Here is a 57671-nt window from a genome sequence, read left to right on the forward strand (position 1 = left end):
TTAAGGCTTCCCTATGCCTTTCCGGCCATAAACTCCTCGGCTTTTGCCACCATATTCTCGCTTCCGCAGAAGAACGGAACGCGCTGGTGGAGTTCGGTAGGTTGTATTTCCATAATACGTTGGAAGCCGTCCGACGCGCGGCCACCCGCCTGCTCGACGATGAATGCCATCGGATTGCATTCGTATAACAGGCGTAACTTCCCTTTGGGTGCCTTTGAACTGGTGGGATAGATATAAATTCCGCCCTTGATCATGTTCCGGTGGATGTCCGAAACCAAGCTGCCGATGTAACGTGAGGTATACGGACGGTCGCCTTCCTCCATCTGGCAATACTTGATGTAGTTCTTGACCCCTTGCGGGAAATGGACGTAGTTCCCTTCGTTGATGGAATAAATGTTACCGTCTTTCCGGAATTGCATATTGGGATGCGACAGGTAAAACGTGCCAATCGCGGGGTTCAGGGTGAAGCCGTTGACACCGTGACCGGTCGTATAAACCAGCATGGTAGACGTGCCGTAAATGACATAGCCCGCTGCCACCTGGTTGATACCCGGCTGCAGGAAATCTTCCAGCGTAACGGGTTCGCCAATGGGTGTAATTCTGCGGAAAACGGAAAAGATGGTTCCTACCGGTACATTCACATCGATATTAGACGAACCGTCAAGCGGATCCATGAGCACTACATACTTATTGTTGTGGCTGTTGTCGCTGCCGCAGACGGTAATGAACTCGTCACTTTCCTCGGAAGCGATACCGCAGACGATCTCGCGGTTGATCAGGGTCTGGATGAATACCTCATTGGCATACACGTCGAGCTTCTGTTGGTCTTCGCCCTGCACGTTGACTTCACCCGCAGCCCCGATGATGTCGACGAGTCCGGCTTTGTTTACCTTGTAGTTCACTACTTTGGCCGCGAGACGGATCGAGTTGATGAGGCGCGAAAGTTCGCCCGACGAATACCGGAATTCCTCCTGTTTTTCAATGATGAATTCCCCAAGGGTCTTATTGCGCTCTTCCATTTTACGAAATCGATATAGTTGTGCAAATATCGCCTTTTTTGTGAAATCCCGGCAGCCGAAAGTGATTCATTTTCGGTATTCGTATATTTGTTCCGAAATGTCCTGCCAATTCGGAAACGGACACGTCAAAACAACCTTTTCCTTTCTAAAAACAACGATCAGCGTGCACATTCGAACCGGTACTCCTGATGACATGCCAGCGGTGTTGGAACTCATCCGCGAGCTAGCCGTATTTGAGCGCGAACCCGACGCAGTTGTCGTAACCGTCGATGACCTGGTGCGGGACGGCTTTTCCGATTCCCCGCTATTCCACACCTTCGTAGCCGAGGAAGACGGCACGATCATCGGGATGGCATTGTATTACTACCGCTATTCAACCTGGAAAGGCAAAACCCTACACCTGGAAGACCTGATCGTGCGGGAAAGCCAACGCGGCAGCGGAGCCGGATCGGCACTGTATGCTGCCGTCATACAACAAGGAAAACGAGAGGGTGTTAGGCGGATAGAATGGGCCGTGCTCGACTGGAATGCCCCTGCCATCACGTTTTATGAGAAAAGTGGCGCCCGGGTATTTTCCAACTGGCGTGTGGCCCAGATGGATGAAGCGGGCATCCGCGCTTTTTGTGAACGAACCGAACGGCTTCGGCATGAAGTCGAGAAAACAAACGATAATCAATGAAAGTATACAAGTTCGGCGGCGCCTCGGTGAAGGATGCGGCAGGAGTACGAAACGTCTGGAACGTCTTACAGGTAGCAGGTTATGAAGATGTGCTATTGGTCGTTTCTGCCATGGGTAAAACAACGAATGCGCTGGAAGTCGTCGTGCGGAATTACTTCGATGCTTCTCCGGCGCTGCAGGCATCTGTGCAGGAGGTCCGAAAATACCATAACGAAATCCTGCTCGACTTATTCGACGAATCACACGCCGTTTTCGGAGCGGTCAATGCGCTGTTTGCCGAACTTGACCACTTCCTTTCCCACAACAAGTCACCCAATTATAACTACGTCTACGACCAGGTTGTCAGTATGGGGGAGCTCGTATCCACCACCATCATCGCACATTTCATGGCCGCTAACGGCATCAAGACCCAGTGGCTCGACGTACGACAATTCGTCAAGACTGACAGCACCTACCGCGATGCCAATGTGGATTGGGACACCACCCAAAAGCTAATTTCCAAAAACGTCAAAAAGAAAACACTGAACGTTACCCAGGGCTTTCTCGGATCGGATGACAATGGCTTTACCACAACCCTGGGCCGGGAGGGTTCCGACTACACCGCCGCAATTTTCGCGTACTGCCTCAACGCCGAGAGCGTGACAATCTGGAAAGATGTGCCGGGCGTCATGAACGGCGACCCGAGGTATTTTGACCACGTGCAGCTCCTGAACCAAATTTCCTATCGGGAAGCCATCGAGTTGGCGTTTTACGGTGCGACCGTCATCCACCCAAAAACACTTCAGCCGTTACAGCGAAAGGAAATTCCACTATACGTAAAATCCTTTTTGCACCCTGAATTGCCGGGCACCTCCGTTTCGAAAGGCGCCGACCTCGAACCCAAGCTGCCTTGTTTCATTGTGAAAAAAGACCAGTTATTGATTTCGCTTTCGTCGATTGATTTTTCGTTCATCGTGGAAGACAACATCAGCGAGATCTTTGCGCTGTTCCATACCTATCGCATGAAGGTGCACCTTATCCAAAACTCGGCCATCAGTTTCTCGGTATGCGTCGACGATAAGTTTGGTAACTTCGAAGAATTGCGCGCGCGTCTTTCAAAGAAATTCAAGGTGGCCTATAACGAAAAGGTTTCCCTTTACACGATCCGTCATTTTGACGCCGCGGCAGTAGCAGCCGTCGAAGCGGAGAAAACGGTTTTGGTCAAACAGATCAGCCGCGACACCGTGCAACTGGTCACAAAATAGGGGAAAATCTACGGAAAAACCGTAACCACTCTACCAACGGGTGCCTTACATTTAGCGGAAATTCCGATAGATGGAGCCACACGACTTCCTTTACGAGAAAATCCATTACCTGCGCGGCCATAAAGTGATGCTTGACCGCGACCTGGCCGAACTGTACGGCGTCGAAACCAAGCGTATCAACGAACAGGTAAAGCGGAACAGCAGCCGGTTTCCAGACGATTTTATGTTCCGTCTCACCCAAGAAGAGTACAGAAATTTGAGGTCGCAATTTGCGACCACAAAATGGGGCGGTGACCGATATCTTCCCTACGCCTTCACCGAGCACGGCATCCTGATGTTATCGCGTGTCTTGAATAGCGAACGCGCCATCCAGACCAATATCCTGATTATGCGCATCTTCACCAAAATGCGTACGATGCTGCTGGAACACGCGGACGTACGGCTGGAAATCGAAAAAATACGTTCCCGTGTGGAAAACCAGAGCCGGAACATCGAGCTCCTATTCGAGTATGTCGACGAGTTGACGCGACAACCGCCAGAATCCGACCGTCCCGCCATCGGCTACCGGAAGTAAATCGGGCTTTTACACCATAAAACACACTACTTTTGACAATTCGAAGTTATAATCCGGATGGTGAAAACGTGGTGGTACGGTTTGATTCTGTTGGTGACTGCGGCACAAGCCCAGGAGCTTCGGACGTCCTATGAAAACCGCCGGTTTCGGGCCAGTCGTGACACCATCCAGATCGATACCACCGCCGTAGTGCAGTCCTTCTTTCGTTTGAGCGACCGCCAGGGTCAGCCGATCGACACGTCTTACTACCACATGGACTTCGAAACCGGACGGTTGGTGCTGCGCAGTGATGCTCCCTTCCTAGGCGATACGTTGCAGGTTCGTTTTCTGCGACTGCCGAATTACCTCACCCGCGAATATGCACTGTACGATCGAAAAAAAGTGGTCAACGGCACGATGCCGCTACAAGTGCCGGGTACCGGAATACGGAAGTTTGTTCCTTTTGACGGACTGTCGACCTCTGGTAGCATTACCCGCGGCGTTACGGTCGGAAACAACCAAAATGCCGTGGTGAACTCTTCGCTTGACTTACAGATTACAGGACGGCTGTCGGACAAAGTGAGTCTTCGGGCTTCGATACAAGACACGAACATTCCGCTGCAAGAAGGAGGTTATTCGCAGAGACTCGACGAATTTGACCAGATTTTCATTGAATTGTTCGGCGACAACTGGAACATCCGCGCTGGCGACCTTTTCCTGGAAAACCGCCGGTCGCGCTTCCTGAATTTCAATAAGAAAGTGCAGGGAATTGCAGTGGGACTGACACTGGGGGATGCCGAGCACAAAACCACACTCTATGCCTCAGCCGCCCTTGTTCGCGGGCAATACGCACGAAGTTCCTTTACCGGACAGGAGGGAAACCAGGGTCCGTATAAGTTGCGCGGTCCAAATAACGAACTTTACATACTGGTTATTTCCGGCTCAGAACGGGTGTATGTAAACGGCATCCTGTTGAAACGCGGCGAGAGCAACGATTATATAATCGATTACAACGCCGGGGAAATCACGTTCACATCGTTGTTCCCCATCACATCCGAGATGCGGATCAATGTCGAATACCAGTACGCCGACCGAAACTACACGCGTTTCGTGACCTATGGCGGCGCTACCCACGAAACCAAAAAATGGGATATCGGCGGATACGTCTATTCAGAGAACGACGTGAAAAACCAACCCTTGCAGCAAAGCCTCACATCGGAACAGGTCCAGGCATTGGTTGCTGCCGGTGACGATCCGTCGCTGATGGTGGCATCGTCGGCTTACCAGGATACGTATTCAGAGAACCGGGTGCTGTATCGAAAAACGTTTGTCGGTGGTGTTGAAGTATATGCGTACTCCAATGACCCCGACGAGACCCTATACAACGTACGGTTTACGGATGTGGGCCAGGGAAACGGTGACTACGTATTTCTCACGACCACGGCAGCGGGGAAAGTATTCGAATATGTGGCCCCTGTCGACGGCATTTCCCAGGGAAACTACGCTCCGATTATCCCATTGGTGGCGCCTGTCAAGCTGCAGATGGCAACGATAATGGGTGGGTTCCATCCATCTGAGAAAACGGACGTCAAATTTGAAGCCGCCATCAGTAACAATGATAAAAACCTGTTTTCAACCGAAGACGACAGTGATAACCAAGGCATCGCGCTGAAATTCGACGGCCGGCAACGGCTTTACTCGGGCAAATGGAATTTGGACGCATTTTCCGGTTATCAGTTAATACAAAGTCGTTTTCGCGCCATCGAGCGCCTTTTCAATATCGAATTCAGCCGCGATTGGAACCTGACGGAGACACCAACCGGCACTCAAAGCCTGTTCGTTTCCGGACTCGATTTTTCGCTTCCCGAAAAAAGCACGATCTCGTATCGTTTGGAAAAACTCGACTTCTCCACCCAGTTCTCGGGCACCCGCCACCTGCTTTCTGCCTATGCTAACCTCGAGAAATGGCGGATACAACACCAGTCGAGCTATTTGAAAAGCGACGGTACACGGGCCTCTTCGACCTTTTTTCGGCAGCAATCCGATGTCGTACGGCGCCTCGGACGCAATTGGGCCGGCACCAGAAGTCGTGCTGAGGACAACCAGGAGCGCCTGAAGGAAACCGGATTACTCTCGTCTGTCAGCCAACGTTTCTTTGAGTATGGCGCTTTCGTGGGCCGGGGTGACAGTACGAAGGTCTTTGCCGAAGTGGGCTACCTTCGTCGGGTGAACGACAGTTTGCAGGACGGACGGCTGATCCGCGTCAACCATTCCGATTCGTATTACCTGAAATCGCGATTGCTCAAAACCGACAAAAGCGACCTCAGTCTTTTTACCAACTACCGCCTCCTGCATTTTGAAAAGGAAGGGGTAAAAGACGTTCCGTCGTTAACGACCCGCCTGCTATACAACGACCGTTTTTTTGCCGATCTGATACAGGTAAGCACGGCCTACGAGACCTTCGCAGGCACCATTGCACAACAGGAATTCAGTTATGTGGAAGTGGAACCCGGCCGCGGTGTCTACACCTGGAACGACTACAATGGCAACGGCCTTCAAGAATTGCAGGAATTTGAAGTCGCGCCCTACCCCGACCAGGCTAAGTACGTACGGGTGTTCCTGCCCAGCCAGGTGTTCATCCGCACACATCAAAACCGCTTTTCGCAGGCTGTGACCCTCAATCCCCTGAAATGGACGAATGCGACGGGCTTTCGGAAAGTGCTGTCCCATTTCTACGACCAGGCGTCGTTTTCGACCGAACGGAAACGTAAAGCCGAAGCGCGGGAGTTCGATGTCAATCCGTTCGACGGCAGTGAAAACGGGTTGCTGGGACTGGCGCTGACCCTACGCAACTCCCTGTATTTCAATCGCGGAAAGCAGCACCACTCCCTCACGTATACCTGGCTAAAGAGCGAAGCGCGGAGCCTGTTGTCGGTGGGCGCGCAGGAAAACACGAATGGCCTGCACCAACTGCAATACGTACACCTTTTCCAGAAAAGCTGGCTTGTCACCCTTACCACCGAAGCCAATACCTCGGCCACCTACTCTGAGAATTACGCCGGACGTAACTTCCGATTGGAGGGGAAGGAAGGCGAATCGAAGGTGTCGTATCTCTTTTCAAAGAATGCCGCATGGGACGTTTTTGTTCAGTTTAAAGAAGTGTCCAACCGACTCGGCGACCAGGAAAAACTATCGCAAACGCGTTGGGGGACGTCGTTTTCCTTCACGGGCAGCAAAGATTTTACCGCAAATGGAGAAGTGGCCTTACTTCGGAATGGTTACAGCGGAAATGCGTTGTCACCCGTAGCCTATACCATGTTGGAGGGACTCCAGCCCGGGCAAAACACGACCTGGCGTCTGCTGGTGCAAAAAACACTCACCCAATACCTGGACTTAAATATCAGTTACCAGGGACGAAAAAGCGAAGGGACAAAGGCCATCCATACGGGGAGTATACAACTTAGAGCCTTTTTTTAAGTTAATACGTATATACCAAAAATGCCACAAAACAGACCGGATATACCCGTTTATAGGCATTTTTAGGACTTCGTCGGAATTTAAAGTCTTGTTTACATGAAAGTTTGTAATTTGCACGCGTTTGATCGAACAAACAATTGTCGGTTTTTGAATGAATTTTTCCCTATTTTTGTGGCCTATGAAAGTCGTACATAAGAATTTGCCCCTTCTTATTCTATCGGCTGCCATGTTGATTGCCACGCCAGCCCTCGCGGCAGGCCCAGGGGGAGGTCCACCACCACCTGCAGGTCCGCCACCTCCGCCTGGCTTACCAATCGATCATGGTATCCTTTATTTGATTGCAGCTGCCATCGCCTACGGTGGGTTTGTGTTGCTCGGTAAGATAACATCCCGAAAAGTCAAGGCGTAATAGTTGTTATTCCGCTGAGTAAAATAAAAAAGGCCGCCCGAAAAGGCGGCCTTTTGTTGTGTCAGGTCGATCTTACAAATCGAACTTGATACCCTGAGCGAGTGGCAGACTGGTCGAATAGTTGATGGTGTTGGTTTGTCTTCTCATGTAGACTTTCCATGCATCCGATCCAGACTCGCGGCCACCGCCCGTTTCTTTCTCGCCGCCAAACGCCCCGCCGATTTCGGCGCCCGATGTTCCGATATTGACATTGGCAATACCACAGTCGGAACCTGCTGCTGACAGGAAGCGCTCCGCCTCGCGAAGATTGTTGGTCATGATGGCAGACGAGAGTCCTTGCGCCACACCATTTTGGATGTCGATGGCATTCTCTACGTCTCCTGAATATTTAAGCAGATACAGTATAGGAGCAAATGTCTCGTGCTGCACGATGGCGAAATGGTTCTCTGCCTCCGCGATGGCGGGTTTCACATAGCAACCACTTTCATATCCGTCTCCAGACAGTACACCGCCTTCTACCAGAATGCGTCCGCCCTGGGCGACGACATCCTGCAATGCTTTTTCATACATCGCTACGGCATCTTTGTCAATAAGCGGTCCGACGTGGTTATTCTGGTCGAGCGGATTGCCGATACGCAACTGCCCGTAGGCTGCGACAATCGCTTCCGTAACCTTATCGTACATGCTTTCGTGGATGATCAGTCGGCGGGTGGTTGTGCATCGTTGTCCTGCTGTACCGACGGCACCGAAGACGGCACCGATTACCGTCATTTTGATGTCGGCATCCGGGGTCACAATAATCGCATTGTTTCCGCCCAGTTCCAGCAGCGAGCGCCCGAGTCGGGCCGCTACTTCCTGCGCTACGATTTTTCCCATACGTGTCGATCCCGTAGCGGAAACAAGCGGAACACGGGTATCTTTTGACAGCAACTCGCCGATTTTGTAGTCGCCGGTCACCAGACAGGAAATACCTTCCGGAAGGTTATTCTCGCGCAACACTTCTGCGATGATGTTCTGGCAGGCAATGCCGCAAAGCGGTGTCTTTTCCGAAGGTTTCCAGATGCACACATCGCCGCAAATCCAGGCGAGGGCGGTGTTCCATGACCAAACGGCCACGGGGAAGTTAAAGGCGGATATAATGCCGATGACACCAAGCGGATGGTATTGTTCATACATGCGATGGCCCGGACGTTCGGAGTGCATGGTGAGTCCGTGCAACTGACGCGACAAACCAACGGCGAAATCACAGATATCGATCATTTCCTGTACTTCGCCAAGACCTTCCTGATAGGATTTCCCCATTTCGTAGGAGACGAGTTTTCCCAGCGCTTCTTTATGCTGGCGGAGCTTCTCGCCAAATTGTCTGACGATTTCGCCGCGACGGGGTGCCGGCATAAGGCGGAAAGTTTTGAAAGCCTCAGTAGCGGCCGCCATCGCTTTCTCATAATCCGCAGCGGTTGACATCTTTACTTTCCCGATAAGTTGTCCGTCCACCGGTGAATAAGATTCAAGGATATCTCCGGATGCAAAATTATTATTACCGGTTGAAGTTCCCTCATTGATATCCTTGATGCCGAGTTGCAAAAGGGCCGCTTTCATTCCGAATTGTTCGGCTATTGTGGTAGTCATGCGTGTTGTCTTTAAAATTTTCGTGGCAAAGGTACTAAAAAAGGGACGTTCGAAAACGTTACCGTATGGGCAACGCAAGAACGGAAAAGACATGAACGCCATTTGCAAAAAAAACACATCATATGACCGAATACACCCTCAGCGCTACCGAATTCGGACAATCTAAAAATTTGCCCGGAAGGACGGCCTACTTTTGCGCAGCCAAAACCGCACGCACACGCTTTAAGCCGATATAAAAACCTATTTAATAGGCCGTTAACAGGAAAACAGCCTTCGTCAAGCGGTTTGTTTTTATCGAATCTAACCCTTCTTATATGCAGCGTACCATCGCACAAATCACGAGTTTACGGGTCCTATCGGCGTTGTTCATGATGACGGTCTTCTCAGGGAATGCCCAGTCAATCTCAGGCCCCACTTCAGCCCGGGTGGGACAAACAGCTTTGCTTTCAACCCCCGGCTTCAGCAGTTTCGTGCTGCCCACCGGCGGTACCATTACCACTATCGGCAATGACCGCATCCACACCTTTACATCCGCAGATACGTTTGTGACGGCACAGAACCTTTATGGAGCAAGCCTGCTGGTAGTGGGCGGCGGCGGCGGCGGCGGTTTCAACGGCGGTGGCGGTGGCGGGGCAGGCGGCTACTCCTATAACCCCTCCTTCACCCTCGTTGGCGGCACCTATCCCGTGACGGTGGGCAGTGGCGGTCTCGGTTCAACCAGTGCATCGGCTACCGGACTCAATGGCGGCCCCAGCAGTTTTGGCTCGGTTGCCACCATGCCCGGTGGGGGTGGGGGTGCCACACGAAATCTAGCAACACCCGGCGGGCAGGGCGGGTCAGGGGGCGGCGGCGCCGGTAGTGGCATAGCTACTTCAACAAGTTGTATGTATAGCGTTGACCTCGGAACATCCGGAGGCGCTTCCTTAACAGTATTCATCGATGGCGTGCCCTACGGCAGCATTTCCGCGCAGTCAGACCCCGAATCTGGGACCGCAGGAACGGCCTCGATGAACTTCCCGGTAAAAAGCGGGCAAACCATTACCGCAACACCAGGCGGAGAAGGATTTTGGGTTTTTTATAACGGACCCAACGAATCTGGTCAAAGTTTGGGTCTCAACCTCACTACTCCAATTAACCTCTGCACGGCCGGCGGTAGCGACAATGCCGGTAACGGGACGATTAATTCCAAAGGAGGTAAAGGAACCCCTTTCGACGCAGGTTGCCTTGCAGCGGGCGGAGGAGGTGGCGGTGCAGGTGGTGCAGGAGCAAACGCAACAAACGATATGGCAGGGGTCGGTGGCGCCGGCCTGCAAAACAATATTACCGGGACATCCCTTTGGTATGCTGCCGGAGGGGGTGGCGGTCTTGCCGGATATTCCGGATGCGGTACTTCTACGGCGGTCAGTCCGGGCGGTGCGCCTGGTGGCAGCGGGATTGGCGGCAACGGCGAAACTACTGCGGGAGCAGCCAACACCGGATCGGGGGGCGGCGCCGAAAAAAATGGGGGTTCAGGAGTTGTCGTGGTGCGCTATCCGCTGCCGCAATGGTGGTCAAGCAACCCTTCGATTGCCACCGCCGAAGCACTAACAGGTGTCGTGACGGGCGTTTCGGCAGGCACCACCACCATTAACTGCAACTATGCTGGAAACCTATTTTCTGTTTCATTTACCGTAACAGCACCGGCACCGGCGCTGACCATCACGGGCACAACTTCGTTATGCCCGGGCAAAACATCAGATTTAAATAGCGGCCGCCCCGATTACGTTGCTCCTACGGGGGGAATCATTACCACTATAGGTAACGAACGCATCCACACTTTTACGGCTTCGGGCTCGTTTAATTCCCCACAACCTATATATGGTGCCCGCATCCTCGCGATTGGAGGCGGTGGCGGAGGGGCAAGTGACGGAGCCATCGCAACCAGTAGCGGTGGCGGAGGGGCGGGTGCCTACGTATACCTCGCGGACCGCGATATCCCATCAGGGAACCAAGCCGTCACGGTGGGTGTAGGAGGTGTCGGAGGTGTCCATAATGGCACCGGATCCGGATCCGCCACCACCTTCATATCGGCCTTGGCTGCTGGAGGTGGGTTCGGCGCCTCCGAAGGGTCTATGTACTTTGCTGCCAACGGTGGCTCTGGCGGCGGCTCTTCGGTCGGGACAGGCGCGAAGGTGAACGGAGGGTTAGGCACAGTTGGATATGGTTATCAGGGAGGTAACTCCGTATATTCTAACTCCTGCACCCGCTCCGGCGGAGGTGGCGGTGCGGGAGGACCGGGCCAGAGCGGCACCGTGACCGGTCCAGGAATGGGAGGTTTGGGCCTACAGAACGATATTTCCGGAACGGCCTTATGGTATGCCGGCGGAGGCGGAGGCTATTCAGATTGCGGCGGAGGCGCAGCAGGCGGCAGTGGGGTTGGTGGTAATGGCGGTGTATCAGACGGCGCCCCCAATACGGGATCCGGAGGCGGAGGCGGTAAGAACGGAGGATCGGGCGTTCTGGTCATCCGCTACACCATTCCCGCCTGGACCAGTTCCAATCCGGCCGTGGCCACGGTCGATGCCGTGACGGGTCTTGTCAGTGCGATTTCTGCCGGAACGACGACCATCAGCTACACTTCCTTTGAAGGCGATACGGTATCCGTACCCGTAACCGTGTCTCCACCTTATATAGTTCCGACCTTTACGCAGCGACCTCCCGTCTGTAAAGACATGCCCATGGCTGCTTTACCGACTACATCGCTTAACGGCATTACAGGCACGTGGAGTCCGGCGATAAACACATCGCAAACCACTACCTATACATTTACACCGACAAACGGCCAATGCGCGTTGCCGACCACGATGACTGTTCCGCTTTCAGACACTACGACTTGGAATGGAACGACTTGGAGCAACGGCACTCCGGATGGCATAAAAAATGTCACCATTGCCGCCGACCTTGACATCGATTACGATCTCAATGCCTGTGCACTTACCGTTACCAATAACGCCGATGTCACGGTCGTCACCAACTCCGTTCTCACCGTGCAAAATGAAGTTATAGTTGATCCGGGGGCCATGCTTACGATCGAAAGCGATGCAAACCTTCTACAGAAATCAACGGCGACCGTGAATACCAACGTGGGCACTATTCGGTTGAAACGCCAGGCCTTCATGAATCGCCTTGATTATGTGTATTGGGGATCGCCGGTATCGGGACAGAACCTTCAGGCGTTCTCGCCCGCCACTTTACCGAATCGTTTCTATACCCTGAACGAATCGACCAGCGCGTTTGTTCCGGTCGATCCGGCAACGAATAGCTTCACTCCTGGTAAAGGCATTATCATCCGCGCACCAAATAATTATCCGGATTACCCACTCCCCAAACAGTCTTTTATGGGCACTTTCACGGGGGTACCTAATAACGGAAACTATTCGGTAACAGTATACAAATCAGGACCTTCGTTCGGCTATAACTTGCTCGCAAACCCCTATCCTTCCACCCTCGACGCCTATCCATTTATTGGTAACAACAACAGGGGTACTATTTATTTTTACGTCCATCAGAGCCTGTTGGGCGGGGGCTATAATTATGTATACTATAATCTTTCGGGATCGATTGGCTCGGCCACCGGTATTGAGTCGCTTGGCTACATACAACCTGGGCAGGGATTCCTGTATCGCCCTAATGCGGCTGTGGTAAATGTCACTTTCAGAAACTCTATGCGCATGGCGGTAGCTTATGAATTCTATCGCACTGCAAACCCGGATCGCCATCGCTATTGGCTCAACTTAAATAAAGGCGGTAGTCGGATGGGACAGCTACTGGTTGGGTACTTCCCTGAAGCTACTGATGACTTCGATGGCGGCTATGACGGATCACTTATTCCTGGCGGTAACTCCATGAGTGTGGATGTCGGAGAGGAAACATGCGGCATCGTGGCGAAGCCACTGCCTTTTGAAGAGAACAGCACGGTACCGCTTCACCTCCACATTGAAGACGCCGGCAGTTATTCGATTGCCTACGACCACGCCGACGGCCTTTTTGACCAGGGCCAGCAAATCTACGTCAAGGATACGGCCTTGGGTGTTACACATAATGTAAGTGCTTCGCCGTATGAATTCCTGTCGGAAGCCGGCGATTTTCCGGACCGACTCCAGATCGTCTACCAGCAAGGCCCGACACTCGGAACGCCGGAGCATCCGTCAACTCCATGGGAGGTTGTGGTATATCCCGCCAACGGAAAGCTTCATGTAGAAGGAAGTGCTGAACTGAAATCCGTACGTATATTCGATTTGCGCGGCAGGCTGCTGTATGAGAAAAACCAAATAGGTGCAACGACGGCTGAACTTGACGGCTTCTTCCCTACGGGCAGCATGGTGCTACTGAAAATTACTGGAAACGAAGGAGAAACGACGAAGAAAGTGGTCTTCTAACGAAGAAAAACAGATAAAAAAGGGAGTCGCAAACGGACTCCCTTTTTTTTAATTTTCCTTATCGATGAACCGTGGATCGGTTTCCATTACGCAACCGCATTGGGTGCAGGTTCGCTTTTCCACCGATGCATAAAACTGTCGGAAGTGGGGCAAAAAGTCTTTTTCGATGTCGTGCAATTCAAAATACACCTCATGCAGTTTGTGGTTGCATCGCTCGCAGAACCACAACAGTCCGTCAGTAAATCCTTTCCCCGCCCGCTTGCGCTCAACGACCAAACCAATCGATCCTTCAGAACGTACGGGTGAATGCGGTACTTTGGCAGGGTGGAGATACATATCGCCTGGACCCAGCTGCATTTCAACGCGTTTTCCTTCTTCCTGTATCGCTACGGCGATGTACCCTTCGAGTTGGTAAAATAACTCTTCCGTTTCATTATAATGGTAGTCCTTGCGCGCATTTGGGCCGGCCACGACCATTACGATATAATCATCCGCATCGGTAAATAGGTTTTTGTTCCCAACAGGCGGTTTGAGCAGGTGCCGGTTATCGGCAATCCATTTGGTGAGGTTGAAAGGTTTGGAGACGGGCATGCGCTGTTAGGATTTGGCTTTGATCTTCGTCTTAGGGTCGGGTTTTGCTGCAGGTTTGTCCTCTGTCACCACGATCTTCGACGGATTGAACATCTGAGGAATGGTACTGCCGCTTTTGGCGTCGACCACGACTTTTCCTTTGACGAGAATTTGCTTACCGTTAAGTGCGTCCAACTTGATCTTCATCCGTTCTGCGTATTTGGGCGCAATGGCGACGGTAAAGACGTTATTCGGGAATCCTTTGTCGACGTTGATGTAAGCGGGTGCCCGCTCATCGGACGGCATCTTTACCGAGGCGACTTTTCCCTTCACCCATACATCGCGACCCACATAGTCTTTAATAACGGCGGTGGTGATGGTATCCTGCGAAAACCCGGCGAGGCCTAACAGCAGGAAACACAGGCAACATAGCTGTTTCATGTCGATTTGTTTTACCTCGCAAAGGTACGGGGTTTGCCTTAATCCGTTTTACGGAAAAACCGTAAAAAAGCCGGAACATGTCCGGCTTCAAATTACATTTCTTTCAACAGGTAGATGTAAACGGGAAAGTGGTCACTGAACCCAATCTCATTCGCGGAATGTCGCAGCGGATATCCCTTATACTGGCCCTCCTTCTGAATAAGGAACGGTTTGTTGTAGATGCCCGCCTTCCAATAACGGAACGAGGAACGATCATTGCGAATCAACGGCTCCGACACCATAATCTGGTCGAAGATATCGCCGGCGTCACGATAGAACAACGTGGCGTTGCCTTCATAATACATTTGCTCGAACGGGTTGTATACGCCTTGTTCTTTGACTTCGTCTTTACGGCGTTTTGCCCCAACTCCCTCTTTGACACTCTTATTATACGAACCATCGTTCAGGTCACCCATCAGGATGATCTTGGCATTGGGGTTCACCTTATATAAAGAGTCCATGATTTTTCGATTTAATCTCCCCGCTGCCTCGCGGAACGGACTGCTTTTCTTTTCTCCACCCGAACGCGAAGGCCAGTGGTTGACCAGGATGTTGATTTCATCACCATCAAGAAGTCCGGTTACCAACAACACGTCACGGGTATACACGCGATAGTCTTTCGACACTTCGATTTTGTCGTCCTTGTCGTTATCATCCTCTTTCTTCTTGGAATCGGTTTTGTCGCTTGCCTGGTTATTGTAGATCAACAATGGAATGTTGATGTAACTCGTAGGCTTGAAGTGTTTTTTCTGATACAGCAACGCCACGTCGATACCCCGTTTGTCGGGCGAGTCGAAATGGACGATGCCATAGTCGTTCTTCGCCATCAGGGGTTGTTTCACCAGATCCTCGAGTACGCCGCGGTTCTCGATTTCAGCCCCGCCGATGAGAACGGGTGCCTCCTTCTGCTGATCGCCGGTTCCAATCTGCGACAGCACGAACGCCAGGTTCTGGAGTTTCTTTTTGTATTTGGCCGACGTCCAGTTTTGGGCCCCGTGGGGTAGCCATTCCTCGTCGTTATTCGCCTGATTGATGGTGTCAAAGAGGTTTTCGAAGTTGTAAAAGGCCACCGTATGGACACGGTATTTTTTCTCCTGGGCCGACACCGTCCCTATCGTGAGCATTAACAATACGGACAGGGCCAGGTTTCTGATATTCATAACAATGTACATTAAATTAACATCAATATTTAACGCGAAAGCGGAAGCAAAAGTAGATAATATTAATTAATCGTGTACCTTTGCCGCCGTTAAGAAAAAGTTTATTCTCAACAAAACACGTTTAATATTCGTAACTTTTATGAAAAAACTAGTATTCAGTATTTTATTTGCAATGCTGGCGGTTGTGGGATGGGCTCAGGACAAGCCCGCCTCGGCAGTGCTGACCGGAAAGGTGGTCGATGCCAAATCACAGAAGCCGATGCAGAGCGCCGTCGCGACGATCGAAAATACCTCGTTCATGGGGTTGGCCGACGCGGAAGGCGTTTTTCGGATTGAAGGCGTCACCGGCGGAAAGCAGATGGTGCGTATCAGCAGCACGGGCTATTCCGATAAATTGCTTCCGATTGACCTGAAAGACGGACAAACACTCGATCTTGGTATCGTGGTGTTGGAGGAAGACCAAACTTCGGAGCAGCAACTCGCACTTATCACCCTGACCGAAAACGACCTGGGCGACGACAACAGTGGTTCGGAAAGTACATCCGGACTTCTGCAGGCCACCCGCGACACCTATCAGCAGGCAGCGGCCTTCAACTGGGGACAAGCCCGTTTCCGGGTTCGCGGCCTTGACAATGAATACGGTACTACTATGATAAACGGCATCGTCATGAATAAAATTTATGACGGAAGGCCACAATGGAGCAACTGGGGTGGACTTAACGACGCAACGCGTAACCAGGAATTCACAACAGGATCGGCTCCGTCTGACTACATTTTTGGCGGCGTTCTGGGCACACAGGAAATCAATACCCGTGCCTCACTTTACCGTCCGGGTACGCGTCTTTCAGCGGCAGGCACCAACACCAACTATACCTGGCGCACGATGGCCACCCATGCATCCGGTATGAGTCCGGACGGATGGGCCTACGTCATTTCAGCGGGCTACCGCGGTGCGAAAGAAGGCTATTTTGAAGGAACCGATTACGATGCCCTTTCGTTGTTCGCCAGCGTGGAAAAACGCCTTTCTGACCGTCACTCATTGAACTTTACCGCAATCTATGCACAGAACAGCCGCGGAAAGAACTCTCCAAACACACAGGAAGTTACCGATTTAGCGGGCGTAAAATACAACTCCTACTGGGGTTGGCAGGATGGCAAAAAACGGAATTCACGCGATAAAGACGTCGAAGAGCCGATTTTCATCCTGAGCCATTTCTGGAAAATCAACGACCGTAACCGCCTCAACACCAACGTATCGTACCAAACAGGTAAAATCGGCAACAGCCGTTTCGACCAGCAGAATGCGAACAACCCGGATCCTTCTTACTACCGCAACCTTCCGAGCTATTACCTGAACTACGGTACGTTCGATGACCAGTTCAACTTTACACACCTGCCGGATCTGACCGGTGCTGCGGCGGCTAAGGATTTCTTCCTTGCCAACCGTCAAATCAACTGGAATGCGATCTACGAAGCCAACCAGAACACAGTAAACGGAAACAGCGCGGTCGTGTTGTATGAAGACCGTACCGACGACACACAGTGGTCGGCCAACTCCATCTTCAGCTCTACCCTTAGCGACAATATCGACCTGAATGCAGGTGTGAACTTCCGTCGCCTGAAATCACATAACTTCCAGAACCTCCTGGACCTGTTGGGCGGACAGTATTTCCTCGATATCGACACGTTCAACACCTCGATCTCGGACGACGCGACGCAAAGCGACCTCAATAACCCGAACCGTCAGGTAGGTGTGGGCGACACATACGGTTACAACTACAACCTGTTTGCCACTACCATTGATGCCTTCACACAGTTCCGTTTCCGTTACCGGAAAGTCGATTTCTACCTTGCGCAGTCGTTCTCACGCAACGATTACAAGCGTGAAGGTCTGTACCGCAACGGCCTGTATGCCAACAATTCATTCGGCGACAGCAAAAACGCCGTCTTCGAGACATTTGGTTTCAAAGGAGGCGCTACCATCAAGATTACCGGGCGTCAATTCATCGACCTGAACGCGGTATATATGACCAAAGCACCTACGATGCGCAGCACATTCGCGAATGCACGTCTGAACAACAATATCACACCTGACCTCGCACCTGAGCGCGTTACGGGAGGTGACATCAGCTATGTAATCCGTAATCCGAAATTCAAGGCGCGTCTTACCGGGTTCTATTCAAAAATGCAGAACACCACTGAACTTTCGTTCTTCTATGCGGAAAGCGTGGGCGACGAAACCAACGCAGAAGCGGATCAGGATGCCTTCATCAGCGAAATCCTTACGGGAGCTGACAAGCAAAACATCGGGGCGGAACTTGGTTTGGAATACCAAATCACCTCTACCCTGAAGATAACAGGTGCCGCCAACTACGGGCAATACATCTACACCAACAACCCACGTCTTCGCGTAAATGATGACGCGTTGGCTACTGCCGACAACCAACAGCCTATCATTGACTTCGGAAAGGCTTACCTGAAAAATTACCGTGTAGCAGGAACGCCACAACAGGCGTACTCACTCGGATTGGAATACCGCGATCCAAAATTCTGGTGGGTCGGTGCCAATGTGAACTGGTTGGACGACAACTACCTCGACGTATCGAATATTCTCCGCACTGACAACTTCACCCTTGATTCAGGAGAAGGCGTATCATTCCCTGGCGCTGACGACGCTAATGTGCGTGCTGCGTTGAAACAAGAGAAATTCGACGGCTTCTCGCTGCTGAACGTAACAGGTGGTAAATCGTGGAAAGTAGGCGGAACCACTTTCGGGTTTTTCGCTACGATTAACAACGTACTTGATCGCGAATACAAAACAGGTGGCTTTGAGCAGTCACGTAAAGCGACCTATCCAGACTTCGTTCAGGATAACTCAAGTGTAGCGGCCGGCCTTGCAGGTGGGGCACGCGGATTCGGGCCGAAATATTTCTACGGCTACGGACGCACATTTTTCGTAAATTTCTATGTTAATTTATAATTTGCTGTGATGAAGAAGATTGTAACAAAAACTATGATCCTGGCGGCCTTTGCTATGGCCTTTACAGGATGTGTCCAGGACGACGACACCGCACAGCCAAATGTGCTCGTCCCGTTCTATTCTGAGAATTTTAATACCATCACCCAAGACCAAGACGGCAACGTGTTTGATTTTACGGGATGGACGAATTTCGCAGAGAAAGGCACCAAACTCTGGACAAAAGAGTATTATCGTGGTGATGGAACGCCACAGTTTAACCCGTACGGGTCTGGACAGGCGCAGAACATTACGTGGCTCATCAGCCCGATGATTGAATTTGGGGCCGACAACCTCAACCCGGGCTTTACGTTCCAGTCGGCCCAGAACTTCGTAAGCGATGTCGTCAATAACACTATTGAGGTATACGTTTCGTCGGATTATGACGGCACCCACGTATTGGATGCCACTTGGGTAAAAATGGACAATGTAAGGATTGCGACTCCGGACGACGGAGGCTACAACTTTGTAAATGCCGGTAGTTTTGACCTTTCACAGTTTGTGGATGCCGGACATGTGTACATAGCCTTCCGCGCTATCGGATCGGGTTCAAACACGTCACTTGACGGACTTTACCAACTCAACAATCTTTACGTTTACAACCAAAAATAATCGAAATGAAAGTATTCAAGTATACGGCGGCGTTCGCCATGATGGCTTTGCTGGCCAGTTGTGCGGCTGACGACGATTACAGCGCGCCTACCGAGTCGGCCTGTACGACCCTTACGCCCACCAAAACGGTAGCCGAGGTAACAACCGGTCTTACAAATGAAGAAGCACAGTATCTGGGCGATGATATCATCGAAGCCTACGTTACATCCAGTGACGAAGGTGGTGTGTTCTACAAATCCATCTCAATGGTATCGACAGATGGCGCCATCGGCTTTTCTGTGCCGGTAGACGCCTATAACCTCTATACCAAATATGAGCCAGGACGGAAAGTGTACATCCGTATGAAAGACCTGTATCTGGTAAACAGCGATCAATATGATATCGGTATCCAGATCGGTGGACTTTACAATGGCAACACGCCGACGGACCCGAGCGATGATGAAGTGGGCCGTCTGTCAGGTGTAACGTACCAAAACATCCTAATCAAATCTTGCGATAAGGTAAACGAAGATGATTTGGTGAACCATGTGACCATCACGCAACTGCTCAATGACAGCTACCTGAACAAACTGGTAGAACTTGACAATGTTCAGTTCAACGATGCGTCGCAGGGTAAGAAATACTACGATCCAAGCCTGAACGATTTGGGCGGTGCTACCAACCACCTGTTGCAGGACGTGTATAACAACACGGTTATCTTCCGTCTCAGCAGCTTTGCCGTATTCAACCAGAAACTCGTCCCGGCCGGAAGTGGAAAGATCCGCGGTGTATTGACAAAATACAACGGCGACTACCAACTGATTCCCCGTACGGAAAACGATATCAAACTCGACCAACCGCGTATCGCTGTTGACCTCGCGGCACCTATCGTAGGAACCGACCTGCAGTTCCGCAGTAACTTCGTTGAGAACTTCACCAGCTATCCTACCACACCTACCGCTGCAAGCCGCGTTTTTGCGCCGTATATCAACGACCCGTTCGTAGGTAGCCGTTACTGGGAAACGAAGACTTTCAGCGGTAATAAGTACATCCAGATGACATCGTTTGGCGGTACACCGGAAGTGAACCGTACGCTGTTTTATGTCCCTGTAGATTTCGGAGGCGCCAACAACCTGTCATTCAAAACAAAAGCCGGATTTGACAACGGTGCGAAACTGAAAGTATACTACCTGAAAGCAGAAGATTATACGCCAGGACAGCCTTTGGATGAAAGCAAACTCGTTGAAATTACAACGTCTTTCACCATTTCAGCCGGACAGACATCGGGTTATCCGACGAACTTTACCAATAGTGGTGTGTATGCGATTCCTGGAACCCTGACTGGAAATGGATACTTCGTATTCGAATACAGCGGTGATGGCACCAGCGGCCTTACGACTACGATGCAGATTGACGACATTACAGTGAACTAATTAGTTCCTGTTTTGATGTATAGAAAAGGCCTCCGTTTGGAGGCCTTTTTATTTCTATCGAAAGGTATTTTACTGCCCTTCGATCCGTTCTTTAAATGCTGACCACTCCGCTGCCCTAAGCGTTTGCGTTTTACCTGTTGCCCGTCCTTTGACGCGTTTCAGGATTACCCGGGCCCGTTCCTCCGAATCGGGGTGCGTGGAAATCCAATTCATTGCCTCCGGCAAATCCCCTTTTGAGGCTAACTGAAAGAAGAAATCTGCGAGGGGTTTCGGATCGATTCGGGCTTCCATCAAATAACTGACACCGGTATAATCGGCTTCCTCTTCCAAACTGCGGTCGTAAGCGCTTGAAGAAAGCAACCGGATGAGTCCGTGCACCTGTGAAGCCCTGCCTCCACTGACAATCGACAACAACGCTGACAGGCCGATTTCTTTCGACAATTTCTGCATGACGTGGTTTTTCTGTATATGGGCTACCTCATGCGCCAACACACCTTGTAAGGCTTCCTGGTTGGGACAATCCGTAATAAGTCCGGAATAGACGGCCAGGTGGCGATCAGGCAGTGCGAAGGCGTTGACCTCGTCATTTCGGATAAGGTGTATTTTTAGCGAATCACGTGGGATGCCGGCCTCTTTACAGATCGGATCAAGCAACCGCCCAAGTGTTTCGTTAAGCGAGTCGTCGTAGATGATCTCTTCGGTGGTTTCTACCTGTGTCCATATCAGATCGCCTAATTGTTGTTCGGTAGAATTCCGGATGTTCTTTACGTGGAAAAACGAAACGTAATCGAGCTGTGAAAAGCCGTACCACAGCGCCAGGAACAGGCCAAGCGTGGCCACTCCCTGCAAAAAGGTTCGTGTTGGGTTCATTTCCGGCACAGGATATGAGCAAGTCCACCCACAAACCAGATCTCAACAGGGTGCCCTTTACGCACCTGTATGGCTGCATAGATAGTCGTGATGAACTCGGCTACGTTAAACAAAAAGATTGTTGACATATAGGCAAAATAGCGGTTGGTCGCCTGGTCATCGCCAAATACGATGTGCACCGTCCACCAAAATCCCACACTGTTCATGCAAAACAGCAACAACTGTGAGAGCAGGGCCTGGGTGCAGTGCCAACGTACAAAATACGTTCCCCTCCGATTTCCCAGGAAGAAAATGGCCGTCGCCAATAAATTGATAATCGGAAGCGGTAGCCCCATAACGATGGCGATCAGCGACATCAGGTAACTGTTCGAGGCTTTCTCCCGTTCATGATCCGACGGAACCGTTTGATGTATACCAATAGTATTCATAGGTCTTTGTATATATTCCAAATCCAATTAAGCAGTACCAGCGCGACGAGAAAACTCGCAACGAGCGGTCGCCGCACCGTCTTTTCCATTCGGAGGTAGGCCGCCAGAAATGTCGACTTGCCCGTCAGCAGGTCTCCTATCACCCACAACGGTATTGTGAGCATCCCGGCGACTGCCAGTATGCCCAGTGGGTTCTTCGCCAATGAAGCCAAAACATGCCCCCTTAGAAGCAGGAGAGCGGCTCGCGTGGTCCCACAGGATGGGCACGGAACACCTGTTGCGCTATGGAACAGGCAAACCGGCTGCCGCCAATGCCAACCCGCAAAACCCTTTAGGTATAGGTAAGCAGAAGCAAAAAGGCAGGCTATCAGAACAAAACCGTATAACCTGCCTTTTTTCATTTTAGTACATCGCGCTTTGGAACGCCTGCATATTTTTCTCGCGGGTCGCGCCCATGATCAGAAACCAGTCAACAATACCCCAGATACCGAAACCTCCACACGTAAGAAGCTTTCCGATGCCCATTCCGGTATCGCCAATGTAAAAACGGTCAATGCCCAGGTTTCCGATCAGGATGGAGATGATCAACGCTGTTGTAGGGTCTTTGTACTGTACGGTTTGTATCATGCCCCATTTAGAGTCATCTGCCTGCAGCAATTGCTCACGAATGGCGTGTAATTGGTAGCTTTCAAAGAACTTTCCGTTCGCCATCATGAACATGTCAACTTTTTGTGAATCCATTTTGTATGTTTTAATTGGTGTTTTGTGTGGTCTAAAATAGGAAAATTATTGAAAGCCACTGTCAATAGGCTCCCACAATTCGATTTTGTTTCCCTCCGGATCCAATATCCAGGCGAACTTCCCATATTCATAGCTCTCCGGCGCGCCTACTAACGTCACGCCTTCTGCACGCAGTTTTTCGAGTAAACCATCCAGGTCGTGCACCCTGAAGTTTTGCATAAACGGCTTTTCACTGGGCTCAAAATAACGCGTCGAATCCGAAAAAGGCGCCCAATTCGTAAGGCCGTCGTTACCGTCTTTGTCCTTCCACATAAATGCCCATCCATAATCGCCGGCGTCAATGCCCAGGTGTTGGTTGTACCAGGCTGAAAGCGCCTTCGCGTCCTTCGCCTTGAAGAAAAACCCACCAATGCCGGTCACCCGAACATCCTTTTGTGTTTCCAGCAGCGGATGAAACAATGCTAGTACCTTATCCGCGATAACCGTAGCCAGCCGCTCATGGCTTTCGAACGTCCACCCGGCGATATGGGGCGACAACAATACATTATCCGCTTGCGTGAGGTACCTCAGCGGTTCAGGTATACCATCCGTAAACAGGGTTTCGAAGGATGATCGCTCATACTCCAATACATCTAGGGCGGCACCCAACACTTTTCCCGACTGTAAGGCCTGTACCAAATCAGCCGTCACGACGTTCTTACCCCTAGAGGTATTCACCAGCCAAAACGGCTTCGCGAACGACGCGATGAAGTCTGCATCGACCATCTTGTCGGTCTCAGGCGTCCACGGAATATGCAGCGATAAAACGTCCGCTTTTTGCTGTAGTTCCTCCAATGTCACCTGACGGGCATTGGCATCTGCAAGACCCGAGCGGATATCATGGAAAAGTACGTCGACTTCAAAACCGCGCAACTTCCGCGCGAAGGCTTTGCCCATGTTCCCATAACCGATGATGCCCACCGTCTTTCCGTCGAGTTCATGCCCGCGGTTCGATTCGCGGTTCCACTTCCCCTGTCCTACCTCACGATCGGCCCGTTTCAGGTTGTTGAAGAGCGCCAGTAACATCCCCAGTGCCTGCTCGGCGACCGCATTCCGGTTCCCTTCCGGTGCGGCAATCAGTTGGATGCCTTTCGATGCGGCGTATTCGGTATCGATGCTTTCGAGTCCGGCGCCAACGCGGGCTATGAATTTCAAATTCGGCGCCGCGTTCAGGAATGCCCGGTCAATGGGGAAGCGACTGCGGATGACGATGCCGTCATAAGCACCGATTTTCGATTCGATGACGTCTTTTGACGAGGTATAATCCGTGTCGTTCTGGATGCCGCCAGCCTCTAATTTCGCTATGAGAGCGGCATGATTCGAGTCTAGGTGCAACACCTTTATTGTTTGTTCCATACATGTACCTATAGGTTGAATGCCGCAAAATGAGACACGCAAATTTTAACAAAAAGTACGGGTTTCCCGTATCCAACAGTCCGCGCCACTTCGTAAGGGACGCATCCGCCCCTCCCCTAACGCAATCTAAAGAATCCCGCCAACACCCTTTTACGGGGAAACCGCATGAATTGTTAAAGTTGACATCACGCGACGTTTTCCTTCGAACGAACCTAACCTGGCGCTTAGCAAACAGCTTACCCCTTTATTTTCTTCAGCGAAGCCTTGATACCCGTAATCAACGACGAACTGAACCCCTGGTGTTCCATCTCATTCAAACCGACAATCGTACAACCCTGTGGGGTCGTAACCTTGTCAATGAGTTGCTCGGGGTGCAGGTTTTCCTCGAGCAGCATCTCGGCTGCACCTTTTACCGTCTGTGCCGCGATGGCGAGGGCCGTCTGCGAATCAAACCCAATCTCGATGCCAGCCTGCATTGACGCCCTGACATACCGCAGCGCGTAGGCCGTTCCGCAGGCACCGAGCACCGTCGCCGCATCCATCAATTTATCATCGATGACGGGCACCGTGCCGAGCGCTGAAAAGACTTCAATGACCTTTCCGGCAGCCTCTTTCGTTCCGCTTCCGTGGGAAATACAAGTGGCAGAAGCGCCGAACTGCGCTGCAATGTTGGGCATGATCCGCACGCAGGGATTCGCCGGAGCCTTAGCCTCAAGCACGTCGAGTGTAAGTCCGGATACCGCCGATGCCACGATTTTTCCGGGAGCCGCAGGCAGGATTTCATCCAAAACGGCATCCACCTGATAGGGTTTTACCGTCAGGATGATGATGTCCGCCGCTGCGATACCGTCGGTGTTATCCGAGGTAATCCGGATGCCTTTTTCGGGCAGCGCCGCAATCGCGGAAAGGTTGCGACGGGTGACGGTCACCTCATGCTGGGGTGCAAACCGAACAAGGCCGAGGGCGATGGAAACCCCCAGGTTGCCACCACCAATGATGTGTATCTTCATGTTTCAATCGTATCAGAACCCGAGAATCAACCGCGCGATCCAGAAGTAAATCAGGATACCGAACACGTCATTCGTCGTCGTGACGAAGGGACCGGTGGCGATGGCCGGGTCGATTTTATTTTTGTGCAGAAGCAACGGTACAAGAGTGCCGAGCGCCGCCGCAAAGATGATGACGACGATGATCGAAATGGAAATGGCAAAACCTACATAAACCTGGCCATAGACGGTCGCGTGATAAATCAATAGAAACAACGAGATGGTCGTTCCCGATAAGGCCGATACGGCCAGTTCCTTCTTGAAATACGCCTTATTGAACTCACGCAGCGAGCCGTTGGCCAGTCCCTGCACCACGATTGCCGATGCCTGCACCCCAATATTTCCGGCCGTAGCCGACAAAAGGGGCACAAAGATGATTAAGGTTTTATAGGTGTCCTGTATGGCGTGGTTGGCATCCAACACCAGCGAGGCCAGTAGTTCGATGGCCATCCCCATCAACAGCCACGGCAACCGCGCCTTGATGATGTCGAAGAAACGGTCGGTCGCCTCTACGTCGTTGGTGATACCCGCCGCCAACTGGTAGTCTTTGTCGGCTTCTTCCTTGATGACGTCTACGATATCGTCGATGGTGATGCGCCCCGCCAGGCGTCCGAGCTCGTCGACCACCGGAATGGCTTCGAGGTCGTACTTCTGCATGATGCGCGCCACTTCGGTATTCGGGTCGTCTACTTTGACGAAATTCAGTTTCCGGATGTACACCTCACTGATGGGGGTCTTGGTCGACGTGGTCAAAAGATCCTTAAGTGAAAGCCGTCCTTTCAGGCGGTCTTCTTCATCGACCACGTAGATGGAATGCACGCGCGACACGTGTTCGGCCTGTGCCCGCATTTCTTTCACACAAGTCAGCACGTTCCAGTTCTCGTTCACTTTCACGAGTTCTTTGTGCATGATACCACCGGCTGTGTTTTCGTTGTATCGGAGGAGGTCGACAATGTCTTTCGCGTGCTCGACATCTTCCATTTCGGAGATGACCTCCTGCTTCATCGAGGCCGGAAGCTCGGCGATGATGTCGGCCGCGTCGTTGGTGTCGAGTTCGTCGAGCTCTTCTGCGATCTCTTTCGGTGAGAGTCCGGCCAGGATGCGTTCACGAAGGTGATCGTCGAGTTCGAGCAGTACTTCCGAACTCTTCTCGCTGTCTAAGATCCGGAACGCGTAGGTAGCGTCGTTGAAGTCGAGCTCGTCAAGGATTTCAGCGATATCGGCAAAGTGCAGCTCGTTAAGCAGGACTTCCAACTGACCGTCGTTCCTGCTTTCGATCAGTTGCTCTACCTCGGCAATGATTTCCTTACTGACGTTGAACTGCATCGGCTGCTATTTTTTGGGTAATGCTGATGAACTGCGCGAAATCAAGCTGTTCCGGACGCAGGTCAAAGATACTATCTTCCCTTAAAATATCAGACAGCCCGAAGGTTTTTAAACTGTTACGAAGTGTTTTGCGGCGCTGGTTGAACGCGGTCTTTACCACATGGAAAAACAGCTTCTCGTCGCAAGGCAACGTAAAGTCGGCCTTACGCCGCAACCGCAGCACGCCCGATTTGACTTTCGGTGGCGGGTTGAAGACGTGCTCATCCACCGTAAAAAGGTACTCCGCCTCGTAAAAGGCCTGCACGAGTACTGACAAAATACCGTATGTTTTGCTTCCCTTCTTCTCGCAGATCCGCTCGGCTACCTCTTTCTGGAACATACCTGAGAATTCGGGAATGCGGTGCCGCAACTCAAGCGCCCGAAACACAATCTGGGAAGAAATGTTATAGGGAAAATTGCCAATGATGGCGAACGGCCGGTCACCAAACGTGCGGCTCAGGTCATACCGAAGGAAATCCTCCGATACGATGTGCCCGTGCAACGCCGGATAGTGTGCCTCCAGATACGTAACCGACTCGGTGTCGATCTCGATTACGTAGGTGGTAATAGGCTTCTCAAGGAGGTATTTCGTCAAAACGCCCATTCCAGGGCCGATTTCCAGCACATCGTCATAGCCCTCGAAACCCAGGGTATCGGCAATGCGTCGCGCCACACTTTCGTCTTTCAGGAAGTGTTGCCCGAGGTGTTTTTTAGCCTGTACTTTCTCCATGAGCGGGGTATTAAAGGTGAATGTGGAATAGGGTTCCGTCTTACGCCGTGTGTTCCGACACCAATTCGAGTTCGGTGCGGAATGCCAGCATTTTGTCGCCGAACAGCCGAAGGCCGTCCTCACGCAAACGAGGGGCGTCTTCAGCGTAATAGCGTTCGAGTGTCGCGCGGTCAGGTGCGGTATATTGTACAGCATACGTCTGCCCGCCCATTTCCTCTTCCACTACGACCTTTACCAGCCGGGCAGACGAAAACTTGCCGGTCGCCAGTACGTCGGGGATGTGGATATCACGCATCCAGTCGAGCCACTGTTGGTGAATCGACTCATCGATGTTGAGGGTGACGTTGTAGAGGATCATGAGGAGAGAAATTAGGAGTTAGGGGTGAGGAGTCAGGAGTTAGGATTACATCCCAAACCAACATCCTACTAGGTATTGCCATCGCCGCGTAACTGACGGAACTTCTTGCGGGCTTCGACGAAGAAGATGCTGTCCTGGTGGTTGAACAGGATTTTCTCATAGAGCGCCTTCGCCTTTTCAATGTCCTTCAGTTGGGTATAATAGATTTCCGCCGCATAGAACAGTGCTTCGTCTATATAAATGCTTTCCGGATACTTGTCGACAATCGTCTGGTAATGCGCCAGGGCGTCCTGGTAATTGCCAAGTCTCTCATCGATGCGGCCGATACGCAGGTGTGACACATCTTCAATCTCGGTGATGGTGTGTTTTTTCAGGATGTCTTCAAATTCCGCCGATGCGTCGCGCAACTGGTTTTTATAGAGCGTAAAGTCGGCATGCGCGAACCGCTTGAGGTCGGTGCGGGTCGAATCGGATACGGTATGGTCGCTGATCAACAGGAAGTACTCCATCGCATCGTTCGCGATCAGTTGGGTCGAGGCCGATTTCAGTTCCTTGAACTGCTTCTGGGCCCAGTCAAAATCGCCTTGGAAATAGCTGGTGCGGGCGGCTTTGAAACTGGCTTCGTGGCCTAATTCCGAATTCTTGACATCGTCCTGTATCTGGGCGTAATAGAGTGAGGCCTGGTTGAACTTCCCTTCAAACAACAGGATATCCGCCAGTTCCATCTTGACATCGGCCATCTGGAAGGTATTCAGGTTCAGGTCGAGGGCCGCTTTAAGGATCGCCCGGCCTTTTTCAGGATTATTGAGTTGGAAGGTTACGAAACGGGCCTGCAATTCCTGTAACGGAAGGGAAACCGGGTTGATGCCGAATTCGGCGAGTCGGGCGTCCAATTCGGCCTGTATCGCCGGATAGTCTTTCTCGGTGGCCCGCTGGATACTGAGATCGATCAGGAACTCGTGTGCATCGACCCGCAATTGCAGGTCCGCTGTATTCTCGAGGATGAACGCATACATCTCCCGTGCCGCCTCGTCGTCGCCTTCCTGCGCGGCCAGACCGGCCAGGTTGACAATATTGGCAAAACTCTCGGGTTGCCGACGGTAGATGGCTTTCTCCTGCGCAAAGGCTTTTGCATAGTCTTTCGACTGTACGAAAAACCAACTCAGGAACTGGTTCCAGAAGAGATCCTGGGTTTTCTGTGCCCGCACCAACAATGCTTTACGCAATTGGTCGTTGAACGATGCCTCGGCATCCTCGGTCATGAACCGCATCAACTGGGTCTGGATCATGATGTAGCTCTGCTGGTTGCGGAAGGCCTCGTCGAGGAACTTGTCGATCATCTTGGCCGTATCGCCCAATTGACCGTAAAGTACCGCGATCTGTATGTTGAAATTGATCTTCGGATCAAGCGTTGATGCTTTTTCATACGCCCGGAGCGCATACTCCAACAACACTTTTTTCTCGAAAACCGGCGCAACGGCATAGGCATTCGCCGGATTATCCTCAATTTTCGAAAGCGCCTCTTCGTAGTATTTCTTCGCCTTGGTCTCGTCTTTCTTCAACTGGTAATTATAGCCGATTTCGACGAGCAGGGCCGGCTGTTTGTATTTCGACTGCCGTTCCGACAGCGCACTCTCAGCCTTGTCATACTGCTGCAATTGCTGGTAGCATTCGATAAGCCGCTGGAAGAACATGAAATTGGCCGGCTGCACCTTTAGCAGGTCTTCATAGCTGACCAGGGCCTTCTCGAAATCGCCCTTATCGAAATAATGCTGCGCGAGCTGGTCGTTCTGAGCCGAGACGGCGAACGGCAGCAAGCAGGCAAGCAGGAAAAAGAGTCGTTTCATGATGTTCCGGATAACCTTCCCAATATAACAATAACTTTCCGGAATTCGTATGTGCCGGCGGCTTAATCGATGATGTCGAAACCGGTATACGGACGCAATACTTCCGGGATGACGATACCTTCCGGTGTTTGGTAGTTCTCCAGGATACCCGCCAACACCCGTGGCAAGGCCAATGAACTTCCGTTTAGGGTGTGCGCGAGGTGGTTCTTCCCTTCTTTATCGCGGAAACGCAGTTTGAGACGGTTCGACTGGAAGGTCTCGAAGTTCGATACCGAACTGATCTCAAGCCAACGGTCCTGTGCGGTTGAAAACACTTCGAAATCGTAGGTCAACGCAGACGCAAATCCCATGTCGCCACCGCACAGACGCAAGACGCGGTACGGTAGTTTCAGTTCGTCGAGGATGCCTTTTACGTGTTCCACCATCCCGTCAAGGGCCTCGTAGGAGCGATCAGGGTGCTCGATGCGCACGATTTCCACTTTGTCGAATTGGTGCAGGCGGTTGAGTCCACGCACATGCGCGCCATACGAGCCCGCCTCACGACGGAAACACGGTGTATAGCCTGTTGCCAAAACCGGCAATTCGCTTTCCGGCAGGATGACGTCGCGCCAGAGGTTCGTAACCGGCACTTCAGCAGTCGGGATTAGGTAAAGGTCGTCCGCCGTCACATGGTACATCTGGCCTTCCTTATCCGGAAGTTGTCCGGTTCCGTAACCCGACGCTTCGTTGACCAAATGCGGCACCTGGAACTCTTCATATCCGGCGGCGGTATTTTTATCGAGGAAATAGGTGATTAGCGCGCGTTGTAGTTTCGCACCCTTCCCTTTGTAAACCGGAAAACCGGCACCTGAAATCTTGACTCCGAGCTCAAAATCGATGATATCGTATTTTTTGGCCAGGTCCCAGTGCGGAAGCGCCCCTTCGTGCAGCGTAGGGATGTCGCCCGTTTGGAACACGGTGATGTTGTCGTCGGCACTTTTCCCTTCCGGTACGATAGCCGCAGGAGTATTGGGCAGGGTGTAAAGCTTTTGTTGGAGGTCATGGGTGAACCCGTCGAGTTTCTCCGACAGTTCTTTGCTGCGCTCTTTAAGGGATACGGTTTTTTCCTTTAGGATGGCCGCCTTCGCCTTTTCGCCGTTACGCATCAGTTCGCCGATGTCACGCGAGAGTTTGTTCGACTCCGCCAGGATGGTATCGAGTTCCACCTGGGTGGCACGGCGCTGTTCGTCGAGCCGGATGGCGGCATCTACGTCGGCAGCGGCATCGATGTTGCGTTTGGCGAGGGCTTTCACGACCTGGTCGCGGTTCTCACGGATGTGGGCGATCTGTAACATGTTTCTTGTTTTTGTCCGTTTGTGCGGATTGCGGCTGCAAATTTAACCAAATCCGTGAAAAAACCGCTGACAGCGCACAAAACAGCCGCGATCTTTTCAATGTGTTTTTCCTATATTTGAGGTCGCAATGAAAAAGCCATGAAAAAGTACTGCCTACCCCTGCTTTTGGCGTTCGTGCTTCCGCTTTCCGCCCAACATGCCAGGGATGAAAAACAATCCCTCATCGAATCGGAAAGGAAGTCAGCCGCCTCACTGATGAACGTACAGGTCAACCCGAACACGCTGAACTACGACATCACCTACCACAAACTCGAATTTACCGTCGACCCCGCGGTGTTTTTCATCACCGGAAAAGTGACCACGACCTTTACGGCACTTTCCACTATGTCGACCGTGACCTTCGACCTGACAAGCGAACTGACGGTATCGTCGGTCAAAACAACCTCGAACACCAACCTGGCCTTTACACAGAACAACAACGATGAGCTCATCATCACGTTGCCCGTTACCTTGACGGCCGGCAACAGTTACTCGGTGGTCATCAGCTATTCGGGCCAGCCTTCTACAGGTGAAAATGCCTTCAGCACTTCCACCCACAGCGGGACGCCGGTTCTATGGACATTGTCAGAGCCGTTTGGTGCCCGCGACTGGTGGCCGTGCAAGCAAGACCTCAACGACAAGATCGACAGCGTTGATATTTACCTTACGACACCTGCCAACTACACGGCCGCTACCAATGGCCTTGAAGTAACGTCGGTAACCAACGGCGGGAACAAGACGACCCATTTCCATCATGGCTATCCTATTCCGGCCTACCTGATCGCCATCGCCGTGACCAATTACAGTGTCTACACCCAAACCGCGGGAACGGCACCCAACACCTTCCCGATCGTAAACTACCTCTATCCGGAAAGCCTGGCGTCGAATACCAACAATTTAGGCGTTACGCCGCCGATCATGACGTTTTTTGAAAACACGTTCGGAACCTATCCTTTTGCGTCTGAAAAATACGGGCATGCGCAATTTGGCTGGGGCGGAGGTATGGAACATACGACCGTCTCGTTTATGGGTAACTTCAGCCGCGGACTCATCGCACACGAACTGGGCCACCACTGGTTCGGCGATAAAGTGACCTGCGGCACCTGGAAAGACATCTGGCTGAACGAAGGTTTTGCCACCTACATGGCTTCGATGGTCATTGAGCAATTTGATGGCGAAGCGGCATTCACCGCCGATAAAGGCGATATGATTTCGTATATCACCTCACAGCCGGGCGGTGCCGTATACCTGACGGATACCGAAGCCCTCAACGTCAACCGCATTTTTAGCAGCCGCCTTTCGTATGACAAAGGCGCGATGGTGCTTAACATGCTGCGTTTCAAGATGGGCGACACGGCCTTTTTCCAGGCGCTACAGAACTACCTCAACGACCCGGCACTTGCCTACAAATATGCGGTAACGGCTGACCTGAAGGCACACCTCGAGGCCGTCTATGGCGCAAGCCTGACCGAGTTCTTCAACGACTGGGTGTATAATCAGGGTTATCCGTCTTATAACATCGTTGCCCATAACATTGCAGCCGGACAGGTGCAATTCACCGTCAACCAAACCCAGTCGCACCCGTCGGTCACGTTTTTCGAGATGCCGGTGCCCGTGCGGGTTTTTGGTGCAGGTGGACAACAACTGGACCTCGTCCTCGACAACACCTCGAACGGACAAATCATCGTTAAAAATGTACCTTTTACGGTCACCAGCGTATCGTTTGACCCCACGAACGAGTTGATTTCAGACAACAACAGCATTTCGCTTTCGGCCGATGATTTCGATATCACTGCGGTCCGCCTTTACCCGAACCCCGTCGCCTCACAACTCACGCTCGACCTACCGGCAGCGGTGGCTATACATGAGGTCGCGATTTATGACATGGTAGGCAAAAAGGTGCGGTCCCTCAATACGGCGCAACTCTCATGGGATGTGGCACCACTTGCGTCCGGCGCCTACATTTTGCGTGTTGAAACGGAAAAAGGCGTGGCGACCTTGAAGTTCTTGAAGGGCTGAGGAGGTCTGTCTGGAAGATAACTGCCGACTGCGACTGCCGACTGCGACTGCCAACTACTGCGACTGAGACTGCGACTGCCTACTGAATAAGAACCCTCCTGCGTCGCGATAAGAGATGGTGCGTGGCAATGAAGCTACGTCCTCGCCTGGAAGTATCACTGCCAACTGCCTACTGCCCACTTCTGCGACTGCGACTGCCAACTGAATGGGATCCCTCCTGCGTCGGGATGACAGGTGGTGCATAGTAATGAAGCTACGTGCTCGCCTGGAAGTATCACTGCCAACTGCCCACTGCCCACCGCCAACTACTGCGACTGCGACTAAAAATCACCACGCGCTCGCCGACGTCAACTCCGCTATATGTCCGGCGGTAACTTCAAGCAGCGGTGCCGCGATTAGGCTTTGCAACTGCTCCGGGCTGGTGGCACTGACAATCGGCGCCGTAACCGACGGGCGGTGAAGGAGCCAGGCCAGCGCCAATGCTGCCTGCGTCGTGTTGAGTTCAGCAGCTACTTTGTCGAGGGCCGCAAGAATCCGGAAGCCGCGTTCATTCAGGAATTTCCCCATATTCCCGCCTCGGACACTTTGACTGAAATCTGCCTCAGATCGGTACTTTCCCGTAAGGAAACCGGCCGCCAGCGAAAAATACGGTACTACGCCCAAACCGTGGCCCATGGCGAGCGTCTCGAACCGGCTTTCATAGACCTGTCGGTCGTAGAGGTTGTAGTGGGGCTGTAGGCTTTGATAAGACGGAAAGCCGTTCGTAGCACTGGTGGCGAGCGATTCTTTCAACCGTTCCGGACTGAGGTTCGAAGCGCCAATCCAGCGTACTTTGCCTTCTTTCACCAATTGGTCGTAGGCCTCCAGCGTCTCCCCCACCGGCACCGACTCGTCGTCGCAATGCGTTTGGTAGAGGTCGATGTAATCGGTTCGTAGTCGTTTCAGGGAGGCATCTGCTGCTTTTAGTATGCACGCCTTTCGCAATCCCTTTTTACCGTCGCCCATATCGAAACCGACTTTGGTAGCGATGACTACGTCGTGGCGGTTCTTCCGCTTATGCAGCCAGTTGCCTATTACTGTCTCCGATTCACCGCCGGAGTTCCCCGGTGCCCAGCGCGAGTACACATCGGCTGTATCGATAAAGTTGAAACCCGCCGCTACAAATCCGTCGAGAATCTCGAATGAGCGGGCTTCGTCTATGGTCCATCCAAAGACATTTCCACCCAGCATCACCGGGTAGACCTCTAAATCGGAGGCACCCACCTGTCGTTTTTCCATAATTAAAGCGGTATATACGATTTGGCGGCACTACTCTGGATGGCCGCATCAATGATTCGCATGGTTTTGACGCCGTCCGACGCCGGAACCGGCACTTCTCCACCGCCTGTCAGCGACTGGTATAACGCCTCAAAAAAGTGGAGGTAATTGCCCGGAGGTGCGGCCAGGTGACGCCGTTCGATAATACCACCGTTTTCGATATGGAGGATGCCCTCGGCCCCATCCGGCTCGTAGCCCCAATTATGGGACGTCGGTCGGTTGCCTGCCTTAAGGTCGTTTTCCTGCACGTCAGCACGAGGTTTCAGGAACGATCCCTTTTTGCCATGCAATACATACGCGGCCTGCGGTTCCATCACAAAAAAACCGGCCTTGATCCGAACGCGGGTCTGCGGGTAATACAATAAAACGTCAATACAATCGTCGACCACCGATTCGTCGCGGGTCACGCGTAAATCTGCGAAAACCCCTTCCGGGAAACCGAACAACTGCACCGCCTGGTCGATCAGGTGTGAACCCAGGTCCTTGAGGATACCGGCGCCGTCGTTGGGTGTTTCCTTATGCTGTTTCGGACTCAAATTCGGATTATAGCGGTCGAAATGCAACTCGGCCTCCACAATCGGACCCAGCACCCCTTCGTTCAACACGTTTCGCACGAGTTGGAAATCGCTGTCCCACCGGCGGTTCTGGAAGACACAGATTTTCAATCCTTTCTGTGTTGCCAGTGCTTCAAGTTCTTCGGCTTCGGCCGCGTTCGAGGTGAAGGCTTTTTCTACCGACACATGTTTGCCTGCCTTAAGGGCGCGTTTGGCATAATCGAAATGCGTGGCGACGGGCGTGTTGACGATCACAAGATCGACATCGTCGTGGAGGACGGCGTCGAGCGACGGATAACTGCGTACACCGGGGTAATCTTCTTCTATTTTCTGTCGGGACCGCTCCCAGGAACCGCGCAGGTCAAAACCCGGATGCAGGTGGAGAAAAGGAGCATGGAATACTTGACCGGACATTCCATATGACAGGAGGGCCGTCTTTATTTTCTGCATGTTTCATGAGTTGTTTGCGTAAAGTTAGGGCGTGCCGGGCGGAACTTCCATGCGTCGATTTTACAATTAACAAACATTTAATTCCGCTTGACGGCCAAAACCACGGATTTGAAACAGAAAACCTTACTTTTGTGCGTTAACAAAAAAACTGCACTATCCGGATGGAGATCGTCATCAAACTCTCACAGTTTCTTCTCAGCCTTTCGCTGCTCATCATACTTCACGAATTCGGCCATTATTTTCCAGCCAAGCTCTTCAAGACCCGCGTCGAGAAGTTCTACCTGTTCTTCGATATCAAATTCTCGCTTTTCAAGAAGAAGATAGGCGAAACCGTATACGGCATTGGCTGGCTGCCGCTGGGTGGATACGTCAAAATATCGGGCATGATCGACGAGAGCATGGACACCGAACAAATGGCACAACCGGCGCAACCGTGGGAATTCCGCTCGAAACCGGCCTGGCAACGCCTCATCATCATGTTGGGCGGTGTGACGGTCAATTTCATCCTGGCATTTGTGATTTGTATCGGTATGACGTTTGCCTATGGCGACCTTTACCTGAAAAACTCTGAACTGAAAGACGGCGTCGAAGTAAGCGATATGGCCAAAAAGTTAGGCTTTGCGACCGGTGACAAGATTGTGGCCATCGATGGCGAAAAAATCGAGAAGTTCAACGAGGTCAACCCAAAACTGCCGTTTGCGCACACCGTTACGATCGACCGCAACGGCACGACCAAAACCCTGACGCTTCCGGAGAACCTGCTGGGCGACCTGTCGAAATCACAGAAAGGCCCGCTGGTATACCCACGCAACCTGTTTGCCGTGCGGGAAGTAGATGCAAAAAGTCCGAATGCCAAAGTATTGCAGCCCAAAGACGCCATCGTTTCCTTCAATGGCGTTGATCTTCCTTATTTCGATGAAGTAATGGCCATGCGCGACAGCCTGAAGGGCAAAACCGTGGATGCCGTGGTGTTGCGCGACCAGAAACGCGTGCCAGTGAAGATCAGCGTATCGGCTAAGGGAACACTGGGTATCTTCCCAAGTGCGGTTGACGACAAGAGCCTTGAAAAACTGGGCGTTTATAAGTTTGACCGTGCAGAATATGGTTTCTTTGAATCGATTCCGGTTGGGATTGGCAAAGGCGCCGACCTCTTCGCCAGCTACTGGAAGCAACTGAAAGCGATTTTTACCCCATCGACGGGCGCGTATAAAGGCGTAGGCGGCTTCTTCGCGATCTTCAACGTATTCCCGGAGAGTTGGAGTTGGGAAGTGTTCTGGGGGATTACCGCGTTTTTATCGGTAATGCTCGGCGTATTGAACCTGCTGCCGATACCGGCCCTCGACGGCGGACACGTGATGTTCCTGTTGTTTGAGATGGTTACGGGCCGCAAACCAAGCGATAAATTCTTAGAGCGTGCCCAGATGGTAGGGATCATTATGTTGTTATCCCTGGTGCTGTTTGCGAACGGCAACGACATCTTCCGGGCCATCATGAGAAAGTGATGAAATTTTACGGCAATTATTTGGAGAAAATAATTTTCGACGTATATTTGCCCCGCTTTAAAAGGCAACACGCCTTCCTCCTTAGCTCAGTTGGTTAGAGCATCTGACTGTTAATCAGAGGGTCCTTGGTTCGAGCCCAAGAGGGGGAGCAACAAATCCTGGCAGAAATGCCGGGATTTTTTGTTTTACGCCATGTATACAGTATATGTTCTTTTTTCCGAAAAACTAAACCGCTTCTACATCGGGGCCACTTCCGATTTTGGCACGAGGTGGCACTACCACCAACACGCAGAAAACCACAAGTTCACCCATAAAGCCAGTGACTGGACGCTGTTTTTGTCGATTGAATGCGCGACCAAAACACAGGCGTTTGCCGTTGAAAAACATATCAAGGCAATGAAAAGTAAGACTTATATCCAAAACCTGAAAAAGTACCCCGAAATGACCCAAAAACTCCTCCAAAAATATGGCGACTGTTAATCATAGCCCCGATAGCTATCGGGGTTGGTTCGAGCCCAAGAGGGGGAGCAACAAATCCTGGCAGAAATGCCAGGATTTTTTGTTTTACGCCATGTATACAGTATATATTCTTTTTTCCGAAAAACTAAACCGCTTCTACATCGGGGCCACTTCCGATTTTGACACCAGATGGCACTACCACCAACACGCAGAAAACCACAAGTTCACCCATAAAGCCAGTGACTGGATACTTTTTTTATCAATCGCATGTACAAACAAGACGCAGGCGTTCGCCGTTGAAAAACACATCAAGGCAATGAAAAGCAAGACTTATATCCAAAATCTGAAGAAGTACCCCGAAATGACACAAAAACTCCTCCAAAAATATGGCGACTGTTAATCATAGCCCCGATAGCTATCGGGGTTGGTTCGAGCCCAAGAGGGGGAGCAACAAATCCTGGCAGAAATGCCGGGATTTTTTGTTTTACGCCATGTATACAGTATATGTTCTTTTTTCCGAAAAACTAAACCGCTTCTACATCGGGGCCACTTCCGATTTTGGCACGAGGTGGCACTACCACCAACACGCAGAAAACCACAAGTTCACCCATAAAGCCAGTGACTGGACGCTGTTTTTGTCGATTGAATGCGCGACCAAAACACAGGCGTTTGCCGTTGAAAAACATATCAAGGCAATGAAAAGCAAGACTTATATCCAAAACCTGAAAAAGTACCCCGAAATGACACAAAAAACTCCTCCAAAAATATGGCGACTGTTAATCATAGCCCCGATAGCTATCGGGGTTGGTTCGAGCCCAAGAGGGGGAGCAACAAATCCTGGCAGAAATGCCAGGATTTTTTGTTTTACGCCATGTATACAGTATATATTCTTTTTTCCGAAAAACTAAACCGCTTCTACATCGGGGCCACTTCCGATTTTGACACCAGATGGCACTACCACCAACTCGCAGAAAACCACAAGTTCACCCATAAAGCCAGTGACTGGACGCTGTTTTTGTCGATTGAATGCGCGACCAAAACACAGGCGTTTGCCGTTGAAAAACATATCAAGGCAATGAAAAGTAAGACTTATATCCAAAACCTGAAAAAGTACCCCGAAATGACCCAAAAACTCCTCCAAAAATATGGCGACTGTTAATCATAGCCCCGATAGCTATCGGGGTTGGTTCGAGCCCAAGAGGGGGAGCAACAAATCCTGGCAGAAATGCCGGGATTTTTTGTTTGACGGCATTTACACCATCAAGTCTTCCAACCGACGAAAACAAAAAATGTTTGCTTTCTAAAAAATAACTTCCGACATTTGGATATCCAAGAACAGGAAAATGAAACGAATGATGTGCACTTTGTGTTGTATGATGTGGAAAACTCCGCAGAGCACGCCTATTGCATAATTTTAGTTTTTAAAAATATACGAAGGAACCTCTGCCAACCGCAGGGGTTTTTTATTGCCCGGATGTACACTAACCCAACTTAAAAACAATGATCTCCACTACCCACATGACGGCTATGATGTGCAACTGTTGCTTCGGTTACAGGCGTTATGGCTATGGGTGGACGTAGCCATTTTACATTCGCAAACGCATAAAGCTCCACCACCGTGGGGCTTTTATTTTTACTGAGAATTTCAAGATCAGTACATTGTTGTTATTCAAAGTGTGTTGATCATTTGCGTGCGAGGTTTTGGGGGCTAGGTAAATCTGTAGTGTTATACCGTAAAAAAGACTTCACCCGCATGCTTTATTCTCAGGAGTCAGAACAGTACTTAAGGCCGCGTTACGAGCCTGGATAAGACAAAAGCAAAGACGAAGGAGAATTGTCAACACTTAAAATTCTTACTTATGTCTATCGTAAAACAATCGGTCGGAATCGACATCTCAAAATCAACCTTCACCGCGTGTCATTGCCAACAGGATAGCAAGGGTGCTCTGGTGTTCAGCAAATCAGTTGATTTTTCTAATGACAAAACGGGCTTCAATCAGTTTACTCGCTGGGTAAGAAGCGTAAGTACTCCCGAATCTGAGCTAGTCTTTCTTATGGAGGCGACAGGTGTCTATTATGAGGCGCTTGCCTATCATCTCTACAAGATCAAAAAGACGGTTCATGTGGTGTTGCCCAATACATCGAGCCATTACTTCTCAAGTTTGAACGTAAAGACCAAAACCGATCATCTGGATGCTAAAGTCTTGAGCCAGTTTGGGGTGGAACGCAAACATAGGACATGGGTTCCTCCCAGCCCAGTGCTCCGTGGACTCCGTAACCTTACTCGCTATTATGTCCAGTTGCAGGAACAGCGAACGGCCTTAGGCAACATAAAACACAGTAAGGAAAATTCTTTTGAGGTTCAGCAGTTTATCTTCAGAAGCAACCAAAAGCTCATAAAGGAGATTGACAAACAGATCCAAGTAGTCAAAAAAGCAATCGAGAAACAGATAGCCTCAGACGCAGGTCTTCAGGACAAGGTAAACAAAATAAACACCATAAAAGGCGTAGGGTTGATTACAATAGCCACGATCATCGCTGAAACCGATGGTTTCTACCAGATACGAAACGCAAGGCAACTTGCAAGCTTTGCCGGTTACGATGTTGTACAACGGGAGTCGGGTACATCCATAAAAGGTAAAACACGCATATCCAAAAAAGGAAACCGATACATAAGGAATGCCCTCTACTTCCCTGCAATGGTGGCCTGTCGTTTCAATCCCGATATGAAGCAAACCTATCTTAGAATCAACCAAAACAAACCCTCGAAGATGATAGGTCAGGTGGCCATACAGCGAAAACTCCTCCTGCTGATGTATACTTTATGGAAGAACGATACCGTATTCATTGAAGGATATAAAAAAGATAGTCCCGCACCAAAGGAGCAGGACTATGCAGGATAGTTCAAAAGCGGACTTCCTTAATGGACTCAAAAATACCTTTTTTCGTCGAATGCTTGCTTATTAAAACAGTACCTTTTTTTATACCTCAACCCAAAACCACCCGCTATGGAACTTACACTCGAAAAGAGCTTACTCGAAAAAGCCAGTGCCTTAGAATCGCAAATCGGTAACACGCCCTTATGGCCCATTGAAAACCTTCATAAAAACCCGAGGGTCAAACTCTACGCCAAAGTGGAATGGGAACAATTGTCGGGTTCCATAAAAGCAAGGGCCGCCTTTGCCATCATCAAAAAAGCGATACAAAACGGAAGTTTGGAAGAAGGACGTACCCTTTTGGATGCCACCAGCGGCAATACCGGAATCGCCTATGCATCCATCGCAAAGGCATTAGGCCTCAATGTGACGCTTTGCCTTCCGGAAAATGCGTCGAAAAAACGACGCGAAATCCTGCAGGATTTGGGTGCCGACATCCTCTACACCTCCCGGTTTGGAGGCACGGATGAAGCGCAACAGGTGGCGAAACAACTGGCCGACGCCCATCCTGAAAAATACTTTTACGCCAACCAGTATGCCAACCACCAGAACTGGCTGGCCCACTACCATACGACCGGGGCCGAAATCATCAATGAATTGCCCAACATCACGCATTTCGTAGCAGGCCTCGGCACCACCGGAACGTTCGTGGGCACGGGCAGGCGTCTGAGGGCGTTCAATACTTCCATTCAACTAATCGCCTTACAACCGGATTCGCCCCTGCACGGCCTGGAAGGCTGGAAACACCTTGAAACCGCCGATATACCTGAGATTTTTGATCCCGTCATCGCCAATCAAACCCTTGAGGTCAGCTCCACCGCGGCTTATGACCTCATTAAAAGGTTTTACGACGAAAACGGAGTTTTGTTGAGTCCGTCTTCCGCAGCGAACCTTGCGGGTGCCCTGGCCGTTGCCGATACCCTCAAAGAAGGGACTATCGTGATCGTTTTTCCGGACGATGCCCATAAATACAGCGAAATAACCTCTAAAATACTAGCGCCATGATCCATATCGAGCCCAACATCATCAACCAGTTATCAGACCACGCCCTTCGAAAATTCCCCGATGAATGCTGCGGGTTTCTACTTGGTTTCGAAACGGCCAAAAACCGCTTCGTCACAGAAATCATCGTACTGCAAAATGCCAAGGAGGGCGATAAGAGAAGACGATTTAAAATCGCACCTACCGACTATCTCAAGGCCGAGCGTTATGCTGATGAAAACGGACTTACGCTGCTGGGTGTCTACCACTCGCATCCCAAACATCCCTCCATCCCGAGCGAACATGACAGACGGGCGGCACAACCCTATTTCTCGTACCTGATTCTCTCGGTCGTAAAAAATCAGGTCAAAAGCATCCAATCCTGGGTGTTAAATGACGAACAGCAATTTGAAGAGGAACAAGTATTCGAAAACAAACAACTTAACAACTTTAAAATAAAAGACTTATGGCTACAATTGTAATTCCAACCCCGCTGCGGAAATTCACACAAAATCAAACCCGGATTGCGGTCAAGGGCAGCACCATCCGGGAGAGTTTGATCGACCTGACACAGCAATTTCCTGACTTGAAACGCTACCTCATCGACGAACAGCACCAACTGCGACGGTTCGTTACCGTTTTCTTAGACAACGATGACATCAGCGATCTGGACGAGGAAGAGACGCCCGTCAACGAAGCGAACATCATCAGTATTATTCCCGCCATTGCCGGCGGCGCTCCCGATGATAGTGCGTTCTCCAAAGCCGAACTCGAACGCTACAACCGCCACATCATCATTCCCGAATTTGGCCTGGAAGCGCAACGAAAACTAAAAGCAGCGAACGTATTGGTCGTCGGTTCCGGCGGTTTGGGAAGTCCACTGCTTTTGTATCTCGCCGCGGCCGGCGTCGGGCACATCGGCATCGTCGATTTTGATGTCGTGGATGACAGCAACCTGCAACGTCAGGTATTGTTTGGCGTGCGTGAAATTGGGAAGCCCAAGGTGGAGGCGGCAAAAGCGAGACTGGAGAGCCTGAACCCCTACATTAAAATTACTACCTATAATACCCAACTGACCTCCAAAAATGCACTGGAAATCATTAGCCAATACGATGTGGTCGCCGACGGCACGGACAACTTTCCGACCCGCTACCTGGTAAACGATGCGAGTGTCATTGCCGGGATCCCTAACGTGTATGCCAGTATCTTTCAGTTTGAGGGGCAGGTATCCGTTTTCAATTACACGGATGCGAATGGGCGAACCGGACCCAACTATCGGGATCTATACCCAACGCCACCCCCGGCCGGACTCATTCCCAATTGTGCAGAAGGAGGTGTGTTGGGCGTCTTACCCGGCATCATCGGCACCCTGCAGGCCAACGAAGTCATTAAAGTCATCACCGGTATTGGGACGCCTTTGAGTGGCCGCTTTTTTGTGTTGGATGCGCTCTCATTTGAAGCCAAAACATTCAACGTCACTAAAAAAGACAGCACACCCAAAATCACCGAACTCATCGATTACGAGCAGTTTTGCGGTGTGACGGCCGTCGAGGCGAAGACGAAGGAGATCGACGCGGCCGTCTTCCAAAGCTGGATTGCCAGAGGGGAAAAGGTGCAGGTCATCGATGTGAGGGAGCCTTCCGAATATGAGGAAGTGAATATCAACGGGCTACTCATCCCGTTAGCGACCGTTTCCGAACGGGCGAATGAGATTTCCAGGGTGAAAAAAGTGGTCGTCCACTGCAAACTGGGCGGACGAAGCGCGAAAGCGATCCGGGAACTTGAAGAAAAATTTGGCTTCGACAACCTCTACAATTTAAGAGGAGGTATTACCGCCTATCTCGACTACGAACAGGCAACAACAGTTCAAACAATCTAATTTAAAATTAAATCAAATGGCAACTTTACGACTGGGCGATGTGGCGCCCGACTTTACCGCAACCACTACAGAGGGAACGATCCATTTTTATGACTGGCTCGGCGATTCCTGGGGTATATTGTTTTCCCACCCGGCCGATTTCACCCCGGTTTGCACCACCGAATTGGGTGCTACCGCCAAACTGAAACCGGAATTTGAAAAGCGAAATGTCAAAATCATCGCGTTAAGCGTTGATCCGATTGAGAAGCATCACGAGTGGATTGGCGACATCAATGAAACCCAACATACCGAGGTCAATTTCCCGATCATTGCCGATTCCGACCACAAGATTTCAGAGCTGTATGACCTCATCCATCCCAATGCGAGCGAGACCTTTACCGTGCGCTCCGTTTTTATTATCGGCCCGGATAAAAAGGTGAAACTGATTATCTCGTATCCGGCCTCGACAGGCAGGAATTTCAATGAGTTATTGCGCGTGATTGACAGCCTGCAACTCACCGCCCAGTACTCCGTCGCCACACCCGCCAATTGGCAAGACGGCGAAGATGTGGTCATCGCTCCGACCGTGAAAGACGAGGATATCGCGGCGAAATTTCCGAAGGGATATACCCGAATAAAGCCTTACTTGCGGTTGACACCCCAACCCAACCGTTGACCAAGTGACTTTTTAAAATAATCCCAGGTAGCGGGTCTTTTCGATACGTCATAAACGTTTGTTAACTTTTTGCGCTTATGCGAACGGAATAAAAAAATTCGTACATTTGAGCAAACCCCTCTGTACGCGCAAACACACTTTGCGCGTACAGAGGGTTTTTATTTCTACCTCAATTGGTCCGGCAAGCGACTATTCGATCGTTTGGGCTGTTCGGTTGACTAGACAAAGAATAAGGATTAACTCCCATAACCGAACTACCATGAACCGGACATAAGTTAACAACATACGCCCACCGTGGCGGTGACACTACCCCCCGGTTTTCCAGGGGCACACTGCCGGTCATTTTGCCGGCATGTTTGACATTACTTCCTGCATAGCGACGATATGCCGGATCGTTTCGTTTTACTGATAAGCCATTTTACTTCCCCATACATGATCAAAATAGCCGTTGTTGACGACCATCAGCTTTTTAGAAACAGTCTTTCTATGTTACTAAATTCGATTGCCGGCACGAAGGTCGTGTTCGAGACCAGTGACGGCGCCCTGCTGCTGAAACACCTCAGGAAAAACACAATAGACGTCGCCATGATAGACGTCAGGCAACCCCACACTGAGCACTACAAATTTTGCCGGGCACTAACTAAAAAGAACCCAACCCTTAGGGTGATTGTCGTGTCACAACTCGACATCAACGAAAGTGCGCACCGTTATTTCAAATCGGGTGTTAGCGGGTTCCTGGGCAAGGACGCTTCAGCGGAACAACTGGCCAACTGTATCAGGAGCGTGACAGAAAAGCACCCGACGAATTTCGGCCTTTCGCATCTTTTGGCACAGGCTGCCGCGCTGCCACAAAAAAGCGAACTGATCCTACCGGAGGGTCGTAGGCTAATCGAGTTCTCGAAGCGGGAGATGGAAATTATCCGGCTTTCGTGCCGGGAACGCAGCAACAAACAGATAGCCGATGACCTCAGCATCAGTATCCGCACGGTCGAACAGCATCGCAAGCGGATGATGGAGCGCACCGGAACGAAGAACTTCATTGGTACCATTATGTTCGTTTTGAAACACCAGTTATTGCATATAGACGACCTATGAATTCACAGGTATACATAATGGTGGCAGGCAAGTACGGCGGTTCCGTTTCGAAAACAGGACAAATTGCGTGTTTTTACGTAACGCGACGCACAAGCAGATTCTTTAGCTTTATCAAGACCTACAATCCTGGAATGAAGACCTTTTTTTCCGTGTTTCTTTTATGCTTATCCACCCTGTCACTGGGGCAAAAACCCCACGTGCTGTACGTCCGTCTTCAGGACGCACGTACACAAGGTGACATTACTGGTGCAAAGGTTACCCTCGAAGGTATGGATATCCCTCCCATCACTGCAAAGTATGACAAACGGGGAAGGGTGTACTATTTTGAGAAACGCCCCGAACACTACACCACTGTTATGGTCAGACATGACAAATACAATGAAAAAGGGTTTCAGGCGCTGGGCAGTTTCCCCGACAGCATTCGGTTCATGTTGTATACGCCGTACCGGATTACGTCACCAAATCTGCCCCACTATTATAAAGAGGACGCTCAAAAACTGGTGATCCTGATGAATGACACGTTATATAACATAGCGGCAAAAGACCCTGATAGTAAAGAGGCAAAACGAGCTTTCGTGACTTCTTACTTTGGAAAGCATTATCCTGATTTGGAGATATTTGAAGGCTTCGGGAATATTTTTACCCTAAATGATTTTGCTTTTTACGTCGTGCGCAAAGACCGGAAGCCATTTGCCCGATTTAACGACAAACTTGTAATGAAGATGCAGGAGGATGAGAACATCCTGATGCTTTTTGGCATGATGCTCGAAACGGTTTCTACTAATGCTACAGGGGCAACCCGAACATTTTTCGCGGAAGATGGTACGCCCTCGTTTCTTCCTGAGCACATCCACTACCACTGTGATTCCCCAGACACGGTTCCGCCCAAGGCCGACCCAAATGAGAGCGAACTCTACTTGTCATATGCAGAGAAAAACCGAAGAGGGTTAATTCGAAACAACATCTATACACTTAAAAAGAAGGATCTGGATGTTTTATATGCACGCTATACAAGATATGGATCTACTGAAGAGTTGTACGATTTTTTCGACGGATATGACCGCTCCGACACCCTGCATCATCAATGCGGGCGGTATGTATTTCAGACAAAAAATCTGTTTCCTTATGTCGAACAGGAGTCGTCTGAGGGCGCAAGGATACCCTATCGACTGATTTCCGACGTAATGGCTCTGTCTTATTTTGCTATCGACGTCCACAATGGTGCTTATTACTTCAACCTTGACTACGGCTACAATCCGGCGCTCGTAAAAGTCTATGGTGGGATGAGTCCGAAAGACTACTACAAATCGAAAGCCAGCATCATACAACCCTACAGAAAAAAGAATGCGCCGCTTTATCGACTCAATATCGATGCGTCGCCATTTGGTGTAAAAGATATGATCGAATACTACCACGACAACGCAACGACCGAAATAGTTCAAAACATCAGGGAAATCCAAAGGTTATGATTACACCAAACAATAGATTCTTCAACCAGCAGTGGGGCCTCCGTCTCATTAAGGCACAACAGGCGTGGGAACTTCTCAATGGCGGCCCGGTAGTCACTGGTAACGCCAATGAAATTGCCTTTGGCAGTCCCGATATAAACATCGCGATCGTTGACACGGGTATTGAAACGAAAAACAACGTTCCGGTATCAAAAGCGCTTAACGGCGACCTTATAAATGGAAATGATAAGTTTTTGAAAAATGTCGTAAATGAAAGTAACTCTTATTTTGACTTTATCGATCTGATTACGGGCTCGCATGGCACCGAAGTGGGGGGCGTTGCGGCGGCCAAAGCGCAGATGGCCTCAGGATTACCCTATGACGGAATCGCTGTTGTGGGCGTGGCGCCGAATTGCGCCTTATATACACTTGTCAACGACAACGCCATTTTCAGATTCATCTTCATGCATGGACTGGCAGGTCTTGAAACAACTGCAGGGAGCCCAACTCTCTTCCCCTCTTTTATCAACTCTTTGAACAGTGCGTATAACATCACCTCCGATCTACCTAGTATCTCTCCGCTTTTCAAAAAACGTAACACCACGGACCAATTCAAGAAGTTATATGAATTTCTCAACAACCATTACGTTGACATTTTCAATCTCAGTCTCAAGCTTCCAAATGGTGCTTCAGCCACTGGCGAGAATTATTCAAAGGTGTTTTTTAATGAAATTACGTTTCTGGGTCGAAACGGCAGGGGTTCTGTAATTGTAGTAGGAGCGGGGAACGATGGGGCCGATATCGAGCCTGCTCCTGGTGATTTCGCCAATGAAATGGCGGCAAGTAATAAAGCCTTCGTGGTCGGGGCGGTTTCAGTTGATGATGGCTATAACTGGATTACCGGCGCGCCTTCGCCTAATACCAAAAAGTCGTCTTACAGTAATTATGGAAACCGGATTGACATTTGCGCACCCGGTGGTGGTGGTGGCAGGGCAGGGCAGGAAAACAATGAGATATTCACTACCACTGTTAGGGGAGGCGGAGAGTTTCACGATGACAGTCCGCTGAAAATCAAACTTAAATCCAAATACAATAAGCAAGAAAAAACACCAGTTGACCCCCTTAAATACGCATGGGTCGCATTAGAATTCGACAACACAAATGGGATTTTCGCAGGCCAGTACCTGAGTTTCGGTGATTTTACGACTCCTAATGGGTATAGAAAATACCAGATATACCAAGACCCGGCGGTTGTGGCAGTTACCCACAACGTGGTGGTGGTGCCAGGTATGAAAAAAGCCGACTACAATATGCTCGTCGATGCTGCTGACTTTGCTGCTTCTCCGGTCACTCCACAGACCATTGTGGAATTCACCCCTCTTTACGCTAGGGTCACACAGGTATTTCCCGACAAGAAGTTATTGGAAGTCGACAATCTAAACGGTGCCTTTTCGGGCTCCAAGGTATTCATTGGCTCACTGGGAGACGTCTCTGTCGGACACTCCCGCACCATTGCGGCAAATGGCATAACCTCCGGGACAAGTACTATAAAACTGACTTCGAATGTCAATGCGTCTGTCGGTGATTTTGTGGTATTTGAGTCGAAATCCACCAAAGCGGTGACCATGAACTCGAGCGGCACGAAAGAGATTACGGTCCAAGATGTTGAGGGCTTTTTTGTAGGAGGTCGTGTTTATATAGAAAGCAGTAGCCCGTCCCTGCATCCTTTTTTTACCGGAGGGTCCATTGCTGGCATAGATGCCGCAACTAAGAAATTGACCTTCTCCCTCCCCCTTTCGTTTTCCAATGCCGTCCCGCCCGCGTCAGTTGACATATTGGTAAAAAATGACGCCACCGGCAATATCACTCCCAACTTTAACGGAACGTCGGCCGCCACGCCATTCGTTTCAGGTGTGGCAGCGCTGGTATTGACAGCCAATAAAGAACTGAGCGCAGCAGAAGTGAAGCATATCATCAAGAAAACCGCTTCCAGTGCTGCAACCACCTCCGGAGCGGGAATCCCCGCCTATTCTCCAAATGCGGATGGCTATCCTCACAGCGCGCACTACGGAACAGGTTTGGTGGATGCACAAGCTGCCGTGCAGTTGGCGCTCAATTGGCATACCGATCCCAACGTCCAGAAACCCGTCATGTCATTTTTCGACAAAGCGGATGGTAGCATCGTGCCGGATACCGCTATGGTCGACAGCCCCGACATTTGGATCAAACCCCTTTCTGACACCAGCACCACCTTGCCTGGAGGAACACAACCTTATAATACGCTGGACACGACCACAGACCAAAAAATCTTCGTTCGGGTGCGGAACACGGGGAACCGGCAAAGTTTCAAGGAGGGCAATCTTCGGGTCTTCGTCGCCTTTACCGATGAAGCCTATCCCGCTTTCCCATTTCCCGCCAAGTGGACGCATTGGGTTGACAAAATCGATGAGGATCCCGCAATTAACGCCACGCTTCACAACAACGTAGTAACGGTTGCAATAGCCGACATCCCCTATATAGCCGGTGGTTCTGAACACATCTTCGAATTGGAATGGAAAGGAATTCGTGAAAACTGGGACCAGTGGAATCCGCTGAATAAGAAGGCCTACTTACTGGCCCATATTGCCCCGTTTGATGGTCGTGATACCGAATTGAGCCGCATCAATCTCCGAAACAATAAAAACCTGACGTGCAAGCCCGTTAATGTAACGCACTTCCAAGCCTTTTCGGTAGACGGCACAGGTACTGAAAGACCTATGCCCCAAGACGTATACAATCTAGCGGTCAATCCTACCGGCGCGCCAAAGGCCTTTCGATTCGCCATTTCAAACATCCTCGAAACGAGACTGAACGGACTGAAATTTACGTTCGAAAAGAAAAATAAAGCGACGGGGGCCGTTGAGCAGACCGTCGTATACCGGAAGTCTGGAACCACTTGGTCATTTGACACCGCGCCCACTGACGGGTGGGTAGCTGCGGCCCTGACCATCGTCGACTCGATCCTCAGTACACCCAACTATAAGAATGCCAAACTGGAAGTCACGCTTACAGTGGACGAAACCGTACTTGAAGTTACTTATGATGTTTCCCTTTAATCCCTTTTGTTATGCCGGATAGCCTGTTTAAGTTCACCATCAAGATTGACCCAACGCTTCCCGCCGACGATACGTTACGGGTTATCCGTAAAACGGTAAAAGTGCCGCCCATTCCCCGAACCTATTTCTTTTCGGAACTATCGAAGCTACCAAATGGTCAGCTTCCGGCACAGGCTTACGGACCCGACCCGGCAAACCCCGGCACGATGTTCAGGATTACCACCCGCTTTACACCAAGCAGTAACGCCAAGGCGTTCGCAACAACGGATGGACATCTGTTTTTTGCTCCATATGGCAATTCCACAAACAGGGTCAATGTTTTCCTGAAACCATCCAAACCCGTTGACGTAGGGGTGAAAATCAAGTTTTTTGTGTACCGGGGTATATTGATCGACAGCCTTTTTACAACCGATAACGGAAACCTCGTCGTCATCCCTGAAAACGACCCCCAAGCCACGCCTTTCCTGAAGCGTATCTGGGGGGAATTCAATAGGTTCAATACTACCATTCCCAATCCCATATTTCTGGCCAGTCAATTGGGTTACGTGGCAAATGGCAACGATTTCGGTAACCTTGTTGAGCGGTTCTATAAAAAAGAGGGTTTTAACCTTCCGCTTATTAAGAAAGGGGAAACATTCGGTGACTTTGATCCCACGACGATGGGTTTCGAGATTGTTGTTGACTTTGGGGATTTCGAACAGGAAGTATCGGAAACAGGTTTCAATCTTGATTATGCTTACGTAAATGCCCAGGAATGTATACTAAACCTTAACGGATCCAATCCGCAGTTTACGGTAGGCAATCTGCCTGCAGCCGGTCCGGGCGTAGTTACGGCGAAAATATTCATGGAAAATGTCTATCATTTCCTTGACCCCGCCGCCTTCTATGGAGCACATATTGCACACGATGATGTACGTAAGTACTATATGGGCGAGATTGAGGCGTATCAAACGCCCATCACAAACTCGTACCAGACCGAGATTTACGAGAAAGTCCTTGTAAAGTTTGCCAACAGGGGGAAAATGTATTTTTATCTCTTAGGTAAAAGGGGAAGATCGTACAACTTCTACAACGATACGCCTTTCGTGCCGGGTACTAGTGGCCCCATACTACCTGCATTAGACGCCGACAATGATGGTGTGGCAGACACACCACTGCAGCCCTTTGAGGATTTCAGCGCCCCCGTGTGGCCCATAAAAATATTTCAAACCCTTCCTTCCACCTATTTCACATTGCCCAACCCTACGCCTACCAACAATAATCAGGGGCCCCAGAACGGCAGCCAAAACAGGGCCAGGGTTTCTATGCGGTTCCTTCTTGACTACATCGGAGTCACACTAGGAGCAGACCTTAATTTATTTTATATAAATGATGTCGCGAATCCCCATTCCTTCCTTCGTCCACAGACGATGCAGTTTATCACTTTATTCAAGCCTCTCTATAAGCCCGACAATAGCCAGACGAGTAACTATATGTTGCTTGCCAACCAATTTTACGGGTCGTATCGGCGCCATGTTGACCTGGACCTGTATTACAACGATCTGTTCGGTCCTATTGAAGTCAAGGGCATCTTTGAACCTGAAGACTTTGACACGGCCGCCGACAGCCCTATACAATGGATAGTGCATACCAAGCCGAAATTGTATGAAATAGGGAACCGGAGCTATGTAGGTGAAATGAAAGTCGTCTTTGAAGGGTCCGGAAGTGATGCAGCCCCCACGACCGATACCCGCACACGTCTCTATGTGATATATCCGGTTGATTCCGATGACCCTAACCTGGTTTCACGGCGATCCTTCGTGTCGGGTTGTTCCAATGTAGATAAGAAAAATACGTTCGCCTCATTGATTTACGACAACAGCCTTGACGTGCTTACCTATGATGTTATGCCAAACGAGTATTCGGACGAGCCCGCAAAGTCACGTCTCATTGACGATGATATAAAAATATGGAGAGGAAGCATTCTGGAAAATGGTGTCAACATCCCCGTATTAGGACTCCGGAATCTATTATATGACAATGATTATGTCAATAATTTTCTACAGATCGGCCTTACAGAAATCGAGTTTAAGTCGCTATTTATCGGCATAGCCGACCCGGTGTGGTTCAACACATATTTTGCACTTGAGGAAGTGACCATCAATACGGTCGATGACTGCCGGAAATATAAGCTAGGTATTACTTATGACAATGCAAATGGGGTACAGGTGACCTATTTCAATACAGCATCCCCGGTTTACGTTTATGCCACTGACGGCCGGTTTTTTACAACAGTGAACTACGCAAACCTTTTCGAACACTATGACACATTCGGCAATGTGGCGGTTAACTTCAAACCACTTCCACCGGGTGGACCTATAAATGCTGTATGGGATGGGGAATATGGTTTTGACTGGATGCGCAACACCCAGCGATCATTTGGGCCGTTTCGATATCCGCCTTTCAAGAATGTCATGGGAATACTGCCCCAGCAAACGAACGGAAATAATCCATTAGGGTCATTTAGCCTGGACCCCGACATGTATAATAGTTTAAAAGTAAACGAATACGGTGCTTTCCCGATGAACTGGCGGCTCAACCCAAGCGACAGCGATATTGAATATTTCAGTGCGTGGCTTAGTATTAACCGGCGCCCGGCAGATATACCCGTAACTGATGCCCGCTATATGCGCACGCTTCGATTAGACTTTAAAGTTGGTACTCCACCAAGTTCCTTATACATCGAGTATGATAACCGTTTATTAGTGCTCAGCTCCCCTGCCAGCAATCGCCCCACACACACTAATTTAGTAACCACTGATGGCAAAGCCCGCCTCATTTTCAACGTCAACCAACTTACCGCGCCAACCACTTTGTCCATTACGTTGAAAAGTCCCAACAGCGGCGAAACGGGGGTCGTGAATCAAATTCGGGCATATTCAACCTATGGCATCGAAACAACCCCTAAGTTATCCGGACTATTGAATCTGTTCCAGGGCAACTATCCTAGATCTGGAAACCCTAAAGTTACGGCGTTGTTTGTGCCGGTAAAAATGCAATTACCCTGGGGACAAGCCGATTATACGAAGGCATTACTCACTGGCACGGCACCAGGAAGCGTTGACCTTCAACTTGAAACGAACCTAAGACGTTTTCTCGGACACGCCCAGATTGATTTAATGGTGAACTGGAGAGACAATCCGCTCGAAGCAGGCGTACTACCCACTATCTACACGAACGCTGCGACAAGCCAGATAGTCCCAAATCCCATCGGGCAGACCAATCTTATCACCTATTTGGAAGGTTTGTTGACTGCGGGAGAAAGGACGAACGGTCAGATAAAAATTTTCTTTATAAACAACCTTGGCGCCATGGTCAGTCCGGACGGAGCGACATTGATACCAAATGGTGGATTTTCGTTCTCGACAACTAACAATATCGTGATGTTTCAGATTGCACCGGGCAATGGTGTCACGCTCGCACACGAGATGATGCACAGCCTAGGTATCCCACATACGTTCGATAAGACCGACAAAAATGCGCTGTACAATTACCAGCCTTTCGGTACGGAAAACATAATGGACTACATAGACCCAAACCCTGTACCTACGACGCCTCCATCCCCAACGCCTAACCTAAGTCAAAGACACGCGACCTATCACTGGCAGTGGGAACTGGCACGAAATACGGCAGCTCAACGATGAAAACCTTCGCACACCATATCGTGGCGTTAGCATTTGGCCTGACGATGCCTTTTACATTGCAGGGGCAGAGTAGCCCGTTGCCTAAGGATCTGTTGAAAAGCGAGGTGCCGACGATTCCGGATTTCCTAAAAGCAAAAGATAACGTGGAGACCCATCGCCGTCGACTGGAAGAGTATGTAAAGGCCTCTTTTAATGTGCCCGATGCAGAAGTAAAATTATTTGACAAAAGCAACTACCCCGATAAAGGAGACTATGAATTAACCTGTGAACTCCCTGACCGCACAATCGATTATTGGATCACCGGTGGACGTATCAGTGAGGCTACGGACGTATACCGTTTTTGGTCGCACGATATTTCCTATCAGGTGTATACGCGGACGGAATTTCGCTACTATGAGGACGGAGGCATCTGCTCCGAACAAAGCTATGGGGGCTATTTTGATAAGGAGGGGTTTGAAGCAGGCATTTGGCGCCTTTTTGATAAGAAAGGTAAAATCATATTCAAACTCGACTTTGACCACAATTTCCGAATGAACGAAATAGAAGTTGTGCATCAGATACGGGAAATGTTTTACTTCCTTGAGGCGGAATCCGCGACAATTTACCGCGGATTTGACCCCGATCACGCCTACTGGGTCGTGCTATTCCCGGGATGTGATTCAGGGGATGGAAAGATAAAAGGAGTAATCGTCGACGACAGGACCGGGCAAGTCATCTATGAAAATGACAAATCCGCCCTAAACGCCTATTTGTTTGAAGCGAACCAAAAGAAACTCGTCGATGATTTTGTGAATCGCTACTATAAATTGTCCAATCCGTGAAAGCATGAAAAGCCGTCAATTACATACTGCAGTCATCGTCGTGATCGTGCTTTTGCTGTGTGGAAGCGCAATCGGCCAGGGCCAAATGACGCCTTTCGAGCTTGACCTCGGAAACGCGTTTCGTGCAATGGTTCCTGTGTTTGATCCCACTACGATCAGACGGGATCAATTGTCCGATGCGATACGAACTGTAGATAGTCAGTTCAACTCGTTCAACCATGATGATTGCACTTTAACGCTTAAAGACGCGGCGCAATGGCAAAAATTGGACGAGACCGCCTCGCTGCTATTGCCATTTCTGGATTTCCATAAACGGGATTTCCGCGTGGTAGAAACCTACGCGCGGGATATGTACCTCGTCATGCAGTTTTCCGATAAGGTAAAAGCGTCATTGGAAATGCGACCCATCAAGAACCCGACTGAGATCAGCGCGTTTATCGTAGTGGCTTACCCGGCCTACGACCAACAAAAAGTATATCTGAATATCATCATCAATTATTATCCGGATGGCAATGTGAAGCTCATCCAATATGATTATCGACCGACAGGCCTTCCTGAAACGATCCGTCTCTACAAATATGCAAAGGATGGAAGTTTGATTGGACAACAGGAAAGCGAAACATTCCTTGATGCCGAAAAAGCGTTTACAATCGCAACCAAACAAAACCAAATCGCCCTCAATTCAGCTATATACCGATATGTCGACACGAATTACGGTGTGGTCTGGAAGGTCGTACTGGAAGACAGAAAGGAGTACTACGTCGAAGACAAGACCGGAAAGGCACTTGACACTGCGAAGCTCCTGGTATTTGATGACAAAAGCTTCAGCGATGCCTATGGCCAGGCAGACATCCTTGACGTCGAAAAAAAAACTGGCAAGAAAATACTAATCATCAGGGACTGAAATAAAACATAAAGCTATGCCGACGAACAACGTGCCCGAACCAAGATATTATCCTTCGTTACAGAACCTGATAACACTGGATGACCTGCCAGATGCGCTCGATTTTATAAAAACCGTCATAAGCGATGTTTTTAGTAAAATTCACTACAAAGACTACCAGTCGGCTGTAAGCGCAGACGGGGCTTCAGCGTTTCATAGCCTCCGAATCGTAACGCGCGACCGGATCAGTGCAAATCTTATCTATGGCCTGAAATTCATCCTCAACCGGGATTTCGACGACCAGAACATCTCTTCCTTTCCGGTAACGGTTCGCTACCATTGGCCCATACTGGCCTATCTGAAATCATTTGACCTCAATGGATTTTCCTTCACCCCACGAGAGTTTTTTGACATAGGTCTCGTTGTGCTCAATGTGACGGAAGAGGATCTTTTGGCAAAAGCAATCAATACACTGGTGACGGTACCCGACATCTCGGTAAAACCCATAAATAAGTTTGTCGATGACATCAACTCTAAATTCGGGGACCTGCTCGATGCGCCTATTCCCTACCCTATTTCGGGCGACAAAATCACAGAACTTCTTGTAGCGCTAAAAAGTAAGATTGGAGAAACGGCGTCCGAAATCGTGTTCCTAACCTACATATTGGCGACGACCGATCTACAGGAAACCAAAAACCGAATGAATACGTTCTTTCGCGAGTTGATTCCGGCCGATATAGAAGACTATTTGTTGCAACTGATGAAACCCGTTGCACGAGTTACACTTGAACTGGCGGCTTCGATTGAATTTCCGCGGAACATACTGGTACCCTGGGAGGAAGTCAACGGCGTGCTGACCCGAGTGGAAGACGAAAACGTAAAATCCTATTTCGATTTCGCTAAAGCCACGCTCTATGCCGACACCAAAGCAGGCATTGGTTACAATCTTGAACTGGCGGGAACCCTAAATCCCGGACCAGCCGAAATCGGTCGAACCGGCATCCTGCTTGAAATCGATAGCCTCAAGCTTGATCTTAGCACAAAAACCAATATTCCCGAAGCTACCGCCGACGGCAGGGCCGATGATTTCACCGGCGTATACGCCCGGGCACTGAGCGTCACATTGCCTGCGCGATGGTTTCAGGATGATGCCGTTCAGGGAACGCCTTCAACAGGACTTCGCATCGGGGGCTATGATCTCCTTATTGGCACGGGGGGCATATCAGGAACCTTTATGCTGGAGGCCATACCCATCGCCATTTCAAGTCCTAACCCCTACTATTTTGAAGATAAATTCGAATTTCTCTATCCCGTTACGCTCTTTCAAAAGAATAGCACTACCGACGCTGTCGAAGAAATACAGGTGCACGATATCAACCAACTCAAACAAAAACTTTTCCCGAACAGTACGACGGTACCGTCCTATCCATTTAAGTTTCCGTTAAGCGTCAAATCACCACCTGTAACTGGTACGGTTACGACATTTCAAAACATCGTCGAATATCAACTATTCGTCAATAGCTTCACGCCAACAGGTAACCCCGATCCCGTGCCTACACTCTGGAAAAAAGTCGGGGGCGACAGCGGTTTCCGGATTGGATTCACCAAATTCGATATTACCTTCAAGCAAAATAAAGTCACCTCCTCGAATATCAAAGGTGCACTTGAAATCAAAAAATTTGTGTACCCCGGCACCTCTAACCCGGTGCATATCGACATTCAAGGACACCTCTCCGATGACGGTGACTTCAACCTGACGGCATCGGCCCAGCCACCGTATCCTATCCAACTCAAAGACGTTTTTACATACGGACTCAAGACTGTTGAACTCGGTCGGGAGGAGGAGAACTTTTACATCGGCACCTCCGGTACCCTGCAATTCGAAGGCTTCCTCAAAGAAACCATGGGCCTCGGCCCAATCGAAATCGAGCGCCTCCGTATCTACAGCGACGGATCGATCGAACTGAAGGGCGGCGCCATCAACCTCATCAAGCCGATCGTCTTGAATCTGGGACCCGTCGAGATTACCGTTACGGCCATCCATTACGGCTCCCACCAGAAAGAGGTGGACGGCGTTATGAGAAAGTTCAACTATTTCGGATTTGACGGTGGTATCAGTGTCGATCCGCTTGGAGTCGAGATCCGCGGCGACGGTGTCAAATTCTACTATTGCACCGACGATGTCGAGGGACACGAAAAACCGAAACCATACCTCCACATCAAAACCCTCTACCTCGACCTTACTTTGCCGGCCAATACGCCAGTGGCAATTGTAAATGGCTGGGTTTCGATACCGGAACCAGGGGTTTCGAAAGAGTACTCGGGCGGACTGAAACTGCAACTGCCCAAATTGAAAATCACCGGCAGCGTCGATATGAAACTCATGCCGAAATACCCGGCCTTCCTGATCGACGCGTCGTTAGACTTCCCTGGTCCTATACCGCTTGGCCCAATCGGAATCTACGGATTCCGTGGTCTCTTCGGCTATCGCTATGTCGCCGAGAAAGAAGCCATTGGCATGGTATCAGGTGTCAATACCTGGTACGAATACTACAAAGCGCCTCAAAGAGGTATAAACGTACGCAAATTCAGCGGCCCGGATCAAACGACCGCCGCCGGAACACCTATTTCAATCGGTGCAGGCGCATCGCTCGGCACTTCGGCCGACAACGGCACGGTTCTGAATATCAGAGCTATGGTCTTGCTGTCGATTCCGTCGTTGTTTATGATCGATGGTAGGGCGGCCGTTCTTTCAGCTCGTTTAGGATTGGATGCCACCCAGGAACCGCCGTTCTTCGCCTTCATTGCGGTGGGCGACGATTCTCTTGAGTTGGGCTTTGGTGCCGATTTCAAAATGCCGACCAGCAGTGGCAGCATGTTCAGTATTTACGCCGATGTACAGGCCGGATTCTTCTTCCGGAACCAGAAACCGTGGTACGTCAACTTCGGAACCGACACGAACCCTATTACAGCCAGGGTACTATCACTGATTACGCTGAAAAGCTACCTAATGCTTTCTGCCAAGGGAATTGCGGCGGGCGCACGCGGCGATTTTGATTTCAA

The 57671-nt window shown here is 50.4% G+C and carries 45 protein-coding genes, 1 tRNA gene and 1 pseudogene (1 of these 47 cut by a window edge); 28 read left to right on the top strand and 19 right to left on the bottom strand.

Annotated features, from left to right (window positions below; translation table 11 throughout):
* Window positions 1–11: 11 nt before the first annotated feature.
* Window positions 12–1019, bottom strand: a complete 1008-nt coding sequence (gene fbp, locus MKO97_RS01560; RefSeq protein ID WP_241104321.1) for a class 1 fructose-bisphosphatase — start codon at window positions 1017–1019, stop codon at window positions 12–14.
* A 163-nt stretch (window positions 1020–1182) separates the two neighbouring features.
* Between fbp and MKO97_RS01565 the strand changes: the two genes are divergently transcribed.
* The 5 genes from MKO97_RS01565 to MKO97_RS01585 all read left to right on the top strand — a co-directional run bounded on the left by MKO97_RS01565 (window position 1183) and on the right by MKO97_RS01585 (window position 7381).
* Entirely contained in the window at window positions 1183–1698 is a 516-nt protein-coding gene (locus MKO97_RS01565; protein ID WP_241104322.1) for a GNAT family N-acetyltransferase, read from the top strand.
* Window positions 1695–2942 carry an aspartate kinase gene (locus MKO97_RS01570; RefSeq protein ID WP_241104323.1) on the top strand — a complete coding sequence of 416 codons (1248 nt, stop codon included), beginning with the start codon at window positions 1695–1697 and terminating at the stop codon, window positions 2940–2942. Before MKO97_RS01565 ends, MKO97_RS01570 begins: the two co-directional genes overlap by 4 nt.
* Before the next feature lie 70 nt (window positions 2943–3012).
* On the top strand, window positions 3013–3516 hold the full coding sequence (locus MKO97_RS01575) for an ORF6N domain-containing protein (RefSeq protein ID WP_241104324.1): 504 nt from the start codon (window positions 3013–3015) through the stop codon (window positions 3514–3516).
* Between the two features lie 57 nt (window positions 3517–3573).
* A complete protein-coding gene (locus MKO97_RS01580) occupies window positions 3574–6972 on the top strand; it encodes a hypothetical protein (RefSeq protein ID WP_241104325.1) in 3399 nt (1132 codons plus the stop codon).
* A gap of 178 nt (window positions 6973–7150) precedes the next feature.
* Window positions 7151–7381, top strand: a complete 231-nt coding sequence (locus MKO97_RS01585; RefSeq protein WP_241104326.1) for a hypothetical protein — start codon at window positions 7151–7153, stop codon at window positions 7379–7381.
* A 72-nt stretch (window positions 7382–7453) separates the two neighbouring features.
* On the opposite strand, the gene MKO97_RS01590 is transcribed toward MKO97_RS01585, so the two are convergent.
* The gene (locus MKO97_RS01590) at window positions 7454–9010 is read right to left on the bottom strand and encodes an aldehyde dehydrogenase family protein (protein ID WP_241104327.1); all 1557 of its coding nucleotides are present in this window, start codon (window positions 9008–9010) and stop codon (window positions 7454–7456) included.
* 314 nt (window positions 9011–9324) lie between these two features.
* On the opposite strand from MKO97_RS01590, the gene MKO97_RS01595 reads away from it, so the two are divergent.
* Complete coding sequence (locus MKO97_RS01595; protein ID WP_241104328.1) at window positions 9325–13428, top strand: glycine-rich domain-containing protein; 4104 nt, start codon at window positions 9325–9327, stop codon at window positions 13426–13428.
* 48 nt (window positions 13429–13476) lie between these two features.
* Here MKO97_RS01595 and MKO97_RS01600 read toward each other — a convergent pair whose 3' ends face one another.
* From MKO97_RS01600 to MKO97_RS01610, 3 genes are all read right to left on the bottom strand, one after another.
* The gene (locus MKO97_RS01600; protein ID WP_241104329.1) at window positions 13477–14019 is read right to left on the bottom strand and encodes a 3-hydroxyanthranilate 3,4-dioxygenase; all 543 of its coding nucleotides are present in this window, start codon (window positions 14017–14019) and stop codon (window positions 13477–13479) included.
* Between the two features lie 6 nt (window positions 14020–14025).
* A complete protein-coding gene (locus MKO97_RS01605; protein ID WP_241104330.1) occupies window positions 14026–14439 on the bottom strand; it encodes a hypothetical protein in 414 nt (137 codons plus the stop codon).
* Between the two features lie 92 nt (window positions 14440–14531).
* Complete coding sequence (locus MKO97_RS01610; RefSeq protein ID WP_241104331.1) at window positions 14532–15638, bottom strand: endonuclease/exonuclease/phosphatase family protein; 1107 nt, start codon at window positions 15636–15638, stop codon at window positions 14532–14534.
* 139 nt (window positions 15639–15777) lie between these two features.
* Here MKO97_RS01610 and MKO97_RS01615 point away from each other — a divergent pair, with 139 nt between their 5' ends.
* The 3 genes from MKO97_RS01615 to MKO97_RS01625 are packed head-to-tail and all read left to right on the top strand — an operon-like array spanning window position 15778 to window position 20678.
* Entirely contained in the window at window positions 15778–18618 is a 2841-nt protein-coding gene (locus tag MKO97_RS01615) for a carboxypeptidase-like regulatory domain-containing protein (protein WP_241104332.1), read from the top strand.
* Window positions 18619–18627: 9 nt separating this feature from the next.
* A complete protein-coding gene (locus MKO97_RS01620; protein WP_241104333.1) occupies window positions 18628–19266 on the top strand; it encodes a DUF5017 domain-containing protein in 639 nt (212 codons plus the stop codon).
* A 5-nt stretch (window positions 19267–19271) separates the two neighbouring features.
* Complete coding sequence (locus tag MKO97_RS01625; RefSeq protein WP_241104334.1) at window positions 19272–20678, top strand: DUF5689 domain-containing protein; 1407 nt, start codon at window positions 19272–19274, stop codon at window positions 20676–20678.
* 69 nt (window positions 20679–20747) lie between these two features.
* Here MKO97_RS01625 and MKO97_RS01630 read toward each other — a convergent pair whose 3' ends face one another.
* The 12 genes and pseudogenes from MKO97_RS01630 to serS form a co-directional block, all read right to left on the bottom strand.
* Window positions 20748–21548: a M48 family metallopeptidase gene (locus MKO97_RS01630; RefSeq protein ID WP_241104335.1), complete on the bottom strand. Its 801-nt coding sequence runs from the start codon at window positions 21546–21548 to the stop codon at window positions 20748–20750.
* The gene (locus tag MKO97_RS01635) at window positions 21545–21976 is read right to left on the bottom strand and encodes a DUF4870 domain-containing protein (protein WP_241104336.1); all 432 of its coding nucleotides are present in this window, start codon (window positions 21974–21976) and stop codon (window positions 21545–21547) included. The genes MKO97_RS01630 and MKO97_RS01635 overlap by 4 nt, the downstream gene beginning before the upstream one ends.
* Window positions 21973–22377: a DUF2752 domain-containing protein gene (locus tag MKO97_RS15090; RefSeq protein ID WP_371820412.1), complete on the bottom strand. Its 405-nt coding sequence runs from the start codon at window positions 22375–22377 to the stop codon at window positions 21973–21975. The genes MKO97_RS01635 and MKO97_RS15090 overlap by 4 nt, the downstream gene beginning before the upstream one ends.
* Before the next feature lies 1 nt (window position 22378).
* A complete protein-coding gene (locus MKO97_RS01640) occupies window positions 22379–22717 on the bottom strand; it encodes a TM2 domain-containing protein (RefSeq protein WP_241104337.1) in 339 nt (112 codons plus the stop codon).
* Between the two features lie 45 nt (window positions 22718–22762).
* On the bottom strand, window positions 22763–23137 hold the full coding sequence (locus MKO97_RS15095; RefSeq protein WP_371820450.1) for a VOC family protein: 375 nt from the start codon (window positions 23135–23137) through the stop codon (window positions 22763–22765).
* A gap of 33 nt (window positions 23138–23170) precedes the next feature.
* Window positions 23171–24112: pseudogene (locus MKO97_RS01645) on the bottom strand (2-hydroxyacid dehydrogenase); the annotation flags it as partial.
* 236 nt (window positions 24113–24348) lie between these two features.
* Entirely contained in the window at window positions 24349–25122 is a 774-nt protein-coding gene (proC, locus tag MKO97_RS01650) for a pyrroline-5-carboxylate reductase (protein ID WP_241104338.1), read from the bottom strand.
* Window positions 25123–25134: 12 nt separating this feature from the next.
* Entirely contained in the window at window positions 25135–26484 is a 1350-nt protein-coding gene (mgtE, locus tag MKO97_RS01655) for a magnesium transporter (RefSeq protein WP_241104339.1), read from the bottom strand.
* Window positions 26465–27253: a 16S rRNA (adenine(1518)-N(6)/adenine(1519)-N(6))-dimethyltransferase RsmA gene (rsmA, locus tag MKO97_RS01660; protein WP_241104340.1), complete on the bottom strand. Its 789-nt coding sequence runs from the start codon at window positions 27251–27253 to the stop codon at window positions 26465–26467. The genes mgtE and rsmA overlap by 20 nt, the downstream gene beginning before the upstream one ends.
* Window positions 27254–27293: 40 nt before the next feature.
* Window positions 27294–27611 carry a DUF4286 family protein gene (locus MKO97_RS01665; RefSeq protein WP_241104341.1) on the bottom strand — a complete coding sequence of 106 codons (318 nt, stop codon included), beginning with the start codon at window positions 27609–27611 and terminating at the stop codon, window positions 27294–27296.
* A 68-nt stretch (window positions 27612–27679) separates the two neighbouring features.
* Window positions 27680–29458 carry a tetratricopeptide repeat protein gene (locus MKO97_RS01670; protein ID WP_241104342.1) on the bottom strand — a complete coding sequence of 593 codons (1779 nt, stop codon included), beginning with the start codon at window positions 29456–29458 and terminating at the stop codon, window positions 27680–27682.
* A 62-nt stretch (window positions 29459–29520) separates the two neighbouring features.
* Window positions 29521–30792 (bottom strand): serine--tRNA ligase, encoded by a 1272-nt coding sequence (gene serS, locus MKO97_RS01675; protein ID WP_241104343.1) that lies wholly within the window; start codon window positions 30790–30792, stop codon window positions 29521–29523.
* Between the two features lie 138 nt (window positions 30793–30930).
* Between serS and MKO97_RS01680 the strand changes: the two genes are divergently transcribed.
* Window positions 30931–32850 (top strand): M1 family aminopeptidase, encoded by a 1920-nt coding sequence (locus MKO97_RS01680; protein ID WP_241104344.1) that lies wholly within the window; start codon window positions 30931–30933, stop codon window positions 32848–32850.
* Window positions 32851–33177: 327 nt separating this feature from the next.
* On the opposite strand, the gene MKO97_RS01685 is transcribed toward MKO97_RS01680, so the two are convergent.
* Together MKO97_RS01685 and MKO97_RS01690 are read right to left on the bottom strand one after the other, a co-directional pair.
* On the bottom strand, window positions 33178–34128 hold the full coding sequence (locus MKO97_RS01685; protein WP_241104345.1) for an aldo/keto reductase: 951 nt from the start codon (window positions 34126–34128) through the stop codon (window positions 33178–33180).
* 2 nt (window positions 34129–34130) lie between these two features.
* A complete protein-coding gene (locus MKO97_RS01690) occupies window positions 34131–35171 on the bottom strand; it encodes a Gfo/Idh/MocA family oxidoreductase (protein WP_241104346.1) in 1041 nt (346 codons plus the stop codon).
* Between the two features lie 161 nt (window positions 35172–35332).
* On the opposite strand from MKO97_RS01690, the gene rseP reads away from it, so the two are divergent.
* The 18 genes from rseP to MKO97_RS01780 form a co-directional block, all read left to right on the top strand.
* Window positions 35333–36673, top strand: coding sequence for an RIP metalloprotease RseP (rseP, locus tag MKO97_RS01695; protein WP_241104347.1), 1341 nt, complete (start codon window positions 35333–35335; stop codon window positions 36671–36673).
* Between the two features lie 75 nt (window positions 36674–36748).
* Window positions 36749–36822 (top strand) — tRNA-Asn (locus tag MKO97_RS01700).
* Window positions 36823–36865: 43 nt separating this feature from the next.
* Window positions 36866–37153 carry a GIY-YIG nuclease family protein gene (locus MKO97_RS01705; RefSeq protein WP_241104348.1) on the top strand — a complete coding sequence of 96 codons (288 nt, stop codon included), beginning with the start codon at window positions 36866–36868 and terminating at the stop codon, window positions 37151–37153.
* 91 nt (window positions 37154–37244) lie between these two features.
* A complete protein-coding gene (locus MKO97_RS01710) occupies window positions 37245–37532 on the top strand; it encodes a GIY-YIG nuclease family protein (protein WP_241104349.1) in 288 nt (95 codons plus the stop codon).
* A gap of 91 nt (window positions 37533–37623) precedes the next feature.
* Window positions 37624–38040 carry a GIY-YIG nuclease family protein gene (locus MKO97_RS01715; protein WP_241105483.1) on the top strand — a complete coding sequence of 139 codons (417 nt, stop codon included), beginning with the start codon at window positions 37624–37626 and terminating at the stop codon, window positions 38038–38040.
* A complete protein-coding gene (locus MKO97_RS01720) occupies window positions 38004–38291 on the top strand; it encodes a GIY-YIG nuclease family protein (RefSeq protein WP_241104350.1) in 288 nt (95 codons plus the stop codon). Before MKO97_RS01715 ends, MKO97_RS01720 begins: the two co-directional genes overlap by 37 nt.
* Before the next feature lie 700 nt (window positions 38292–38991).
* Window positions 38992–40035 carry an IS110 family transposase gene (locus MKO97_RS01725; protein WP_241103846.1) on the top strand — a complete coding sequence of 348 codons (1044 nt, stop codon included), beginning with the start codon at window positions 38992–38994 and terminating at the stop codon, window positions 40033–40035.
* Between the two features lie 105 nt (window positions 40036–40140).
* Window positions 40141–41073, top strand: a complete 933-nt coding sequence (locus tag MKO97_RS01730; RefSeq protein WP_241104351.1) for a PLP-dependent cysteine synthase family protein — start codon at window positions 40141–40143, stop codon at window positions 41071–41073.
* Window positions 41070–41531, top strand: coding sequence for a Mov34/MPN/PAD-1 family protein (locus tag MKO97_RS01735; RefSeq protein WP_241104352.1), 462 nt, complete (start codon window positions 41070–41072; stop codon window positions 41529–41531). Before MKO97_RS01730 ends, MKO97_RS01735 begins: the two co-directional genes overlap by 4 nt.
* Entirely contained in the window at window positions 41516–42928 is a 1413-nt protein-coding gene (gene moeB / locus MKO97_RS01740) for a molybdopterin-synthase adenylyltransferase MoeB (protein WP_241104353.1), read from the top strand. Before MKO97_RS01735 ends, moeB begins: the two co-directional genes overlap by 16 nt.
* A 16-nt stretch (window positions 42929–42944) precedes the next feature.
* The gene (locus MKO97_RS01745) at window positions 42945–43583 is read left to right on the top strand and encodes a peroxiredoxin (protein WP_241104354.1); all 639 of its coding nucleotides are present in this window, start codon (window positions 42945–42947) and stop codon (window positions 43581–43583) included.
* Window positions 43584–44015: 432 nt separating this feature from the next.
* The gene (locus MKO97_RS01750) at window positions 44016–44678 is read left to right on the top strand and encodes a response regulator transcription factor (RefSeq protein WP_256463647.1); all 663 of its coding nucleotides are present in this window, start codon (window positions 44016–44018) and stop codon (window positions 44676–44678) included.
* 17 nt (window positions 44679–44695) lie between these two features.
* A complete protein-coding gene (locus MKO97_RS01755) occupies window positions 44696–46147 on the top strand; it encodes a hypothetical protein (RefSeq protein WP_241104356.1) in 1452 nt (483 codons plus the stop codon).
* Window positions 46144–49221 carry a S8 family serine peptidase gene (locus MKO97_RS01760; RefSeq protein ID WP_241104357.1) on the top strand — a complete coding sequence of 1026 codons (3078 nt, stop codon included), beginning with the start codon at window positions 46144–46146 and terminating at the stop codon, window positions 49219–49221. Before MKO97_RS01755 ends, MKO97_RS01760 begins: the two co-directional genes overlap by 4 nt.
* An 11-nt stretch (window positions 49222–49232) precedes the next feature.
* On the top strand, window positions 49233–52904 hold the full coding sequence (locus tag MKO97_RS01765) for a hypothetical protein (RefSeq protein WP_241104358.1): 3672 nt from the start codon (window positions 49233–49235) through the stop codon (window positions 52902–52904).
* Window positions 52901–53725: a hypothetical protein gene (locus tag MKO97_RS01770; RefSeq protein ID WP_241104359.1), complete on the top strand. Its 825-nt coding sequence runs from the start codon at window positions 52901–52903 to the stop codon at window positions 53723–53725. Before MKO97_RS01765 ends, MKO97_RS01770 begins: the two co-directional genes overlap by 4 nt.
* Before the next feature lie 4 nt (window positions 53726–53729).
* Window positions 53730–54629: a hypothetical protein gene (locus MKO97_RS01775; RefSeq protein WP_241104360.1), complete on the top strand. Its 900-nt coding sequence runs from the start codon at window positions 53730–53732 to the stop codon at window positions 54627–54629.
* 16 nt (window positions 54630–54645) lie between these two features.
* Window positions 54646–57671 carry the 5' end (the start) of a hypothetical protein gene (locus tag MKO97_RS01780; protein ID WP_241104361.1) on the top strand. It continues 4774 nt past the right edge of the window, so the window shows 3026 of its 7800 coding nt (coding positions 1–3026); its start codon is at window positions 54646–54648; the stop codon falls past the right edge of the window.

The organism is Flavobacterium sp. HJ-32-4 (assembly GCF_022532105.1).
Lineage (GTDB): Bacteria > Bacteroidota > Bacteroidia > Flavobacteriales > Flavobacteriaceae > Flavobacterium.

Coding starts and splice junctions, on each gene's coding strand:
- fbp (WP_241104321.1), bottom strand. CDS start 1,019: ATGGAAGAGCGCAATAAGACCCTTGGGGAATTCATCATTGAAAAACAG.
- MKO97_RS01570 (WP_241104323.1), top strand. CDS start 1,695: ATGAAAGTATACAAGTTCGGCGGCGCCTCGGTGAAGGATGCGGCAGGA.
- MKO97_RS01575 (WP_241104324.1), top strand. CDS start 3,013: ATGGAGCCACACGACTTCCTTTACGAGAAAATCCATTACCTGCGCGGC.
- MKO97_RS01580 (WP_241104325.1), top strand. CDS start 3,574: ATGGTGAAAACGTGGTGGTACGGTTTGATTCTGTTGGTGACTGCGGCA.
- MKO97_RS01585 (WP_241104326.1), top strand. CDS start 7,151: ATGAAAGTCGTACATAAGAATTTGCCCCTTCTTATTCTATCGGCTGCC.
- MKO97_RS01590 (WP_241104327.1), bottom strand. CDS start 9,010: ATGACTACCACAATAGCCGAACAATTCGGAATGAAAGCGGCCCTTTTG.
- MKO97_RS01595 (WP_241104328.1), top strand. CDS start 9,325: ATGCAGCGTACCATCGCACAAATCACGAGTTTACGGGTCCTATCGGCG.
- MKO97_RS01600 (WP_241104329.1), bottom strand. CDS start 14,019: ATGCCCGTCTCCAAACCTTTCAACCTCACCAAATGGATTGCCGATAAC.
- MKO97_RS01605 (WP_241104330.1), bottom strand. CDS start 14,439: ATGAAACAGCTATGTTGCCTGTGTTTCCTGCTGTTAGGCCTCGCCGGG.
- MKO97_RS01610 (WP_241104331.1), bottom strand. CDS start 15,638: ATGAATATCAGAAACCTGGCCCTGTCCGTATTGTTAATGCTCACGATA.
- MKO97_RS01615 (WP_241104332.1), top strand. CDS start 15,778: ATGAAAAAACTAGTATTCAGTATTTTATTTGCAATGCTGGCGGTTGTG.
- MKO97_RS01620 (WP_241104333.1), top strand. CDS start 18,628: ATGAAGAAGATTGTAACAAAAACTATGATCCTGGCGGCCTTTGCTATG.
- MKO97_RS01625 (WP_241104334.1), top strand. CDS start 19,272: ATGAAAGTATTCAAGTATACGGCGGCGTTCGCCATGATGGCTTTGCTG.
- MKO97_RS01630 (WP_241104335.1), bottom strand. CDS start 21,548: ATGAACCCAACACGAACCTTTTTGCAGGGAGTGGCCACGCTTGGCCTG.
- MKO97_RS01635 (WP_241104336.1), bottom strand. CDS start 21,976: ATGAATACTATTGGTATACATCAAACGGTTCCGTCGGATCATGAACGG.
- MKO97_RS15090 (WP_371820412.1), bottom strand. CDS start 22,377: ATGAAAAAAGGCAGGTTATACGGTTTTGTTCTGATAGCCTGCCTTTTT.
- MKO97_RS01640 (WP_241104337.1), bottom strand. CDS start 22,717: ATGGATTCACAAAAAGTTGACATGTTCATGATGGCGAACGGAAAGTTC.
- proC (WP_241104338.1), bottom strand. CDS start 25,122: ATGAAGATACACATCATTGGTGGTGGCAACCTGGGGGTTTCCATCGCC.
- mgtE (WP_241104339.1), bottom strand. CDS start 26,484: ATGCAGTTCAACGTCAGTAAGGAAATCATTGCCGAGGTAGAGCAACTG.
- rsmA (WP_241104340.1), bottom strand. CDS start 27,253: ATGGAGAAAGTACAGGCTAAAAAACACCTCGGGCAACACTTCCTGAAA.
- MKO97_RS01665 (WP_241104341.1), bottom strand. CDS start 27,611: ATGATCCTCTACAACGTCACCCTCAACATCGATGAGTCGATTCACCAA.
- MKO97_RS01670 (WP_241104342.1), bottom strand. CDS start 29,458: ATGAAACGACTCTTTTTCCTGCTTGCCTGCTTGCTGCCGTTCGCCGTC.
- serS (WP_241104343.1), bottom strand. CDS start 30,792: ATGTTACAGATCGCCCACATCCGTGAGAACCGCGACCAGGTCGTGAAA.
- MKO97_RS01680 (WP_241104344.1), top strand. CDS start 30,931: ATGAAAAAGTACTGCCTACCCCTGCTTTTGGCGTTCGTGCTTCCGCTT.
- MKO97_RS01685 (WP_241104345.1), bottom strand. CDS start 34,128: ATGGAAAAACGACAGGTGGGTGCCTCCGATTTAGAGGTCTACCCGGTG.
- MKO97_RS01690 (WP_241104346.1), bottom strand. CDS start 35,171: ATGCAGAAAATAAAGACGGCCCTCCTGTCATATGGAATGTCCGGTCAA.
- rseP (WP_241104347.1), top strand. CDS start 35,333: ATGGAGATCGTCATCAAACTCTCACAGTTTCTTCTCAGCCTTTCGCTG.
- MKO97_RS01705 (WP_241104348.1), top strand. CDS start 36,866: ATGTATACAGTATATGTTCTTTTTTCCGAAAAACTAAACCGCTTCTAC.
- MKO97_RS01710 (WP_241104349.1), top strand. CDS start 37,245: ATGTATACAGTATATATTCTTTTTTCCGAAAAACTAAACCGCTTCTAC.
- MKO97_RS01715 (WP_241105483.1), top strand. CDS start 37,624: ATGTATACAGTATATGTTCTTTTTTCCGAAAAACTAAACCGCTTCTAC.
- MKO97_RS01720 (WP_241104350.1), top strand. CDS start 38,004: ATGTATACAGTATATATTCTTTTTTCCGAAAAACTAAACCGCTTCTAC.
- MKO97_RS01725 (WP_241103846.1), top strand. CDS start 38,992: ATGTCTATCGTAAAACAATCGGTCGGAATCGACATCTCAAAATCAACC.
- MKO97_RS01730 (WP_241104351.1), top strand. CDS start 40,141: ATGGAACTTACACTCGAAAAGAGCTTACTCGAAAAAGCCAGTGCCTTA.
- MKO97_RS01735 (WP_241104352.1), top strand. CDS start 41,070: ATGATCCATATCGAGCCCAACATCATCAACCAGTTATCAGACCACGCC.
- moeB (WP_241104353.1), top strand. CDS start 41,516: ATGGCTACAATTGTAATTCCAACCCCGCTGCGGAAATTCACACAAAAT.
- MKO97_RS01745 (WP_241104354.1), top strand. CDS start 42,945: ATGGCAACTTTACGACTGGGCGATGTGGCGCCCGACTTTACCGCAACC.
- MKO97_RS01750 (WP_256463647.1), top strand. CDS start 44,016: ATGATCAAAATAGCCGTTGTTGACGACCATCAGCTTTTTAGAAACAGT.
- MKO97_RS01755 (WP_241104356.1), top strand. CDS start 44,696: ATGGTGGCAGGCAAGTACGGCGGTTCCGTTTCGAAAACAGGACAAATT.
- MKO97_RS01760 (WP_241104357.1), top strand. CDS start 46,144: ATGATTACACCAAACAATAGATTCTTCAACCAGCAGTGGGGCCTCCGT.
- MKO97_RS01765 (WP_241104358.1), top strand. CDS start 49,233: ATGCCGGATAGCCTGTTTAAGTTCACCATCAAGATTGACCCAACGCTT.
- MKO97_RS01770 (WP_241104359.1), top strand. CDS start 52,901: ATGAAAACCTTCGCACACCATATCGTGGCGTTAGCATTTGGCCTGACG.
- MKO97_RS01775 (WP_241104360.1), top strand. CDS start 53,730: ATGAAAAGCCGTCAATTACATACTGCAGTCATCGTCGTGATCGTGCTT.